Origin of the sequence: Cereibacter johrii, assembly GCF_001720585.1 — a bacterium.
Classification (GTDB): domain Bacteria; phylum Pseudomonadota; class Alphaproteobacteria; order Rhodobacterales; family Rhodobacteraceae; genus Cereibacter_A; species Cereibacter_A johrii.
The window spans coordinates 1-57,069 of record NZ_MABH01000133.1; the positions used below are offsets into that span (position 1 = coordinate 1).

Here is a 57,069-nt window from a genome sequence, read left to right on the forward strand (position 1 = left end):
CATCGGGCCGGAACGCGCCGCGGTCCGCGCCCGTCAGGAACCTGTCCCAGTTCTGCGCCACGCGCGGGCCCATCTGCGCCAGCTCGAAATCCTCGCGCAGCCGCTCGGCCGCCTCGATCAGCTCGGCCGACAGGAAGGGCCGGCCGTCCTTGTCCCGCCGCCGTGCGAGCACCGCCACCGGGCTCTCGGCCGCGTTGTAGCGCACGCGCCGCGGGCCGTCCTCGTCGCGGATCTCGCGCTCGGCCCAGTCGCGATGCTGCGCGGCGAAGGGCTGCACCGCCTCGGACAGGCCCCGGCTCCGGCCGCCCTCCTCGGCCTCGACGATCCGGCGCAGGGCCGCGCGCCCGGTGGCCGTGATCTCGTAGGTCGCGATCCGGCCCGGCTTGCGGCAGGCGATCCAGTCCTTCAGCGCGAAGGCCTGCGCGACCGCCCGGTCGACCACCGCCATCCGCGCCGTGCCCCCGTCGGGCAAGGTGCGCAGGACGGCGGCCTTCTCCATGTCCGGGGCCACCGCGAGCAGGGTCTGCGGCTCGGCCAGCCGCCTGAGGATGCGGCGCGCCTCGCGCGTGATGGTGGTCTCGTCGAGCGAGGCCGGCCGGAGGGAGGAAGAGGCGTCGGGGCGGATCGGGGCCGTCATGTCGGATCTGTCCTTTCTGGCTGGGATGGGTCCGCGCCCCTGAGACCGTCCGAAGGCTGCCAGCGCCTCGTCCACCAGAGGATCGTCGCGTCGGCTCTCGCAGCGGCGCACATGGCGCATCACCGTCGAGGCATGGCACCCCTCGCGGCGGGCGAGCGCCCGAAGCGAGAGACCTTCCTCCGTGTGATCGAGGTAGAGCCGAACGGCCTCGGGCAGCCAAGCAGGAAAGGTCGAGGACAAGCGCAGGTCGGTGTGCATCATTCCATCCCGTGGCCCCCGCGAGAGGGCGTTGTCCGGCGTTGGACGTTTGCAACCGTCAGGGGCATTGGTTACCTGTTCGTTAATAACTGCGGTGTTGTTGATAATTCTTTCTAATTCCTAAACATTCGAGAAACCTCCGCGCGGTGGAAGGCGCGCGCGCGCAACGCAGGGTTGCAGGGGTCACTCTGTTTCGCCACGACAGAGGAGACAGCCATGACCGACATGCACGGCCTCCTGACCGAGATCCGACGCCCCCGGCTGCTCATGCGGGCGGCCCGGCTGGGGCTGGCCGACTACCGGCGCGAGCGGGATCTGCGCCGTCTCGTGCCGGATCCGGAGCCGGGCCGGGCCGTCGCGGCGCTGCTCGCGGAGGAGCGCGACCTCGAACGGCGGCGGCGGGCGGGGGAGGCCACCTACTCGGTCGCGCATCATGTGGAAGTGCTGATCGCCCTCATCGCGGAGGCGCGTCTGGCCCCGCCGGCGGTCTGTCCGCTCGCGCGCGGCGCAGGTGGTATGGGCCGTCTGGCGGAGGCATCGCCCGCTCCGGAAAACGACTGCGCGGGAGGATCGGGAGCGTCCCCGTCCTGACCCGTGGCGGACCGCTCAGGCCAAGGAGGTAAGGCCGCGCCGCTCGCCTTTGGGGAGTGCCATGGCAAAGGGCGCGGCCCTGTCGGACCGCGCCCCCCGGGCAGGCGGAAGATGCCGTCAGATGAAGGCGTCGGGCATCGACTCCTTCTTGCGGGCGACATAGTCCGCCAGCGCCTCGGCCACGCCCTCATCGAGCGCGGGCTGCTGGTAATCGCCCAGAAGCTTCTTCACCCGTGCGGTGGCGAGCGTCTCGGTGTCGCGCGCGCCCTCTTCTTCCCAGGTCTCGAAGGGCTTGTAATCGAACAGGTCCGAGCGCCAGAAGGCGGACTTGAAGTTCGCCTGCGTGTGGGCGCAGCCGAGATAGTGGCCGCCGGGGCCTACCTCGCGGATCGCATCCATCCCCTGCCCGTTCTCGTCCACCGCCACGCCCTGCGCGAGATGGTGTAGCGTGCCGAGCTGGTCGGCATCCATCACGAACTTCTCGTAGGAGGAGACGAGGCCGCCTTCCAGCCAGCCGCAGGCGTGCAGCATGAAGTTCACGCCCGAGAGCAGCGCCATGTTCAGCGAGTTCGCGGTCTCGTAGGCGGCCTGCGCATCGGGCAGCTTCGAGCCGCAGAAGGCCCCGCCCGAGCGGTAGGGCAGCCCCAGACGACGGGCCAGCTGGCCTGCGCCGTAGGTGATGTGCGAGGCTTCGGGCGTGCCGAAGGTGGGCGCGCCGGAGTTCATGTCGATCGAGGTCACGAAGGCGCCGAAGATCACCGGCGCGCCGGGACGGATCAGCTGGCTGTAGGCCACGCCCGCCAGCACCTCGGCCAGCACCTGCGTCAGCGTCCCCGCCACCGTCACCGGCGCCATCGCACCGCCCACGATGAAGGGCGACACGATGGCCGCCTGATTGGCCGCGGCATAGACCTCGAGCGCGCCCATCATCGTCGCATCGAAGGTGAGCGGCGAGTTGATGTTCACGAGCGAGGTCATCACCGTGTTCCGGTCGACGAAATCGGCGCCGAACAGGAGTTTCGCCATCTCGACCGAATCCTCGGCCCGCGACGGTTCGGTGACCGAGCCCATGAAGGGCTTGTCGCTGAGCGTCATGTGGGCGTGGAGCATGTCGAGGTGGCGCTTGTTCACCGGCACGTCGGTCGGCTCGCAGACGGTGCCGCCCGAGTGGTGCAGCCATTTCGACATGTAGCCGAGCTTCACGAAGTTGCGGAAATCCTGCATCGTGGCATAGCGGCGTCCGCCCTCGCGGTCGCGCACGAAGGGCGGCCCGTAGACCGGCGCCAGCACGAGGTTCTTCCCGCCGATCTCGACATTGCGCTCGGCGTTGCGGGCATGTTGCGTGAAGCTGGAGGGCGCGGTGGCGCAGAGCTTGCGGGCGAGCCCGCGCGGGATATGCACCCGCTCGCCGCGCACGTCGGCCCCGGCGTCCCGCCAGCGTTGCAGGGCGGCCGGATTCTCGAGGAAGTTGACGCCGATTTCTTCGAGGACCGTCTCGGCGTTCCATTCGATGATCTGGAGCGCTTCCTCGTTCAGGATCTCGAAGTTCGGGATGTTGCGGGTGATGAACTTCGCCGTGTCCATCCGGACCGCGGTGCGTTCCGCCCGCCGCGCCGAGCCGCCGCCGCCCCGCGCCCTGCGTGCCGTGACCTCGTTCATCGCTCATCCTCCAAAGCCGGCTGCCGTCTGCCGCCCTTATGGCGTGTTTCGATGAAGGTCCCGTCACCGTTTCCGGCGCTTGCCGACGGAAAACGACATGCGCCGGAGTTGGCTCTCAGCGGGCCTGCGCCCGCGCCCAGGCCACCGCCTCGCCGAGCGCCTGCGTGACCGCGGTGTCGAAGGCCACCACCACATCGCCCGTGCTGTCCGAGGCGGCCGGAGCCTGCGCCTCGATGCGCCGCGTCGAGGCGACCGAGCGGTCGGATTCGCGGATCAGCGTCAGCACCATCGAGACGTGCACGGTGGGCGTCTGACCCGGCGGCACCTCGGCCTGGAAGTCGCGCAGTTCGGTCATGAGCGTGTAATCGGGCACGAGGCCCGCCGCCTCGCGCGCGACAAGCCGGAAGCCGCCGCCGTTCTGCAGGGAGCCCACGAGCAGCGTCTGCAGCAGCGCCGGCGCCGGATCGGACCAGCGCGCATCGGGCAGATAGAGCGCCTGCACCCGCGACGGCTTGATGAGGATGCGGTCGGTGGCGAGCGCCCCGCCGGCGGTGGCCGTCTCCACCACGATGTGGCGCGAGCCGCCGCCGCCCGTGCCGGGAAGCGGCGACAGGGTGTAGGTGTCGAGTTGCTCGGAGGCACGCGACAGGGACGAGACGGCGCCGCAGCCCGAGAGCGCGAGGGCCGCGAGAAGGAGCGTCAATCGGGTCAGGGCTCGCATCGTCATCTCCTGTAGGACGGTGTCTGGTTGCCGAGGAAGAACCGCGCCGGATCGCGCGAGATCTGCGCGATCAGCGCATTGAGGTTCGTGACCGTGCGCCGGGTCTCGGCCGCGAGCGTCGCATATTGCGGCAGGCCGTTGTCGGCGAAGTTGCGGATGCCCGCGACCGACCGCTCGATGCCCGACACCGCGCTGCGGATCTGGGCGATCATCGGCGGCACGTCCCGCTCGACGATGCGGTTCACAGTCTCGAACGTGTCGCGGGCCGAGGCCGCAGCACCCTTGCCCTCTTCGAGCGCGGTCTCGAGGCTGGCCAGCGCCACATCGGCCCGGTCCGCCATCGCATCGAGCCGCGCGGTGAAATCGTTCAGCCGCGAGGTGGCCTCGGCCGCGTCGCGGGTGATGGCCGCGATGTTCTGCACCGAGGCATCGGCGTTGGTCAGGATGCTCTCGACCGCGGCGCGGTTCTCGGGGCCCGTGAAGGTCTGGATATCCTTCAGGAGCGAGATCGCCTCGGCGAGCAGCGTCGGCGCGTCGGCCGTCAGCGCCTGAACGGCCGACCGCTCGGACGGGATCACCGGGGGCCACTGGTCACCCTCGGCCGTCAGCGGCTCGGGCGCGGCACCGCCCGAGAGCGAGACGTAGGAGACGCCCGTGACACCCTGAGAGGCCACCTGCGCCTTGGTGTCGGTCCGCACCGGCGTGGTGGCGGCCAGCTGGATGCGCACCCGGACGAGCGAGGGATCCTCGGGATCGACCGCGATGGTGAGCACCTCGCCCACGTCCACGCCGTTGTAGCGCACCGGGCTTGCCCGGCCGAGACCCTCGACGCTGGTGAACAGGATGTCATATTCCGCATAGGTCCGGTCGAGCTGGACCTTGGCGAGCCAGAGCAGGAACCCGAGCGTGGCGAGGATGCTCGCAAGCGTGAAGATCCCGATCAGCACATAGCGGGCGCGCGTTTCCATGGGTTCAGCCCTCCGCCGCCAGAAGCGCCGCATGGGCGCGCGGACCGTGGAAATATTCGCGGACCCACGGGTGATCCACCTCCATCAGCTCGCGGATGGTTCCCGTCACCAGAACTTTCCTTTCGGCCAGAACCGCAATGCGGTCGCAGGTTGCATGGAGCGTATCGAGATCGTGCGTCACGAGGAACACGGTCAGCCCCAGAGATGTCTGCAGGTTGCGGATCAGCGCATCGAACTCGGAGGCGCCGATCGGATCGAGACCCGCCGTCGGCTCGTCGAGGAACACGATGTCGGGGTCGAGCGCAAGCGCCCGCGCAAGCCCTGCCCGCTTGCGCATGCCCCCCGAGAGCTCGGACGGATAGAGGCTGCGCGCCTTGGGCGGCAGACCCACCATGGCGATCTTGAGATCGGCCAGTGCCGCGCGCGTCTCGGGATCGAGCCCCGTGCGCTCGCGCATCGGGGCCTCGACATTCTCGCGCACCGTGAGCGAGGAGAAAAGCGCACCGTCCTGGAACATCACGCCCCAGCGGTTCTCGACCTTGGCCATCTCGGCCTTCGACGCCGTTCGCACATCGGTGCCGAAGACCTTGACGCTGCCCGCCCGCGGCGCCTGAAGCCCCACGATCGAGCGCAGGAGCACCGATTTGCCGGTGCCGGATCCGCCCACGATGCCCAGCACCTCGCCGCGATGGATGTCGAGATCCAGATCCTCGTGGATCACGTTCGGCCCGAACTGGTTCTTCAGCCCCCGGACCTCGATCAGAACCTCTTTCGGCATCAGAGCCCCCAGACCGCGAAGAAGATCGAGAAGAACGCATCGACCACGATGACCAGGAAGATGGCCTGCACGACCGAGCGCGACGTGTGGCTGCCGAGCGATTCGGCATTGCCCGAGACCTGCATCCCCTGATGGCAGCCGATGACCGCGATGATGACGGCGAAGAAGGGCGCCTTGACCAGCCCGATGATCGCATGGGTGACATCGGTATTGGCCAGAAGCTGGGTGCGGAACATGCCCGGCGTGATGCCGAGATCGATCCAGGCCATCAGCCCCCCGCCCAAGAGGCCCGCGAGCGAGGCGATGAAGCCGAGCGCGGGCAGCAGAAGGACCAGCGCGATCAGCCGCGGCAGCACCAGCCGGTCGATCGGATCGAGACCCAGGACGCGCATCGCGTCGATCTCCTCGCGCATCTTCATCGAGCCGATGGCGGCGGTGAAGGCCGAGGCGGACCGTCCCGCCACGATGATCGCGGTCAGCAGGATGCCCAGTTCGCGCAGGATCGAGATGGCCACGAGATCGACCACATAGACTTCCGCGCCGAAGGGCTTGAGCTGCGTCGAGCCCTGAAAGGCCAGCACGATGCCGATCAGGAACCCCATGAGCGAGACGATGGGCACCGCATTCCATCCCGCCTCCTGCATGTGATGGACGAGCGGCGTCAGCTTGAGCCGCGTCGGATGCAGGACGAGCGCGCCGAGATGGGCCACCACCTCGCCGAAGAAGCCGACGGAGGTCAGGCTTCCGCGCAGGCCCTGCGCCACCTCCTGACCGAGGTTGGCGAGCCCGTCGTCCGGCCGCCCCGGGATCGTGCGCCGCCGCCGCTCGGGCTCGGGCATGGCCGCCGCGACCGTCTCGAGGAGATGGCGGTGCGACTCGCTCAGATTGACGATCTCGAGCGCATGCCCCGTGGCCTCGGCGCGCTTCTGCGCCTGCAGGAGAGCCCAGGCCCCCGCCGTGTCGAGAGCCTCCACCGCGGCCATGTCGATCTGTCCCCCGGCCTCGGCCGCGCCGAGGCTGCGCTGCGTCTCGGGGAGCGTCTCGATGGTCAGCCGTCCGCGCAGGGACACGGAAGACGGGGTCGGTCGATCTGAAACCAATGCCTGCAGCCCTGTTCCGCCGCGCCCTCGACTTGCACGGACCGGACGATCGCCCCGCCCGCGCGATGGAACGCCGCGCCCTTCGTTCCTGTTCCATGGCCGGATCCCGGTCCGGCCCCTGCTCTCGTCCCGCCGCATCCCGGCCGCCGCAGCCGGCGCGCTTCTTCTCATGGAGGGCGGGTGGCGCAATTCTCCAGACGTGGCCCCGACATGCAAGCCCTTCCCGGATCCGGGCCCCCGAAGCGGGCGCGGCCGCGCTCTTTCCGCCACGCGCGGAGAGGCCCCTGGCGAAGCGGACCCTCCATCGCGCGGCGGACGCAGCGCGGGCCGACCCCGCCTCTCGCTTCCGCGGCGGCGACAGGTTCCTTTCAGCTTCGCCCTGTAGCCCCTCGCTTACGGACGCCGGACAAGCCGCGGGATCGACCCCGGATCCGGCCGTTCCGTCCCTCGGCCCATCCGGACCTCGCCCAGAAAGGAGCCGACATGCGCAAGATCCTGCTCCTCGCTCCCGCCCTGATGATCGCCGCCCCGGCGCTCGCCTCCGACATCTACCATGCGCCGGCCGACCGTCACCCGCGCGGCGACGTCTCTACATACCAATCGTAACGCACTGCATGACTGTCTTGGGCCCGCTCCGGCTCAGAGGGAGCGAGGCGGAGGCCGGATCGCGGTTCGGTCGCCCCGCCACAGGCGGCCCGCTCGGCACCTTTCGGGACAAGCAGACCCGATCTCAGAGGATGAAAATGCAAGATCCGCGGCCGTTGGGCCGCGGATCTTGCGAGAAGGATGGTGGGCGATAACGGATTTGAACCGCTGACATCTTCGATGTGAACGAAGCGCTCTACCGCTGAGCTAATCGCCCGATGGCGCGGGTATTACCGTCACTTTCAGACCTCCGCAAGAGGCTCCGGCGATTCTTTTTGCACCCGGGAAGAGCTTTCTCATCCGGTGTTTGCTGGGCCCGCCTCAGCCTGAGGATCGGCCGGAAGGAACGCCACCCTCCTGCCCTCGAAGCATCTGCGGCTGATCCGACCGCGGGGCCTCGACCACCTTCCGCTGCAGGCTCGTTGGCGGCACGTCTCGCGCCTGAAGCCCGGTGCGCCGGGCACCTCGCAAGCCTCGAAGGAAAGAGGCACGGCCCTTCGCCGGGCCCCAACGGACAGGGATACGGCCTTCGCCAAACCCCGAAGGAAAGGGTGCGGCTTCGCTATGCCCCAAAGCAACGGGGTGCGGCCTTCGCCCGGCCTCAAGGGAAAGGATACCGCCTCTGCCAAACTCCGAAGGAAAAGGTGCGGCTTCTACTACGCCCCGACGGGCCGGGGGGCGGCCTTCGCCAAGCCTCAAAGCAAAGGGGCGCGGCTTTCGCCGCGCCCCTCATGATCTGCAAGCGCCTCAGTGCGCCGTCGCTGTCGGAGCGGCCTCGCGCTCGAGCCTCCGGGCGGCGGCGGCGGCCTCCTCGGCCTCCTCGTCCCACTCGACCGGCTCGGGCATCCGCACCAGAGCCTCGCGCAGCACCTCGCGGACATGGGCCACAGGCACGATCCGAAGCCCCTCCTTCACATTGTCCGGGATCTCGGCGAGATCCTTGGCATTCTCCTCGGGGATCAGCACCGTCTTGATGCCGCCCCGCAGCGCCGCGAGGAGCTTCTCCTTCAGGCCGCCGATGGGCAGCACGTTACCCCGCAGCGTCACCTCGCCCGTCATGGCCACGTCCTTGCGGACGGGAACGCCCGTCAGGACCGACACGATGGAGGTCACCATCGCCACGCCGGCCGAAGGCCCGTCCTTGGGCGTCGCCCCCTCGGGGACGTGGACGTGGATGTCGACCGTCTCGAACTTCGGCGGCTTCACCCCGAGCTCGGGCGAGATCGAGCGGACGAAGCTCGAGGCCGCGTCGATCGATTCCTTCATCACGTCGCCGAGCTTGCCCGTGGTCTTCATCCGGCCCTTGCCCGGCAGCCGCAGCGCCTCGATCGAGAGGAGCTCGCCGCCGACCGAGGTCCAGGCGAGGCCGGTGACGACCCCCACCTGATCCTCCTTCTCGGCCAGACCATAGCGGTGGCGCTTCACGCCGAGGAAGCCTTCCAGCTTCTCGGGCGTCACCTCGACCGACTTGGTGTGTCCCTTGACGATCTCGGTCACGGCCTTCCGCGCCAGCTTCGCGATCTCACGCTCCAGATTCCGCACCCCCGCCTCGCGGGTGTAGGTGCGGATCGTCTCGGTGAGCGCCTCGTCGGTGACCTTGAACTCGCCCTTCTTCAGACCGTGGTTCTCGATCTGCTTCGGGATCAGGTGCTGCTTGGCGATCTCGCGCTTCTCATCCTCGGTGTAGCCCGAGAGCGGGATGATCTCCATCCGGTCCAGAAGCGGCGACGGCATGTTGTAGCTGTTCGCCGTGGTCAGGAACATCACGTTCGACAGATCGTATTCCACCTCGAGATAGTGGTCGACGAAGGTCGAGTTCTGTTCCGGATCGAGCACCTCGAGCATGGCCGAGGCCGGATCGCCGCGGAAGTCCTGCCCCATCTTGTCGATCTCGTCGAGCAGGATGAGCGGGTTGGTGGTCTTGGCCTTCTTCAGCGCCTGGATGATCTTGCCGGGCATCGAGCCGATATAGGTCCGCCGGTGGCCGCGGATCTCGGATTCGTCGCGCACGCCGCCGAGCGAGATGCGGATGAACTCGCGGCCCGTGGCCTTCGCGACCGACCGGCCGAGCGAGGTCTTGCCCACGCCCGGAGGGCCCACGAGGCAGAGGATCGGGCCCTTGAGCTTGGCCGAACGCGCCTGCACGGCGAGATATTCGACGATCCGCTCCTTGACCTTCTCGAGCCCGTGGTGGTCGGCGTCGAGCACGCCCTGCGCCTTGGTCAGGTCCTTCTTGGTGCGCGACTTCACGCCCCACGGCACGCCGAGGAGCCAGTCGAGATAGTTGCGCACCACCGTGGCCTCGGCCGACATGGGCGACATCGACTTCAGCTTCTTGACCTCGGCCTCGGCCTTGTCGCGGGCCTCCTTGGACAGCTCGGTCTTGGCGATGCGCTCTTCCAGCTCGGCAATCTCGTTCTGGCCGTCCTCGCCGTCGCCGAGTTCCTTCTGAATGGCCTTCATCTGCTCATTCAGATAATATTCGCGCTGGGTCCGCTCCATCTGCGACTTGACGCGGGTCTTGATCTTCTTCTCGACCTGCAGGACCGACATCTCGCCCTGCATATGGCCATAGACCTTCTCCAGCCGCTCGGCCACGTCCAGCGTCTCGAGCAGCGCCTGCTTCTGCGCCACATCGATCCCGAGATGGCCCGCCACGAGATCGGCGAGGCGCGCGGCATCGCGGGTCTCCGACACGGCGGCCAGCGCCTCCTCGGGGATGTTCTTCTTGATCTTGGCGTAGCGCTCGAATTCCTCGGCCACGGCGCGCAGCAGCGCGTCGACCGTCGCCTGGTCGCCCGGCTCCTCGTCGAGCCGCTCCGCGCGGGCCTCGAAGAACGAGTCGTTGCTCAGGAAGTCGGTGATGCGCACGCGGCCCTTGCCCTCGACCAGCACCTTCACGGTGCCATCGGGCAGCTTGAGCAGCTGGAGCACATTGGCCAGCACGCCGGCGCGGTAGATCCCGTCCGTGGTCGGATCGTCGACGGACGGGTCGATCTGCGAGGAAAGAAGGATCTGCCGGTCGTCGGCCATCACCTCCTCGAGAGCACGGACCGACTTCTCGCGCCCGACGAACAGCGGCACGATCATGTGGGGAAACACCACGATGTCGCGCAGCGGCAGCACGGGATAGCTGTTGGGGAGCTGTTCAGTCATGTCTTTTCCTTCAATGCAGGAAGGCTCCGGCCCCGGCCATTCGGCAGCACTCGGCCTTCCCCGGACAGTCACTACGATATCTGGTGGCGCGGCAGCCCGGTGTCAACCTGACCGCCTTTGCGACTTGCCGCAAAGTCTGGACCGCGCCGGGGCGGGCAACAAGCCCTCTTTCGGTGCAAGTTTGTGCTTCGGCCGCAAGGGATAGGGCGGACGCACCCGCAGCGGCCGGCACGGGCCGGACGGCGCCGCAGCGCCGCCCGGGCCAAGGGGTCAGGCGGCCGGGGTCAGCGCCGGATAGTCCGTGTACCCCTCGGCGCCGCCGCCATAGAGCCCCTCGGTCGGCAGCGGCGCGAGCGGCGCCCCGGCCTCGAGCCGCTCGGCCAGATCGGGGTTCGAGATATAGAGCTTGCCGAAGGCCACCATGTCCGCCTTGCCGCTCTCGACCGCCGCCACCGCCATGTCGCGGTCATAGCCGTTGTTGGCGATGTAGGTGCCGCCGAACCGGTCGCGCAGCGTCTCGAGCGCGCCCTCGGGCCAGTCGCGCGGCCCGCCGGTCTGGCCCTCGACCATATGCAGGAAGGCGATCCCATGACGGTTCAGCACGTCGATGGCCTTGAAGAAGAGGCCCACCGTATCGCTGTCGATGCCCACATCGTTGGCGTTCGAGAAGGGCGAGAAGCGGATGCCGGTGCGCCCCGGGCCCATTTCGGCCACGACCGCGCCCACCACCTCGTCGAGGAAGCGCACACGGTTCTCCTGGCTGCCGCCATAGGCATCGGTGCGCTTGTTCGAGGTCTCCCGCAGGAACTGGTCGATCAGATAGCCGTTCGCGGCATGGATCTCGACGGCATCGAAGCCCGCAGCCTTCGCGTTTCGCGCCGCCTTGCGGTAATCCTCGACCACGCGGGCGATCTCTTCGGTCCCGAGCGCACGCGGCTCGGACGTGGCCACGAAGCCCGTGCCGTCGAAGGTGCGCGAGGCCGCGGCGAGCGCCGAGGGCGCCACCGGCTTCTGCCCGTCGAGCAGGCTCGTGTGGCTGATCCGCCCCACATGCCAGAGCTGGATCGCGATATGGCCGCCGCGGGCATGGACCGCATCCGTCACCTTGCGCCAGCCTTCGACCTGAGCCTCGGAATGGATGCCCGGTGTCCAGGCATAGCCCTTGCCTTCCGGCGAGATCTGCGAGCCCTCCGTCACGATCAGGCCGGCGCCCGCCCGCTGACGGTAATATTCCACGGTGAGATCGGTCGGCAGGTCTCCCTTGGGCTCGGCCCGGTTGCGGGTGAGCGGCGCCATCACGACCCGGTTCTTCAGCGTCAGATCACCGAATGCGATCGGGGTGAAGAGTTTTTCGGTCATCAATCAAGTCCCTTGAACTGTGTCGCTCCGAGATAGGGCCTCGCCGGACCGCGACAAAGGGTCCCGCCATGCGCCTGCCGCATGGCCGCCATGGGTCCGGCGCCAGGTCAGAGCGGCTCGATATCGCCCTCGGCCCGCGCGGCATGGAAGGCCGCCACGAACTCCCCCAGCCGCCCGGCCGCGATGGCCGCGCGCAGACCCTGCATCAGCTCCTGATAATAATGAAGATTGTGCCAGGTCAGCAGCATCGAGGCGATGATCTCCTGCGCGCGGAAGACGTGGTGCAGATAGGCGCGCGAGTAGCTGCGGCAGGCCGGACAGCTGCAGGCCTCGTCGAGCGGGCGCGGATCGTCCATGTGGCGCGCGTTCTTGATGTTGACCTGCCCGCGCCGCGTCCAGGCCTGCCCGGTGCGCCCCGAGCGCGAGGGCAGCACGCAATCCATCATGTCGACGCCCCGCTCCACCGCGCCCACGATGTCGTCGGGCTTGCCCACCCCCATCAGGTAGCGCGGCCGGTCCTCGGGCAGGAAGCCCGGCGCATAGTCGAGCACACCGAACATCGCCTCCTGCCCCTCGCCCACCGCGAGCCCGCCGATCGCATAGCCCTCGAAGCCGATCTCGCGGAGCGCGGCCGCGCTCTCCTCGCGCAGATCGCGCGTGACGCCGCCCTGCATGATCCCGAAGAGCGCATGGCCCGGCCGGTCGCCGAAGGCCTCGCGCGACCGGCGCGCCCACCGCATCGAAAGGCGCATGGATTTGGCCACCGCTTCCTCGGTCGCGGGCAGCGCCGGGCATTCGTCGAAGGCCATCACGATGTCCGAACCCAAGAGCCGCTGGATCTCCATGCTGCGCTCGGGGCTCAGATGGTGCTTCGATCCGTCGATGTGCGAGCGGAAGGTCACGCCCTCCTCGGTCAGCTTCCTCAGATCCGCAAGGCTCATCACCTGGAACCCGCCCGAGTCGGTGAGGATCGGCCGGTCCCAGTTCATGAATCGATGCAGCCCGCCCAGCCGCGCCACCCGTTCGGCGGTCGGACGCAACATGAGGTGATAGGTGTTGCCGAGCAGGATGTCGGCCCCCGTCGCGCGCACGTTCTCGGGCAGCATCGCTTTCACCGTGCCGGCCGTGCCCACCGGCATGAAGGCCGGGGTGCGGATCTCGCCGCGCGGGGTCGAGATCACCCCCGTCCGCGCGCGCCCGTCGGTCGCCGTGAGCTCGAAGCTGAATCGCTGGGTCATGGATGCCTCCGCCTGCCGCGCGCCCTTCTGCGCGATCGCGCCCCGAAAGCCAAGGGCGCCGCCCCTCTCCGGCACGGCGCCCCTTTCACTCTGGAGAAATATCCTCGGGGCGGGGGTCCGGGGGCGGGGCAGACAGCCCCTCCCCCGGCCTTTCCTCCGGGGACTTCAGGCCGAGGCCTCGCGCGCCTCCAGCATCGCCCGATGGGCCTGCCATTCCTTGTCCGGCTTCGAGATGAAGGTGTAGAACATCGGCACCACGAACAGCGTGAAGCAGGTCCCGATCAGCAGGCCCGTGAAGATCACGATCCCCATCGCCTGCCGCGCCTCGGCGCCCGCGCCTTCCGCGATGATGAGCGGCACCACCGCCAGCGCCATGGCGGCCGTCGTCATCAGGATCGGCCGCAGCCGCACCTTGGCCGCCGCGACGATGGCCTGCCGCCGGTTCAGCCCGTGCTCCTCGCGCTGCTGGTTGGCGAATTCCACCATCAGGATCCCGTGCTTGGTGATGAGGCCGATCAGCGTGATCAGGCCCACCTGCGTGTAGATGTTCAGCGTGCCGAGCCCGAGGTTCAGCGGCAGGATCGCCCCGAAGATCGAGAGCGGCACCGACATCATGATGATGAACGGATCGCGGAAGCTCTCGAACTGCGCGGCGAGCACGAGATAGATCACGACCACCGCCGCCGCGAAGGCCAGAAGGATCGTGTTGCCCTGCTCGACCTCGAGCCGCGACTGGCCGGAATAGTCGAGGAAGAAGCCGTCCGGCATCACCTCGTTGGCGATCTGCTGCAGCTCGGCCAGACCGTCGCCGGTCGAGACGCCGATCATCGGCAGCGCCGAGATCGTGGCCGAGTTGAGCTGGTTGAACTGTTCGATCGAGGCTGCCGAGGCGCCCGTCTCGAAATTCACCACCGAGGTCAGCGGCACCATCGCCCCGGAGGCTGCGCGCACGAAGAACTGGCTCAGCCGCTCCGGGTTGTTGCGCCAGTCGCGCGGCACCTGCGGGATGATGTCGTAGCTGTTCGACTCGCGGTCGAACTGCGCGACCGAGGCCCCGCCCACCAGAAGGCCCAGCGTGTTGCCGATGTCCGAGATCGGCACGTTGAGCGTCGCCGCCCGGTCCCGGTCGATGGTGGCCACCACCTCCGGCGCGTCGAAGGCGAGCGAGTTCTGCACCGCGATGAAGCGCCCCGAGGCCTCGGCCCGCCGGCGGATCTCCTCCGAGATCTCGAACACGCGGTCGGGCGACTGGATCGATTGCAGCACCATCGAGATCGGCAGCCCCCCGCCCGTGCCCGGCAGGCTCGGCGGCGAGAAGACGAAGCCCTGCACCCCCGGCACCGGATCGAGCCGCGCCTGCACCTCCTGCTGCACCTCGGCCTGGCTCCGCTCGCGGTCGGCCCAGTCCTTCAGCGCCCAGATGTAGATGCCCTGGTTGGCCTGCCCGCCGAAGCCTGCGATGGAGAATTCGGTGCGCACCTCGGGAATGTCCTTGGTCACGTCCGAGATCCGGTCGGTGTAGAGCGTGGTATATTCCTTGGTGGCGTACCGCGGCCCGTTCAGGATCGCGAACATCGCGCCCTGATCCTCTTCGGGCGCCAGCTCGCTCGTCGTGTTCATGAACATGAAGCCCGTGACCGAGACGAGCGCCGCCACCATCAGGAGCGTCACCGGCCGGTAGTCGAGCGACGAGGAGCCCCGCCGTTCGTACCAGTTGGAAACGCCCTCGAGCGTGCGATCGACGGTGCGCTGGAAGCGGGTGCCGGTGCCCGCCTTCAGCAGACGCGCCGACATCATCGGCGTGATCGTCAGCGCGACCACCCCGGAGATGATGACCGATCCCGCCAGCGCGAAGGCGAATTCGGCAAAGAGCGATCCGGTGAGCCCGCCCGAGAAGCCGAGCGGCGCCAGCACCGCGGCCAGGGTGATCGTCATCGCGATGACGGGGCCGGTGATCTCGCGCATCCCCTTCAGCGCCGCCTGATAGGGGCTCATCCCCTCGTCGATGTGCCGGTGGATGTTCTCGACCACCACGATCGCATCGTCCACCACGAGACCGATGGCCAGCACCATGGCCAGAAGCGACAGGAGGTTGATCGAATAGCCGAGCGCCAGCAGCACCGCGCAGACCCCGATCAGCGAGAGCGGGATCGTCACGATGGGCATCAGCACCGAGCGGAACGAGCCGAGGAACAGCAGGATCACCACCACCACGATGGCCACGGCCTCGGCCAGCGTCTTGAACACCTCGTAGATCGAGGCGGTGATCGTCTCGGTCGAATCGTAGACGAGGTTGATCTCCATCCCCCGCGGCAGCGTGTCATTGATCGCGGGCAGCTCCTCGATCACCGCAGCCGCGGTGGTCAACGGGTTCGCGGCGGGCGTCGGGAAGATCCCGATGAAGGTGCCGGGCTGGCCGTTGAAGGTCACGATGCTGTCGGGTTCGGCCGAGGCCAGCTCCACATCGGCCACGTCGCGCAGCCGCACGACCTCGTCGCCGTCCGAGCGGATCGGCAGCGCCCCGAAGGCCTCGGGGGTCTGCAGCGTCGATTGCAGCTTGATCGAGCGCGCGAAATATTCGCCCTCGGTGCGCCCCGGCGCCGACAGGAAGTTCGAGGCCCGGATCGCCGTCAGCACCTCCGAGGCGGTCACATTGCGCGCGGCGAGCTTCATCGGGTCGATCCAGACCCGCATCGCATATTCGGCCGCGCCGATGATCTGGATTTCGGCCACGCCCTCGATGGTGGACATCCGCGGCCGGATCACCCGCTCGAGATATTCCGTCATCTGCTCGGCGGACATGTTGGGGTTCAGCGCCGCGAGATACATGAGCGCGAAATTGTCGCCCGTGCCCTTCACGATCACCGGATCCTCGGCCTCCGAGGGCAGTTCGCCCCGCACCTGCTGGACCTTGGCCAGCACCTCGGTCAGCGCCACGTCCGAGTTCGCGCCGAGCTTCATCTGCACCGAGACGACCGAGGCCGAGGGCCGGCTCTGGCTCGTCACATAGTCGATGTTCTCGGTCGTGGCGACGGCGCGCGCGATGGGGGCCGTGATGAAGCCCTGGATCAGATCGGGCGAGGCCCCCGGATAGGTGGTGGTGATGGTGACGACCGTCTCCTCCACCTCGGGATATTGCCGGACCGGCAGGTTGAAGATGGAATAGAACCCGATCAGCAGGATGAAGCTCGCCAGCACCGTCGAGGCGACAGGGCGGCGGATGAAGATTTCCGAGATGTTCATCGAGCCCTCACTCCGTCTCGGTCTCGGCGCCGGCGCCGGCGGCGGCAGGCTGCTGCGCCTGCGCCTGCGGCTGCCCGTTCGCCGGCTCCGGCGCCTCCGCCGGCTCTGCGCCGGCCGGGCTCACCGTATTGTCGATGGTCACCGGCGCCCCGCCCGACAGACGGTTCTGGCCCGCGTTCACCACCACGTCGCCCGGCTCCAGCCCCGAGACTATCTCGATCAGCCCGCCGTCACGCCGGCCCGCCTTGACGAAGACCTGTTCGACCACCTTCTGATCCTCCTCCTCGCCGTCGCGGACGACATAGACCGAGTCGCCGTAGAGGCTGGTCATCAGCGTGGTCTGCGGCAGGGCGATCACCTGCTCCTCGTCGGGCAGTTCGACCCGCACGCGCAGGAACTGGCCCGGATAGATCTGCCCCGTCTCGTTGGCGACCTCGGCCCGGACGGTCACGAGCCGCGAGTTGGGATCGACCTTCGGTTCGATGCCGGTGATCTTCCCGCTCGCGCGGTAGTCGCCCACCTCGGAGGTGGCCGTCACCGGCATGTCCGGCCGGATCCGGCTGATCTGCTGTTCGGGCAGGGCGAAATCGACCCGCATCGCATCGAGGTCCTGCAGGGTCGCATAGACGGTGCCGGCGGTGACGTAGCCGCCCACATCCACCTGCGGAATGCCGATCACCCCCTCGAAGGGCGCCGTCAGCTCCTTCTGCTGCAGCATCGCCTGGATCTTGGCCACCTGCGCCCGCGCCGAGGCCGCCTGCGCCTGCGCCGTGTCGAGGTTGTTCACCGCCGACACGCCCCGCTCGCGCAGGGTCCGGGCACGATCCAGTTCGGTCTCCGCCAGCTCGAGCGCCGCCTCGGCCGCAGCCAGATCGGCAAGCTCCTCCCGCTCCGAGATCTGCAGGAGCTTCTGTCCCTCTTCGACATGCTCGTTCGACTTGAACAGGATCTGCCGCACCGTGCCCCCCGCCTCGACCGCGAGATCGACGCCCCGCGCGGCGACCGCGGTGCCGATCGCCTCAATCCCCGGCCGCCAGGTGATCGGCTCGGCCACGGAGGTGGAAACGGTGACCGGCGCCGGCTTCTGGTTGGCGAAGAAGTCGCTGATCATGCTGTCCCGGAACCGGTTGAAGCCCACGATGCCGCCCACGATCACGGCAAGCAGGATCACGGCAATGATGAGGCGCTTGACCATCCGGTCCTCCACAAGGCTGCCGCGAGACTGCATGTCGCGCCGGCGGGGTTTGACTTTTCAGCCGTTTACTGTACCGTCTGGACGGTAAAGTCAATCAGCGAAGGAAGCTGCAGTGGCTGACTTAGCACCGAAGCTTCGAAAGAAAATGCCCGTCGAGACCCGGAAGCGCCTGCTGGACGCCGCCGAACTGCTGAGCCGCACCGTGGGGCCTGCGGGCATGTCGCTCGACGCGGTGGCCGCCACGGCCGGCGTGTCGAAGGGCGGCCTCCTCTACCACTTCCCCAGCAAGCACGCGCTGCTGCGCGCGCTGGTGCAGAACCACGTCACCGCCTTCCGCGATGACATGGACCGCCGCTGCCCGGGCTGGACCCTGCCCCAGGACGAGGCCGCCGCCCTCGCGGCCGCGCGGGCCTATGTCGAAGCGGCGCGCGAGACCATGCGCCAGACCGATGCGCCCTCGTCGGGGATCTTCGCGGCCCTGACAGAAGATCCGCATTTCATGGAGCCCCTCCTCGAGTTGCGGGACGTGGTGCGGCGGATCTTCGAGCGCTGCCCGCCCGAGGCGATGCTCGTCTTCCACGGCTGCGAGGGGCTTTTCCACGAGCGCATGATCGCCCCCGCGCGCTGGGACGGCGAGCGGGCCGAGGCGCAGTTCCTCCGGTTGGGGCGCCTGCTCGATGCGCTGGCCGAGGGTCGGGCGCGGTTCCTGTCCTGATCGGCGCGTCCCGAGAGGGTTGGCCAAGGGCGGCGGGCCGAAGCAGACGCGATAGCAGAGACTGCCATCGCGTTTCGGGTGCCTGCGCATCGCGAGAAGACCGGGCCAGAACCTCGCAGCCATCACCCCGTGCCGAACCGCGAGCGTCCTCACCCTCGCGGGGGCCGGATCCGGTGATCGATCCCGGTCCGCAGGGAAATGCCCGTCCCGGCCCGGATGCCGGCGGAGGGGCACCCGGCCCGCGCGCAGCGCCTGTGCGACCGGCAAGGGGCAGATGCGCCCTGCCCGATCAGTTGCGGCAGACCGGAGGTGGTGGCGGTCACGAGGGCGCCTCGGGATCGCGGAGGGGTGCGGATCGGACCTGCGGCCGCGTCCCGGTCTTCGGAGCGGCGGACATCATCGCGCCTCCGCCGGGGCTCGGCCGGAGCCTGCCGAGCCTCGGCGCCCGCAGGCGGGCATCCGCAATGAACATTGGGGTTCCACGTCAACTGCGTTGACAAAAGACACCTCTTGTACCCTTATTATTGCGTCGTGAGCCTGACCGTGAAAGCCGCCGGCAAAGCGTGGCACCATGGTCGACTGCCGGTTGCGATGCGCAGCCGACCCACGGCTTGGGAGGAGGATGGATGGTCGACCTCATCTTGAGGCGCGACGGCCCACGTCGTGAAGACGAGGCCGCCCGTCGCCTTATCGACTCGAACCGCGACCGTATCGGACGGCTGGCCGATCAGCTGACCGGCGGCGGATGGTCCGCCCAGCAGGCGGCCCGCGCCGCAGCGCCCGCCGCGGCCCCGGCAGCGATGCCTGCGGCCGCTCGGCGTCCGGCGGGCGACGCCCAGCCCTATCTCCGCTTCAGCTCGAACGGGCGCGTGGTGATCGCCTGCGCCAACAGCGCGCGACAGCTGCATTTCCTGGGCGAGCTGCGCCGGCGGGACGGCAGGCTCCGCTTCGTGCTGGCGACGGCGGAAAACGGGTTCATCGCGCCGCTCGAGGACGCTTTGGCCGCACGGATCTCCGACCTCGACGGCCTGCTTCTCGCGACGGAGACGGACCGCGAGGCGCTGGAGGTCACGCTTCGCGAGCGGCTCGACCTCGCCTGACCGGCGAGCCCGGATCATGGGAAGACCAACTGGGGAGGATCGCGATGCTGAATTCCCGGCCGGCCGAACCCTTCGACCAGCGCGCCACGATGCGCGCCTGGGAGCGGCTCTTGAGCGGCGAGACGACCGACCTGCCCGCAGGCGTGCGGCCCGAGATCCTGCGTTCGTGGCAGCGGTGCCAGACGGGCGGCACGGACGCGCTGGCCGCGGGCGCGCCGAGCGTTCCGCGGCCTGACACGCCCACCCGCAGCTGCGAGCTCCTCGAGGCGGCCTCCGACACGCTCGACCAGCTGGGCCGCCTGCTCGACGGGACGGGCGCCATGCTGCTTCTGTGCGACGGCGAGGGCGTGGTCATCCGCGCCATGGGCGATCCCAGCACCCGCGAGAAGGGCCGCGAGATCAACCTCGAGGTCGGCGGCCGCTGGGACGAGGAAGCCATCGGCACCAACGGCATCGGCACGGCAATCCGCGAGGGCCGCCCGGTCTTCGTCCATGCCTGCGAACATTTCTGCGCCGGGATCAAGGGCTGGAGCTGCGCCGCGGCCCCCATCCGCGATCCGTTCGGCTTCGGCACCATCGGCGCCATCGACCTCTCGGGCGGGCCCGGCATCTTCCGGCCGCACAATCTGGCGCTGGTGGCCGCCGCCGCCCGCGAGATCGAGGCCCTTCTGGGCGAGCGCCACCGGCAGGAACGCGAGCGGCTGCTCGCAGCCTTCATCGATGCCGGGGCGAGCCGCGGACCGGACGATGCGGTGGTGATCCTCGACCGGGTGGGGCGCGTGGTCTACAGCCGCAATCCGCCGCAAGGGGGCGGGCTCAGGGACGGTCTTCTCAAGGTCGGCCAGCCGCTGCTGGATCTGGGGCCGCATCCGAGCGACACCCAGATCGTGGCGGCCCTGCCGCCCGCGCTGCAACCGAGCGGGATCAGCCCGCTGATCCTCGACGGCGAGCGGCGCGGCACGGTCCTGCACCTGCCCGCCCGGACGAAGCCCCGCCCCGTCAGCGCCCAGATCCGCCCGCGCGCCGGCACGGCCGAGCCGCCCCTGCCCATCGTGGGGGCCAGCGACATCTTTCTCGAGGCGGTCGACCTCGCCCGGCGCGCGGCCGAGGCCGGAAGCTCGATCCTCGTGCAGGGCGAGACCGGCACCGGCAAGGAGCTCTTCGCCCGGCTCGTCCATACGTCGGAGCGGCACAAGGCGGATGCGCCCTTCATCACCATGAACTGCGGCGCCATCGCGGTCGAGCTGGTGGCCTCGGAGCTGTTCGGCCATGTCGCGGGTGCCTTCACGGGCGCCATGCGCGACGGGCGCCCCGGCAAGTTCGAGCTGGCCCATGGCGGCGTGCTCTGCCTCGACGAGATCGGCGAGATGCCGCTCGACATCCAGCCTTACCTGCTGCGCGTGCTGGAGAGCCGGGCAATCTACCGCGTGGGCGACAGCCGCCGCCGCCCGGTCGAGGTGCAGGTCGTGGCGATGACCAACCGCGACCTGATGCAGGATGTCAGCTCGGGCGCCTTCCGGGCCGATCTCTATTACCGCATCAGCACCGTGACCATCGAGGTCCCGCCCCTGCGCGCCCGCCAGGGCGACGTGCCGCTTCTGGTCGATCATTTCAACCGGGCGGCGGCCCGGCGCCTGAACCGGGCGCCGCTGCGCTTCAGCGACGCGGCGATGGCGCTTCTCGACGGCTGGAGCTGGCCCGGCAATGTGCGCGAGCTGCGCAATGTCTGCGACCGGCTGCATGTCCTCGTGCGGGGGGACCGGGTAGAGGTGTCGGACCTGCCCGAACCGATGCGCCGCGGGCCGGCCCTGCCCTCGCGCCCGGGCGAGCAGAGCCTCGATGAGGTGGAGGAAGCGGCGATCCGTCAGGCCTTCGCGGCGGCGCGGGGGAATGTGACGCGGGTGGCGGCGATCCTCGGGGTGTCGCGGCCGACGCTTTACCGCAAGATGCGGCAGTATGGCATCCGCCGGCTGACGGAGTGATCTTCGAAAAGATCAGGGGCGGCCGAAGCCGCCCCTGCCCTCATTTCACCGCTTCGGCCGTTCGCTCTTCGGCCCGTCGGGTCGAGGGGGCGCCCGGAACGATCACGCCCCGCCCCGTGAAGCGGCGGTTCTTGAAGTCGTCGATGGCCGTGTTGATGTCTTCCAGCGCGAATTCGGTCTGGTGCATCTTCACCTTGCCGTCCGCATTCAGCTCCATCAGCTCCACGAGTTCCGTGTAATCGCCGACGAGGCTGCCGCCGATGCGGATCTCGCGCGCGACAAGCTCGAGGGTCGGGATCTCGATGGTGCCGCCATAGCCCACCATGATGAGATCCCCGCCGTTCTTCAGAAGCTTCCAGCACAGGTTCTCGACACCGAGTTCGCCCACGAAATCGATCACCACCCGGGCGCCGCCGCCGGTGATCTGGCGCACCTCCTCGATGAGGTCGGGCCCGCCCGACAGCACCTTGTCCGCGCCGAGCTCCTTCGCCAGCACCTGCGCGCCCGGCTCGCGGTCGACGGCGATGGTCCGGCAGCCCGCCATCTCGTTCAGCACCTGCAGCGCGATATGGCCGAGCCCTCCCACGCCGAGGATCAGCGCCCAGTCGCCCGGATCGAGCAGCTTCGCCGCCCGCTTGGCCGCGCGGTAGGCGGTGATGCCGGCATCGGCCATCGGCGCCACCGAAAGCGGCGTGATCCCCGTGTTCAGCTTGATGAGCGACCGCTCGGAGGTCTTGAAATATTCCGCGAAGCCGCCGTCCAGCCCGAGACCGGGAAAGAGGTTGTTCTGGCAGTGCATGTCATGGCCGTGGCGGCAGTTCAGGCAGATGCCGCAGGTGCGCAGCGGATGGCAGATCACCGCCTCGCCGGGCTTGACCGAGGTCACGCCCGAGCCCACGTCCTCGACCCACCCCGCGTTCTCGTGCCCCATGATGTAGGGCAGCAGGGCGCCATGGCTGTCCATGATGTCGCGCCAGACGCCTTCGATGATGTGCAGATCGGTCCGGCAGAGTCCGGCCGCCCCCACCTTCACGATCACTTCGTCCGGCCGGTCGATGGTGGGTGCCGGAACGTCCTCGATCTTCAGCCGGACGTTCATCGCCGGGTCGTATTCGTAGAGCCTCGCAGCCTTCATGATGTCCTCCCGTTGTGCGGCCCGCCGGGCGCACCCGGCGGGCCCGGTCTTCAGGGCCGGCCGAGCCGTTCGGCGCCGCCGCCGAGTGCGGGGCCTTCGGTCGGATCCTCCGCCTCGTCGAAATGGCCCACCAGCGTCTCGGTGGTCAGGATTAGCGCCGCGACCGAGGCCGCATTCGCAAGCGCCGCAGAGGTCACGCGCACCGGATCGATGATGCCGGCCGCGATCATGTCGCGGTGCTGGCCCGAGCTTGCGTCGAAGCCGGTTCCGGGCTCGGCCTCGGTCACGGCCTTGACCACGGCATTCGGGTCGCTGCCCCGGTTCAGCGCGATCCGCGCAAGCGGCCGCGTCAGGACCGAGCGCACCAGCCGCACGCCCTCGGCCACATCGCCCGAAAGTCCGGTCAGGGTGTCGAGCACCGGCGCCACCTGCGCCAGCGCCGTCCCGCCGCCGGGCACCACGCCCTCCTCGGCCGCGGCCCGCACCGCGTTCAGCGCATCCTCGACGAGCTGGATCGTGCGCTTCTGCTCGACGGGCGTCACGCCGCCCGCATGGATGATCGCCGTGCCGCCCGAGAGCTTCGCCACCCTCTCGCGCAGCTTGTCCTGCTCGATGTTGGGGGGCGCCGCCTCGAACTGGCGCTGCACCTGGGCCCGGCGGGCCGCCACGGTGGCCGGATCTCCCTCGCCCCGCAGGATCGTGGTGTGGCTGGCGCTGGTCACCACCTTGCCCGCGCCGCCGAGCTGCGCCCGGCCCACCGCCTCGAGCCGGTGGCCCAGATCGCGCGCCAGCACCTGTCCCCCGGTCAGGATCGCCAGATCGTCCATCATCGCGCGCCGCCAGTGGCCATATTCCGGCGGATGGACCACCAGATAGCGCTCGGGCGCCGGCGCCTCGAGCAGCGAGATCACCACCTCGGGCGAGACCTCCTCGGCCACGATGAGAAGCGGTCGCCCCTCCTCGCGTGCAAGCGCGCGGGCGGCGGTCAGCGCCTCGGGATCCCTGATCTTCTGATCCGTCATCAGGATCAGCGGGCGGGCGAGATGGGCCTCCATGCTCTCGGTGTCGGTGACCATGTGGTGCGAGAGATAGCCGCGGTCGAAGGACATGCCCTCGATCACCTCGAGCGTGGTCTCGACCGTCACGCCGTAATCGGCCGTGATGACCCCGCTGGTGCCCACCCGCGCATGGGCCTCGGCCACGAGGGCGCCCAGCGTCTCGTCGGTGGCCGCGATCCGCGCCACAGCGCCAAGGATGGTCTCGTCGGTGGCGGCCGGGCGCGCCGTCTCCTTCAGCGCGCCCACCACGCGGCCCACGGCCAGCTCGATGCCGCGGCAGAGATCGACAGGCTTCGCGCCCTTCTCGGCCAGGATCACCCCCTGCTGGATCATGGCATTGGCCAGCACGATGGCGGTGGTGGTGCCGTCTCCCGCCACCTCGTTGGTCTGCATCGAAACCTCGCGCACCACCTGCGCGCCCATGTTCTCGAACCGGTCGGGCAGCTCGATCTCGGACGCGATCGAGACCCCGTCGCGCGTCACCAGCGGCGTGCCCACCGGCCGGTCGATCATCGCATTCATGCCCTTCGGACCGAGGGTCGGCTCGACCGCCGCGGCGAGGCGGGCGACCCCTCGGGCCAGCGCCTTCCGCGCTTCGTGGCTGTGCAGCATCTTCTTCGGCATATGGTCCTCCTTGCGCCGCCGCCATCGCGGGGCGTCTGTGCGTCGCGACCCACCGGTCGCGGCTCCTGTCGAAGCCAGCCGCTCAGAGGCGGCTGGCGGCTGCCTCACGCGGGGGAACGCGGTTGAGGATGAAGTCGATCAGCTCCGGCTGGTCCGGCGCCGCCTCCGCCTCCGGTTGCGTGCGGTAGCGGGCCGCCTGAAGTCCGCGGCAGAGCGCGCCATTGAACTCCATGTTGATCCGCACCGCCCGCAGCCGCGCCATGTGGTCGGGAAGGGTCTCGGGCGTCAGAGCCTCGCCGCCCCAGGTCACGAAGGCAGGATCGCCCGGATCGACCGCCCGCAAGGTTTCGCGCAGGATGGCGCGGTAGCGCGGCAGCTCCGCAGCCCCCGGATCCTCCCCGAGCCGCACCCGGCCGAGACCGCCGAGCGTCATCCGGCAGATCTCGTCCGCCCCCATTCCCGCCCGGCGCAGCGCGAGGATTACCGCCTCCTGTCGCCTCTGGAAGGCCTTTTCGGCGAAGATCGCGCGGAGCTCCTCGAGATCGCCGCCCTCCTCCTCGGCAAAGATGGTTCCGAAGGCCAGGCCCTCGTTCACGCCGCGGTTCACCTTGTCGGCGAAGAGATGGTCGAGCAGGCGCACCCGCACCTGCCCGACCCACGGCAGGGCCGCCACCTCGCGCCGGATCCCCTCGGCCATAAGGAAGGCGAAGTTGGGCGAGCACCAGTAGGTGGGCAGCCGGAAGTCCACCTCGACCGCCCCCTTCTGCAGGCAGAGGCGCTCGATGAAACCGAGCTCGGTCACAGGCTCGTCCAGCTCGGGATCGGCCACGCGGGCGAGACGGGCCCAGACGGCGGCCGCCTTTCCTGTCGTCGGCACCTCCATTGGTTCACTCCGCCGCGATCAGGACAGGATGGTCCGCGAAGTCGCGCCGCTTGGCGTCGACGTCGATGCCGTAGAGCCGCGCCGCGTTCAGGCCGAGGATCTTCTCCTTGATCTCGTCGGTCAGCTGCACGCCCCGCTCGGCCGCGATGTCCTCGGGGATCTGGAAGTTCCAGAACCGCTCGACCAGCCATTTCGGCGTCCAGATCGCATAGTCCGAGCCGAAGAGGATCTTGTCCGGCCCGAGCCAGAACAGGAGTTCCGCGATCACCTCTGCGAAATAGCGCGGACGGGTGTGGATGAAGGGCAGCGCCACGGCGAGCCCGCCGAAGACATTCGTCTCCTGCACCGCGATCCAGCAGAAATCGTCGAGCCGCGGCAGGCCGCAATGTTCGACGATCCAGTTGAGGCCCTGGAAATCGGTGGCGGCATCGTCCACGTCGCCCACCGAGAAACTGTCCTTGGACAGCGGGATGATCGTCGGGCCCTTGTGGACATGCATGTTGCGGATGCCGAGCTTCTCGCACAGCTCGAAGCATCTGTAGGCGGCGGGGTCGGTCAGCTTCCAGCCGCGGCTGTCGCCGTGCCACTCGGCGGTGTAGAGCTTCACCCCGGTGATGTCGTGCGTCTCCTTCATGTAGTGGATGTATTCCAGCGCCTTCTCGCCGTCGCGCGGATCGAAGGCGCCGTTGACGATGAAGCGTCCGGGGTTGCGGGCGGCCATGCGGCTCGACCGCTCGATGCAGCCGAAGCCGGTCTTGTAGAAATCGCCCAGCACCGTGGTCTGGATGATCGCCATGTCGTCGGGACCGTCCACGAACAGGTCGCGGTAGATGTCATCTTCGGAATATTTCTCGAAACGCGACTTCTCCCACTTCTCCTCCGGCGGGCTCAGCGCCGAATGATAGGCGTAGAAGCAGTCGATGAACTGCTTGCCGTGGATGTTGCGCTGGTTCTCGGGGCTGCCGTCCCAGAAATGGGTGTGGGCATCCACCACAAAGATCTCGCGGCCGTCGGCGGTCTTGTACATCGCTCTCTCCCTGTTTCGCGTCGTGGGTGAGGCGGGCCGCGGCGGCCCGCCCCGGCGTCGTCAGATGTAGTCCATCACCTCTTCCATGTCGCCGAAGAGGATCACCGTATTGTCGTCCACCCGGACCATGCGTCCGTAGTGGGTCGAGGTGTTCACCTCGAACATCTCGGCGGTCATCTCCTTGCCGAGGAATTCGCTGATCTCATCCATCTTGAAGATCAGCTTGCCCTCGCCGTCGATGCGGATAAGCGCCGGGTTGTAGGTGACGGTGACCTTCGGATCCTGGTCCATGAATTCGGCGATGGCGCGGGCCTCGACCGAGTCGTTCATGGTGACCCCGCACTGGTGCGAGATCGTCTGCTCGAAGGTGATGTCCTTCATCGACTTGAAGATGTTGGATTTCGTGCTGTCGCGCGCTGCAACGGACATGTGCTGTCTCCTTAGCGGGAAAGGCCGAGCTCGCCGAGGATCCGGCCCACCCGCTCGTGTGAGACGGCGCGGACATCCTCGAAGCTCACGGGTTTGGAGTGGGGCTGCGACCAGATCGGCTGCAGGGCCGCGGCCGCCTTGTCGGCAAGCGTCGCATGCTTGCCGATCCAGGCGCTCATCAGCGCGCGGTTGGCCTCGGCATGCCGGTTGTCCGTCGCAAGCAGATACATCAGGTCGATGGTGTTCGCGAGGTTGCGCTCGTAGTCGGCCTCGGCCGCCGAGATCACCGGGGGCGTGATGAAATCGTTGTTCGCCGCCGCCGCCTGCATCAGGAAGCCCGACCGGAACAGCTCGCCCACCAGCGGCTCGAAGATCAGGTTGATGGCGAAATACTGTTCCAGATAGTCTTCCGCCCCCATGATCGTCTCGACCGCCTCGCGGCAGGGCTGCCAGACCGGATCCTCGAGCCAGGCGCGCTTGCCGGCCTCGTCGTCCCAGCCGTCGATATCCATGCCGATCTCGGCCAGATAGAGCGTGATGTCCTGCGCGAGCCGCATCTTGTAGGAAGCGTTGGTCAGCGTCGCATTGTTGATCATCTGCGTGTAGCCGTAGCGCTGCGCCTGCATGAGCGAGGTGCCGAGCCCGAACTCCGCATGTTTCCAGGCGCCGAGATGGGTCTGGAGGATCTTGATCCAGGCGCGGTCGAAGGCCCGCGGCGCGCCCGCCTTGCGGGCATTGGCGATCACCGACTGCACCATGGTCTCGATCTTGGACTGGCGCTGGTAATGGGTGCGCTCCCATTCCTGATCGGGCGCCCGGAAGGCGTGCCAGTTCGAGCTCTGCGCCCGGGTATTGTCCTTCGTGTAGGCGCCCTTGCCGTTGTTGAAGCTGATGATCCAGTCCTGGATCAGATAGCGTTCGGGATCGGGCTGGACGTCGCAGGTGACGTCCTCGTAATGCGTGGCCCGCTTGCCCCGCGGTTCGAAGTAATTGTAGCGGCGGCTGGCGGAGCCGGCGAAGATCGCCGCGCCCGCGGCGCCGGAGCCCACGGAACTGGAGACTGCTGGCATTGGTCTTCCTCCCTGATGAAACGGCCGGCGTCAGTGCCCCGAGGCGCCGGAAGTTGTGGTGAAGCGGTCAAAGAAGATCCGCTCGCTGTCGAAATCGAGCATGAAGAGGACGGGCTGGAGCGCATCGATCATCGGTGGCGGCCCGCAGGCATAGACATCGCCCTGCCCCTCGAGGCCCTCCTCGCGCAGGATGCGCGAGACCGCCTCATGGACGAAGCCGCGCTCGCCGGTCCAACCGCAGTCGATCGAGGCATGGGACAGGACCGGGATGAAGCGCACCGACGGATGCGCCTCGGTGAGCGCGCCGATCTCGTCCAGATGGAACAGATCTTCAGGCGTCCGCGCGCCGTAGAAGAACAGCACCTCGCGCCCTTCGCCGCTGGCCAGATGATCCTGAAGGATCGACCAGACCGGCGACATTCCCGATCCGGCCCCCACGAGGATCACGGGTCCGTCCCGTCCTTCCCGCCGGAAGCACATCCCGTAGGGTCCGGTGACGGTGACTTCGGCTCCGAGGCGGATTCCTCCGCTGTCGAGCTGGTTGGAGAATTTCCCGTCGGGATATTTCTTGATGATGAACCCGAGCCTTTGGGTTTCGCTCGGCGGATTTGCCATGGAAAACGAGCGCGTAATCGTCTCCCCTTCTTCGGTGGCGACGGTGATGTCGACATATTGTCCCGCCCAGAATTTCAGGGGAGCGTCGATCTCGATCCCCACCCCGCGGATGTCGTGGGTGAGCCGGTCGAACCTCGAGATGCGGCCCCGGAAGCTTCGGACGGGGATCGATTTCGACAGCACCTCCTCGTCGTAGTTCAGCAGGTCGATGCAAAGGTCGTCATAGGCCTTCGCCCGGCACATGAGGATATGGCCGCTGTCGCGCTCGCTCTCGTTCAGGGCGAAGGTGGAGTATTTCAGCATCTCCACCTCGCCCTCGGTCAGCACGCATTTGCAGGCCGAGCACTGGCCCTCCTTGCAGCCGTGCGGCAACGAGATGCCCTGCCGGAAGGCGGCATCGAGGATCGTCTCGTCCTCGCGGACCTCGAACTCCACACCCACCGGCTCCAGCCGGACCTTGTGGATCTCGACCTCGACGCCGGGCCGCTTCTCCGCTGTGTAAACCTCTCCCATTCGGTTCGGCCTCCTTGCCGTCCGTTCGTCCCTTGCGGTGAGGGGGCCGCAGCCGGCCCCCCGGTCGTGGTCAGTGGCAGGGATTGATGGTGAAACCCGCGCGGTAGTCGGCGAGGTGCTTCTCGCGCGCCTCGGGGCTCATCTCGCGCAGGAGAGTGAGCGGCGAGAGCAGCGTATGGCCGCGCACATCGTCGAGCGTCCACATGTCCTTGTCGTCGAAGCGCAGGTGCGGCTGCGGGGTCAGCGTCCTACCGTCATCGCGGACGAAGTTCAGGTCCTTGATGGCGTCGGCCAGATCCCAGCCGTGATAGAGCGTCTCCCACTCGCGCTTGCCCGAGAAGCGGCCCATCGCCGGGGTCGGCCGGCCCTGATACTCGTCCGAGAAGGCCTCGACGGCCGTCCAGCGGTCGAGCTCATGGGCGAAGGTGTGGAGCTGCCCGTCGATCTCGTCCACCACCATGTCCTCGCGGATGAGGCAGGGCACGAGGCAGGACCAGCAGCGGTGCGGATAGACGTAGCCCACTTCCTCGTTGAAGGTGATGACCTTCTGACCGGGCTTCGAGAGCTTCGCATACCAGCGCCAGAACTCGCCGAACTCGGCATACCAGCCGGGATATTTCTGCTCGAACCACTCGAAGTCGCGGTCGGTCTGGGCCTCGATCCGCCAGAAGTTCACCGGCCAGCCGACCGCGAAGAACTGCGCGACCTTGTGGACATAGTGCTTCTTCGTAATCCGGTTCCAGGCTTCCTGCACGTCGTCATGGTGGACCTTGATCCCGTATTTCTCGAGCGGGAGCATGTAGGTGCGGTAGTAATCCTCGAAGATCCAGCGGTGCCACATCTCCGCGTAGGATTCCTTGTCCTTGTCGCGGTTGGTGGTGCCATATTCGATGAAGGTGCCGATAGCCGCATCGACGATCGCGTGGTTCTGCCAGAAGGCGTAGCGCAGGTCGCGTTCCAGCAGCAGGTGGTTCTCCGGCTCCTTCAGCGCGGCCATCAGGAGCGAATGGCCGTTGCCGATGTGCCGGCTCTCGTCCGACTGCACCGAGAGGAAGACCGTCGGCAGCGCATAATCGCCGTTGCGCGCCGCTTCCGAGGGCATGGCCACGAAGAGCGTGTTGGTGAAGGCGGTCTCGGCCACCACCGTCAGATACATGCAGGCGGCCGTCATCGTGTCGCCGGTGATGAAGCCCTCGCCGAACTGCCGGCCGATGGTGGTCGCGTAGCATTTCCCGAAGGCTTCTTCGGTGATGTCGAACCCGGCCGGGTCGATGTAGTTCTCCATGTACCACTTCTTCAGGTTCATCTGAATCGTGGAATGGCGGAACTCATCGACCATCTGCATGGTGAAGCCGGTGCGCAGATCCTCGCCGGGGGCAAGGCGGGCCACCATGGCCATCGAGCGGGCGGCGGAAATCTCCGGGAACGGGATGATCGCCAGGAACAGCTTCATCCATTCGACCCAGCGCGGCTCGACATTGCGGAACATGTCGCCGCGGAGCGCTGCATCGAGCGCGCCATAGACGCGGTTGTCCTTTTCCTCCTGCATGGGGAAGTAGGACCGCAGCACCTGTTTCATCGGATCGCGCGGCGCCTTCGAGATCTTGTAGTCGGTCGGGAAGGTCGCCGCCTCCTGAACATAGGTGGGATTCCACCCGAGGTCGGAGATCTTCTTGGTCGCCTCGCCCACGGAGATTCCGCGCTGCGAGGTGATCTTGTTCAAGGTGAGGGACGTCATGCCATGAGCCTCCATCTATGGCGCGGGAGCCTGCTCCCACGGAATGCGGCCGGGGGCCGCCCTGGGTCTGCGGATCACGGCAAAGGTTCAGGTCATTGCCCCTCGGCGCACCGTGCCGCCGGGCCTCCTCCCTTCGTTCTTGCGCCTCCGGGCCCCGGGGGCCGTTCGGACTTGTTGTGCTTCTCCTGCCGCACAGCCGGTGCCACCGGCGGCAAAAGGCCGCGATGAAATGGCTTTTCAAGCGCCAACATTCTGAGGTTAAAGGAAAGATTTTTTCTGCGGCACGCGCGGCAGGGGTGCCTCGCGCACCCCTGCGCGTCGCGGCCAGCGGTCACGGCCCGTTACAGCTGTAACGGCCACTGTCACGGCCCTTTACAGCGGCGGGTGCGGCGGCATGATTCGCAGCCGTTTCAACCCTTTCCGCGCCGCAGCGCACCCTTTTGCAGATGCGAAGGTAGCGGGACGATACAGCTGTAACGCGGCGCCGTAACATCTTGCGACACTGTCCCGCTCCCGGGCCGAAAAAAGTCATCCCACATGTCTGTAAAAGGTCACCGGAGCCGATCCGCCCGGCGCGGACCCTGCTAGGCTGAGGGCAGCGGACAGTGCGGAGACAGCGCATGCCAGCCAGCCAGGTTCCCTCGTTCCCGCCCGAAGCCGCCTCGCGGCGCATCGCCAATGAACTCGTGGCGCGCGCGCCGCAGGATCTAATCTTCACCATGCGCTTTCTGGGCGAGAGCCAGGATCTGCTTCAGGCGCATTTCCGCGCCTTCCTGACCCGGAGCCTCGCCCAAGCCGGCGCCACGCCCGAGGAGCATCCGCTGCTGCCCTTCTTCGTCGACAGCCACGCGGCCGAGATGCGCGACTTCGTCTTCACGGGCGCCGCCCTTGCCCGCCCGTTTCACCTGCAGGAGATCGAGGCCCTGACGGCGGATGCCGAGACGATGCTGCGCGTCGACATCTGGGATGCGATCGCCAGCCTGATCGAGATGGCCGAGGCCCGCTTTGCCGAGGGCATCGGCGCCGTGGTCGAGCGGCTTCGCGAGCAGGAGGCGGCGGTGCGTCCGCCGCGGCGCGAGCCATGAGGGAGCGGGCGGGTCTGGTGGCGGAGGTCGCGCGCCGCATCGCCGAGCAGCAGCGGGCGGCACGGCGACTGGCCGGGCTGCAGATCGCGGACGGGCCGGACGAGGCCATAGCCGAGGCGCTGGCAGAGGTCCGGCAGGCCACCCTGCGCGTCGAGGAGGCCGAAGAACAGCTCGCCGCCCACGATGTTGCGGCAAACGGCACAGGAGGACGGATGTGAACCAGAGCTTCAGCCCCCGACTTCTCGACCTCCTGGCCCGAAGCTGGCAGCGCCCGGCCGCCATCGCCGAGGTGATGTTCGATGCGGCCGGCGCCGCCGTCCTCTTCCGGGACGCGGAGGGCGGTCTGGCCCTCGGCGCCGTGGCCGATGGCGAGCCCGCCTCGGCGCGGATGCGGATGGAGGGCGACGTCGGGCGCATGACCATCCGGCCCCGGCGCCGGGCGCTGCCGACCCTGGTCGAGCCCGAACCGCTGCCCGCGGTGGCGGCGATGGCGGTGCTGCCCCGCGGCGGCTTCGTCGTGGGCGGGGCGGATGGATCGGTCCATCAGGTCACGCCGCGCGGACAGGTGGTCCGGCTGCGCGCCGCGGCAGGGGATCCGGTGCAGGCGCTGGCGGTCCATCCCGTCGACGGGCAGCTGGCGCTGGCCCTGCCGGGACGGGGGGTGCTGCGAGACGGTGGGACCGAAGCCACGATCCTCAAGGCCCATGCGCACGCGCTGGCCTTTGCCGAGGATGGCGCTCTTGCGGTCTCGGCCGCGGACGGGGTCTGGCTTTGCACCGCGAAGGCTCCCCGTCTCCATCCCCTGCCGTCGGCGCAGGGACCGCTCGCGCTGTCTGGGCGCTGGATCGCCGGGGCCTGCGAGGGTGCGGGCATCTGGCTCCTGGAGCGGGACAGCGGCCGGCTCGCCCATCTTCCCGGATTTCCGACCGCCTCCCGCTCGGTGCTGCTTGCCTCCGGGCCGACGCTTGTCGCCTCGGGCGCCTTCCGGCTGGTGGCCTGGTCGCTCGACCGGCCACCCTTCGCGGGCGATCACGGCGGCGCCCTCACCACGGGAACCGCCTCGGCGGTGGCGGTGACCCGCGCCGCGGCCCATCCCACGCGGGATCTGGTGGCTTTCTCACGGGCCGGAGGCGAGCTGGTTCTGGCCCGGCTCGGCCGACCCGAGGAGCTGGTTCTGCTTCCCGGCAGCGGCTGCGAGATCACCGAGCTCGCCTTCGCGCCCGGCGGTCGCCATCTGGGCCTCGGCACGGCGAGCGGAACCGCCGCCCTCGTCGAACTTCCCGACATGATCTTCAAGTGAGACCCGATCGCCAAACGAAAGGACCCGTGATGACCCCCGATGCCAGCCCGGATGCCAGCAAGGACGACTTCTTCGCCCGTCTCGCCGGGATCTCCGACGAGATGATCGCCGCCCACGGACCGGACTTTGCCATGGGCGCGCTGGTGCTTGCCGCGCGCTTCATCGCTTCCCGCAAGGGCGGCGAGCCGGGCGCGCCGCCTTCGCCCACGGCGGCCCACTGAGCGCCACCGAGGGCACACCATGGTGTCGATGCAGCTCCGGCTGGGCCAGCGGCTGGCCCAGCGGGCCGTTCTCGCGCAGCGCGCCGAGATCCTCGAGGCAACCGGAGCGGACTGGGCGGAGCGGATCGCGTCCGAGGCGCAGCGCAATCCGTTCCTGCGGGTGAGGCTGCCAGCCGCCGCCGCGCCTGTTCCCGAAAGCGCCGCCCTGCCGCCCGACCTGCATGCGTGGCTCGGCTCGCAGATCCGCATGGCCATGGCCGCGCCCGAGGACCGGGCGCTTGCCTTCCGCCTGCTCGAGGCGCTCGAGCCCTCGGGCTGGCTGGGTCAGCCGCTGTCGCGCCTCGCGCCCGGTGCCGAGGAGCAGGCGGCGCGGATGCTCCACCGTCTGCAGCAGATGGAGCCCGCCGGCATCTTCGCGCGCGACCTGCGCGAGTGCCTCATGCTGCAGGCCCGCGACCGGGGACAGCTCGATCCGGCGATGGCGGCCGTGCTGGATCGCCTCGATCTTCTGGCCTCCCACGGGCCGGCCGCCGTGGCGCATGCGGCCGGGCTGGCCGAGCAGACGGTGCGCCGCTGCCTTGACCTGATCCGGCGCATGGATCCGAAACCGGGCGCTGCCTTCTCGGCCGAGGAAGCTCCCCTGCGCGAGCCCGACCTTCTCGCGCGCCGCACCGCCTCGGGCTGGAGCGTCGACCTGAACCGCTCGCTGCTGCCCGAGGTCCGGGTCGCGCCCCTGCCGGACGGCGGCCCGGCCGATGTCCGCCGGATGCATCAGGAGGCGCTGTCTCTGGCCAAGGCGACCGGCCTGCGGGGACGGACCCTGCTTGCCGTAGGCGCGCTGGTGGTGGAGCGCCAGCGCGCCTTTCTGGAGCAGGGGCCGGCCGCCCTCACCGCACTGGGGATCGGCGAGGCGGCCCAGGCGCTCGCGCTGCACCCGAGCACGATCAGCCGCACGGTCAATGGGTTGCTGATGGCGACCCCGCGCGGCCTCGTGGCGGTGCGCGATCTGTTCTGCGCGCGGCTGGCCGAGGGAACCGGAGCGCTCAGCGCGCCGGCCCTTCAGGCCCTGATCCGCGAGACGATCGCCGCCGAGAGCGCACAGGCGCCGCTGGAGGATGGCGAGATCGTCGAGGCGCTGGCCCGGCGCGGCATCCATGTCGCACGGAGAACCGTGGCCAAGCACCGGACGCTCGCGGGCCTGCCGCCTGCCGCCGCGCGCCGCCGGGCGGCCCCCTCGGGCCTGAGGGCGGTGGCCCTCAGCAGGCACCCTGTCCCGCTCGGAGGCAGGAGCTGACCTCCGGCCCGAAGTCTGGGCGAAGAGGGTTCGGCGATGGCGCGTCGCCGCCGCATCTGTGCAGCCTCCGGCATCGGGTTCGCTGCCGCTGTCGTCCGAGGCTCGTCGGTCGGACTCCGTCCCGGGCAAGGGCTGCCCGGGACGGACGGGCCCATCAGCCGAGCCGGTAGTTCGGGCTCTCGCGCGTGATCTGCACGTCGTGGACGTGGCTCTCCTTCAGCCCGGCGCCCGTGATGCGGACGAAGCGGCAGCCCTGCCGCATCTCGGCCACGGTGCGGTTGCCGGTGTAGCCCATGGCGGCGCGGAGGCCCCCGACCATCTGGTGGATCACCGCCGCGGCCGGACCCTTGTAGGGCACCTGCCCCTCGATCCCCTCCGGCACCAGCTTGTCCGAAGCCGCGTCCTTCTGGAAGTAGCGGTCGGCCGAGCCGCGGGCCATGGCGCCGAGCGAGCCCATGCCGCGGTAGCTCTTGAAGCTGCGGCCCTGATAGAGGATCACCTCGCCTGGGCTCTCGTCGGTGCCCGCGATGGCCGAGCCCACCATGGCGCAGGAGGCGCCGGCGGCGATGGCCTTGGCGAAATCGCCCGAGAACTTGATGCCGCCATCGGCGATCACCGGCACGTCGCCGGCCGCCCCCGCGGCATCCATGATCGCGGTCAGCTGCGGCACGCCCACGCCCGCCACGATGCGCGTCGTGCAGATCGACCCGGGGCCGATCCCCACCTTGACCGCATCCGCGCCCGCGCCGATCAGGGCCCGCGTGGCCTCGGCGGTGGCGACGTTGCCCGCCACCACCTGCACCGAGTTCGAGAAGGCCTTGATCCGCTCGACCGCGAGCGACACGCCTTCCGAATGGCCGTGCGCCGTGTCGATCACCACCATGTCGACGCCCGCCTCGATCAGGGCCTGGCTGCGCTCGAAGCCCGCCTCGCCCACGGTCGAGGCCGCAGCGACCCGGAGCCGGCCCAGCTCGTCCTTGCAGGCATTCGGGTTCAGCACGGATTTCTCGGTATCCTTGAGCGTGAGAAGCCCCGTGAGCTTGCCCTGCCCGTCCGTCACCAGAAGCTTCTCGATCCGGCGCGCCTTCATCAGGCTGATGGCCGTGTCGCGGTCCGCGGGCTCCTGCAGGATCGCCAGATTGTCCGAGGTCATCATGACCTTGACCGGCGTCCGGTCGTCGTTGGCGAAGCGCATGTCGCGGTTGGTCACGATCCCCACCACGCGGCCGCTCTCGTCCACCACGGGGAAGCCCGTCACGTTGTAACGCTCCTGCAGGGCCTTTGCATCGGCGAGCGTCTGGTCGGGGCGCAGCGTGATCGGGGCATAGACGATGCCGCTCTCGAACCGCTTCACGCGGCTCACCTCGCGCGCCTGTTCCTCGATGCCGAGGTTGCGGTGGATCACGCCGATCCCGCCCGCCTGCGCCATGGCGATGGCCATGCGTCCCTCGGTCACCGTGTCCATGGCCGAGGACAGAAGCGGAATGTTCATGCGGATCGCCTTCGTGACGAAGGTCGACGTATCCGCATCCGACGGCAGCACACTGCTGGCGGCGGGAACGAGAAGGACGTCATCGAAGGTGAGAGCCTCGCGAATCTCCATGGGGTATTCCTTGGATGGGATCGTTTGGCGGTTCCCTGTTTCATGAGGGCGCAGGGAAGGCAAGCGGAAACCGGCTGATCCTGCGAAGGAACCGGGTGCCCGGGCGCGAGCCCCGACGTCCCGGAGGATCGGCGGTCCAGCGCGGCCCGGACCGCCTTGGGCGGCGGCGGCAGGGTCCGGCCGGGCCCCGAGCGTCAGGCCTGCGCCGCGTTGGTGCGGACGGCGAGGCGTCCCTTCGCCCACTCCTGCAGGATCTTCACCGCGATGGGCGGAATGACGATCGCCGCCGCCGCCAGCATCACCGCCCCGGCCAAAGGCCAGACGACGAGGAGAAGCCCGGCATAGGCCGCAAGCGGAAAGGTCAGCGCGCCCCAGAGCGGGCTGAAGCCGCCCGCAAGAAGCCACCGGGCGGAGGCGAGGAAGGCCAGAAGCAGCACGCCTCCGGCCGCCGCGCCAAGCTGCGCCATCAGCGGCAGCCCCTGCTGCCCCGCCACGAGACCCAGCAGCGCCGCGGGCGCGAGATGGATCGCGAGCAGCGGGCGGAGCGGCGGCGGCGGCACGCGCCGCGCGAACTGGACGAGGGAGGCGATCCAGATCGCCGCAGCCACCGGCGCGCAGAAGGCCAGAAGCGCCGTCCCCAGCCCCGGCCAGCCCACCGGCGCGGCGGTGAGCCCGCCGATGATGAATCCCACGAAATGCAGATGCCAGGCAGGCGTCACCACGCGCCCTTCCTTCGGCCCGGAGAGAAGGAGCGCGGCCACCGTAACGGCAAGGAGCGTCTGCATCCCGAGGCCCGCGACCAGCACCGCCCGCGCGGCCGCGGGGCCGTAGGGCACGAGCACCGCGGCAAGGACGAGCAGCCCCAGCACCAGCGCGGCGAGCCCCGCGCGGCCGGGCAGCACACGCAGATCCTCGATCACCACGCCCGGCCGCTGCGCGACCTTCGCCGCATAGGCCGCCACCGCGAAGGCGCCGAGGCCCGTGGTGGCGCCCAGCACCGCCTCGGCCAGTCCTGCGGGCAGGCCCCAGATCTCTGCCGCGCGGCGCAACCCGAGCCCGAGCGCGAGAAGGCCGAGGATCGGCGGGAAGATCGCGGGCGGCGTGCGCTGGAACGGGCGCGGCCGGGGCGGCGGAAACTGGGGCGGAGGAAAGACCGGCGGACGGGACATGGAACGACCTTCGAGAAGCGGTTACTGCGCAAGCGCATCCGGCGGCAGAGGGTAGTCGCCCCCGCCGCCGGAAACAATCGCCCGCCGTTCCGGTTGCGCAGGGAAGCAACCCGGAGGATCCGATGAGCGACGACAGACCCACCCGAGGCCCCGCACCCGGCGATGCGGCGCAGCAGCCCGGCCCCACCCGCCAACCCGAGGCCGGTCCGCCGGACGAGCGGCGCGACCCCGGCGGCCCTGTCCCCGAGCGCGGGGCGGACCCCCGCCCGCCCGCAAATCCTGCCGGAGCCGGGACGCGCCCCGAAGCCGCCACGGCCATGGCGGCACCGGCCGAAGGGATCGGACGGACGCAGCCTCGCCAGCCGCCTCCCTCGAGGCCGGTCCCCGACAAGAAGAAGGAATCGCGGCGCGTCACCTGGATCGGCGTCGCGGCCCTCGTGCTTGCCCTCGTGTCGCTCTATGCCTGCTCGCAGGGCTGAACCGCGACAGGAGACGCGGGCCTTGATGGCCGGCAAGGGAGCGCGCGTTTCTCCCTCAGGCCCGGGCGAGCTCCGTCCGGTCGCGGTAGAGCAGCGACTGGCCCTCGTGGAAGAGATGCAGCCGTGCGGGGTCGGCTCCGAGGCGCACGGTCCGGTGGCGCAGGTCGGCCTGAATGCCGGGCAGCTTCGCCACCACCTGCCCCTCCTCGTCGCGCGGCACGAAATAGAGAAGCGTCACCTCGCCCAGAGCCTCGGTGATCTCGACTTCGCCCTCGTAGAGGGCGGGGCCATCGGTCTCGACCAGATCCTCGGGGCGCACACCGAGATCGACCAGCAGCCCCAGATCCTCGGGGCCCGTCGGGATCGCCGTGCGCGCCACGCCGCCTGAATCGAGCCGCACGACCGTCTCGGGCCCGGTCTCGACGATCTCGCCCGGCAGAAGGTTCATCGCGGGCGAGCCGATGAAGCGGGCCACGAAGGCGTTCTGCGGGCGGGTGTAGAGTTCGAGCGGCGTGCCCACCTGGCTGATCCCGCCGCCCTCCAGCACGACGATGCGGCTCGCAAGCGTCATCGCCTCGACCTGATCGTGCGTGACATAGATCATCGTCCGGTCGGGCATCTTCTCCTTGAGCTGGGCGATCTCGATCCGCGTGGCGACCCGGAGCGCCGCATCGAGGTTCGAGAGCGGCTCGTCGAAGAGATAGACCTTGGGATCGCGCACGATGGCCCGGCCGATGGCGACCCGCTGGCGCTGCCCGCCGGAGAGCGCGCGGGGCAGCCGGTCGAGATAGGGCGTGAGCTGCAGGATCCGGGCCGCGTTCTCGACCGCGCGGGCGATCTCGGCCTTCGACTTGCCCGCGATGTTCAGCGCGAATTCCATGTTCTGCCGCACGGTCATGTGCGGATAAAGCGCATAGCTCTGGAACACCATGGCGATGCCGCGCTGCGCGGGCGGCACGTCGTTGACCACCTGCCCGTCGATCTCGAGCGTGCCGCCGGTGATCCGCTCGAGCCCCGCGATCATCCGCAGGAGCGTGGACTTGCCGCAGCCCGAAGGCCCGACAAAGACGATGAGCTCGCCCTTCTCGATGGTCAGGTCGATGTCGCGCAGCACGCGCACCTCGCCATAGGCCTTCTCGACCCCGGTCAGTTTCAGATCAGCCATTGTCCCCTCCCTTCCGGAGCTCGCTCATTTCACCGACCCCGCCAGCAGCCCGCGCACGAGGTAGCGCTGCATCGCGAAGAACACGACGATCGGCACCGCGATCGAGACGAAGGCCGAGGCGGCGAGGATCTCCCAGTCGCCGCCGCGCGACCCCAGCAGCTCGCGCAAGACGCCCGTCATCACCAGCTGCTCGGGCGTGTTCGACAGGAACACGGTGGCCACGAGAAGGTCGTTCCAGGTCCAGAGGAACTGGAAGATCGCAAAACTCGCCAGAGCCGGAAACGACAGCGGCAGGATGATCTTGACGAAGATCTGGAAGTCCGTGGCGCCATCGACGCGGGCGCTCTCGATGATCTCGCGCGGCAGGCCCACCATGTAGTTGCGCAACAGGTAGATCGCGAGCGGCAGGCCGAAGGCCGAATGGGCGAGCCAGATCCCGAGGTAATCCTTGCCGATCCCCACCGCATTGTGGAGCTGCAGAAGCGGGATCAGCGCCAGCTGCAGCGGCACCACCAGAAGCCCCACCACGGCCGCGATCAGAAGCGCCCGGCCGGGGAATTCCATCCAGGCCAGCGCATAGGCCGCGAAGGCCGCCACGAGGATCGGGATGATCGTGGCAGGGATCGTCACCGTCATGGTGTTGAGGAAGGCGCGGCCGATCCCTTCGGCAAACAGCACGCGCTCGTAATTGGCGGTCGTGAAGCGCGGCGCGGTATCGACCGCCACGAAGAGCCGCGGGCCGCGTTCCCCGAAGGGCTGCGCCGCCTCGGCGCGGTAGCTGCCGTCGGCCTCGACCTTCACGCGGCCGCCGTTCGCAAGCTCCCCCGTCTCTCCCGCGGCATGGGCGAAGGGCGCGCGCGCCGAGGTGCCGAAGCGGTTGAGCGTGCCCTCCTCGATCAGATCGCCCTCGACAACCCACAGATCGCCCTCTTGGCGCTGCTCGCCCGCCCCGGCGAGCCGCACCACCATGCGCTCCTCCGCCGGAAAGAGCGCGGCCCACCAGCCCGTCGCCGCAATCTGGTCGCGGTCGCGGAAGGACGAGACGAGGAGCCCCACCGTGGGCAGCGTCCAGAGCAGGACCAGCGCCAGCACGGCCAGATGGACCGCCCAGACGAGGCTCGATCGGGTGCCGGCGATGTTGTCCATCAGCGGGTCTCCTTCCGGGCGTTGGCGATGTTCCAGATCATGATCGGCGTCACGAGCACCATGATGACCAGCGCCACGGCCGAGGCCCGGCCCGCGTCGTTGCCGCGAAACATCCAGTCGAACATGAGGTTGGCCAGCACCTGCGTGCCCCACTGTCCATTGGTCATGGCCAGCACGATGTCGAAGACCTTGAGCACGAGGATGGTGATCGTGGTCCAGACCACCGCGATCGTGCCCCAGATCTGCGGCACCTTGATCCTGAGGAAGATCTGCAGGGGCGAGGCCCCGTCCAGAACCGCGGCCTCGACCGTCTCCTCGGGGATGCCGCGCAATGCGGCCGAGAGGATCACCATGGCAAAGCCCGTCTGGATCCAGATCAGCACCGCCATCAGGAAGAAGTTGTTCCAGAACGGGATGGCGAGCCAGGTCTGCTCGGTGCCCCCCAGCGCCTCGATCACCGCGTTCAGCAGGCCGATCTCCTCGCGCCCCTCGCCCCGGTAGTCGTAGATGAATTTCCAGATCACCGAAGCGCCGACGAAGGAAATCGCCATCGGCATGAAGATCAGCGCCTTGGCGAGGTTGCCCCAGCGGATCCGGTCGGTCAGCGCGGCCGCGACCAGCCCGAAGAAGGTCGAGGCCGCGGGCACGACGAGAAGCCACAGGAAGTTGTTGCGGATCGACTCGCGGAACTTGCTGTCGTTCACCAGCCATTCGTAATTGGCGAGGCCCACGAACTCCTCGCCGCTCGCATCGCGCAGCGAGAGCCAGATCGAGACGAAGACCGGATAGACGAGATAGATGCCGAGCAGCAGGATCGCGGGCAGGAGGAAGAGCCAGGGCCGGATCGCGCTCGCCCGGGAGATGTTGGCGCCGGCCCGGGGGCCTTTGGCGGGATAGACCGCATCGAGGATCAGGTTGGCGGCGAAGAAATAGGCCACGCAGCCGAACACCCCCACCACGATGGTGCCCCCCGCCATCATCAGCTGGTCCATGCCGCCTCCTTCCTCCCCGCGGAGCGCGCCGCCTGCCGCCCCGGATCGCCGGGGCGCTGCGCGGCCGCCCGCCGCCTCACTTGAACGTATCCCAGGTCCGCTGGATGTCGGCGCCCACACGCTCGGCACCCTTGCCGCCCATGTAGTCGATCATGCCGGTCCAGAAGGCTCCCGCCCCCACGGCGCCCGGCATCAGGTCCGAGCCGTCGAAACGGAAGGTCGTGGCATTGAGCAGGATCTCCCCCATCTTGCGCAGCGTGGGATCCCCGTAGACATCGGTATTCACGCCGGTGAACGGGGTGAGGAACCCGGTCTGCGCCATCCAGACCTCGTGCGCGATGGGCGTCTTCAGGAACTCGAGGAAGGCGCGCGCCACCGGCGTGTCGCGGGTGAGGCCGAAGACCGTGCCCGCCCCCAGCACCGGCTGGCCCAGATCGCGGTCGGCATAGGCCGGCAGATAGAAGAAATCCGCATCCTCGCCGATCACCGTGCCCTCGGGGAAGAACGAGGGGATGAAGCTCGCCTGCTTGTGCATGAAGCACTGCGGCGGCGCGGAGAACAGGCCCTTCGGACTGTCGCGGAAGTCGGTCGCGGCCACGGCATTTGGGCCTCCCGCCACGAAGTCGGGCGTGCGGGCGAACCAGCCGAATTCCTCGATGGCAGCCACCACCTGCGGATCGTCGAACGGGATCTCGTTCGAGGTCCATCGATCGTAGACCTCGGGAGGGTTGATGCGCAGCATCATGTCCTCGACCCAGTCGGTCGCGGGCCATCCGGTGGCCCCGCCCGAGGCGAGGCCCACGCACCAGGGCGTCACCCCGTCCGCAACCATGCGCTCGGTCAGGGCGCGCAGCTCCTCCATCGTGGCGGGGATCTCGTAGCCGAAGTCCGCGAAATTCTCGGGCACATACCAGACGAGCGATTTCACATCGATCTTGTAGAAGAAGCCGTAGAGCGCTTCGGTGCCGTCTCGCCCGGGAAAGGTCCCGAGGCTCACCCAGCTCTCGCCCGCGGCATAATTCTCGCGCAGCCAGTCGGCCGTGGCCGGATCGAGCGGCGCGAGCTGCCCCTTCGAGGCCAGATCCCGCGCCAGACCCGGCTGGGGAAAGACCGCTATGTCGGGAGGCGAGCCCGCGCCCGCGTCGATCACGATCTGCTGCTCGAAATTGTCCGAGCCGTTGTAGGTCACCTCGGCACCGGTCGCTGCCTCGAAATAGGCGATGACCGAGTCGAACAGCGCCTTGTCGGGCCCGAGCCAGGGCCCGAGGATCGTCAGCCGCTGCCCGGAGAGGTCCTGGCCCTTCAGCGCCTCGAAACTGTCCCAGTGAAAGCGCGCATCCGCGCCCGGGGGGAACTTCAGCTCCTGCCCCGCAAGCGGGCCGGAGACCAGTGCCAGCGCGGCCGCAATCGCGGGACCCCTCGCCTTCATCGCGTCCTCCCCACCAGATACACAAGAGATCGGGCTCTCCGCGGGCTCCCGCCTGCCCCTCCCGTGGCAGGAAAGCCCAACCGCCGGCGGCAGATGCCCGGTTGCCTCGAAGTCGCAACGTCGCCCGGCGGCCCCCGGTTCCCCTCTCGGCGGAACCGCCGCCGCCGGACGGCCGTTCGAGAAGGGCCGGGGATCATCCGTTCGGGCAGCGGTCCGGCATGTCCCGCCTTCGGGGACCCCTCCCGCCCGCCCGCCGCCGGCCCGCCCCGATCCGCGCCGGCCTCGCCGCACGACAGCCTTGACGGAGCCTTCCATGACCTTTTCCCGCGCCGATTTTCCCGCCGATTTCCTGTTCGGAGTGGCCACCTCGGCCTATCAGATCGAGGGCCACGGCGCGGGAGGCGCGGGCCGCACCCATTGGGACGATTTCGCCGCCGCCCCCGGCAATGTGGCCCATGCCGAGACTGGCCGCCGCGCCTGCGACCATTACCACCGGTGGGAGGAGGATCTCGATCTCGTGCGCGATGCGGGCTTCGACAGCTACCGCTTCTCGGCATCCTGGGCCCGGGTGATGCCCGAGGGCCGTGGGGCGGTGAATGCCGAGGGGCTCGACTTCTACGACCGTCTGGTCGACGGACAGCTCGCCCGCGGACTGAAGCCCGCCCTCACGCTCTACCACTGGGAACTGCCCTCGGCGCTGCAGGATCTGGGGGGCTGGCGCAACCGCGACATCGCGGGCTGGTTCGCGGATTATACCGAGGTGCTGCTCGGGCGCATCGGCGACCGGGTCTGGTCCACCGCGCCCGTGAACGAGCCCTGGTGCGTGGCCTGGCTGTCGCACTTCCTCGGCCGTCACGCGCCGGGGCTGCGCGACATCCGCGCCGCGGCCCGGGCGATGCACCATGTGCTCCTCGCCCACGGCGCCGCGATCGAGACCGCCCGGGGGCTCGGCGTGGGCAATCTCGGAGCGGTCTGCAACTTCGAGCCTGCGATCCCCGCCGACGGCAGCGAGGCCGCGGCCGCAGCGACCCGCCGGCACGACGCCCTGATAAACCGCTGGTTCGTCTCGGCCCTCTTCAACCGTCAATATCCCGAGGAAGCCCTCGACGGGCTCGCGCCGCACCTGCCCCGCGGATGGGAGAAGGACCTCGACCGCATCGCCCAGCCGCTCGACTGGTTCGGGATCAATTACTACACCCGCAAGCTGGTGGCGGCCGCACCCGGCCCCTGGCCCGGCCTGTCCGAGGTGGAAGGCCCCCTGCCGCGGACGCGGATGGGCTGGGAGATCCATCCCGAGGGCCTCAGCGACATCCTGCTTCGCATTCACGAGGGCTACACCCGCGGTCTCCCGCTCATCGTGACCGAGAACGGCATGGTCGCCGCCGACCGGCTTCAGGCGGGCAAGGTGGAGGATACCGACCGCATCGCCTATCTCGAGGGCCATCTCGCCGCGGTGCGGAGGGCGATGGCTCAGGGCGTGCCGGTCCGGGGCTACCATGTCTGGTCCCTTCTCGACAATTTCGAATGGGCCTTCGGTTACGACCAGCGCTTCGGCCTGGTTCATGTCGACTTCCAGAACTTGCAGCGCACCCCGAAAGCATCCTATCACGCCTTGGCCCGCGCGCTGGCGCGGTAAGCCTGTCCGGAGGACGCCATGGCCGACGCCCCCCTTTGCCTCGTCGCCGATATCGGTGGCACGAACACCCGTGTGGCCCTGGCGGAGGGAGCCCGGCTGCGGCCCGAGACGACGCGCCGCTTCCGGAACGCCGGTTATCCGGCCCTGGCGCCGGTCCTGCGCGACTTCCTCTCCGTCGTGGGCAGCCCCGAGATCGACGGCACCTGCGTGGCGGCCGCGGGCCCGGTCCGCGACGGGGTGGCCCTGCTCACGAACCTCGCCTGGACCGTCGACGGTGCCGAGCTGCAGCGCGCGACCGGCGCGCCGCGCGTGGCGGTGCTGAACGATCTTCAGGCCCAGGGCCATGCGCTGGGCCATCTGGATCCGGCCAACCTGCGCGTCCTGATCCCGGGGCCCCATCCCCGCCGCGCAGGTCCGATGCTCGTCGTGGGCGTCGGCACCGGCTTCAACGCGGCCCCCGTCCACGATGTCGCGGGTCTGCGCCTGGTGGCGGCCTCCGAATGCGGCCATGCCGGAATGCCCGTCCGCACCCCACAGGATCTCCGGCTCGCGGAGTTCGTCCAGACGGTCCACGGTTTCGCCGGCGTCGAGGATGTGCTGTCGGGCCGCGGTCTCGAGCGGCTCTATGCCTTCACCGCGGCCGAGGCCGGCCTCGAGGACCGCAAGTCGGCGGCCGAGATCATGGCGGCCATTGCAGAACCGGGCCCGGCGCGCGCGGCGGCCGAACTCTTCGCCCGGCTTCTCGGCGCAGAGGCGGGAAATCTCGCACTGATCCACCTGCCCTTCGGTGGCCTCTATCTCTGCGGCGGCGTGGCCCGGGCCTTCGCCGCCCATCTGGGTCCGATGGGGTTTGCCGAGAACTTCCGCGACAAGGGCCGCTTCTCGGCCTTCATGGACGATTTTCCGGTCTGCATCGTCGAGGACGATTACGCGGCCCTCACCGGCTGCGCGGCCTACCTCGCCACCCTCTGACCGCCCGCCGCCGACCCCTCCGCGCCCGGCCCGTCCTGCCGCTCCAGCCCGCCCGCCGGAGCGGCTCCTCCCCCGCTTTCACTCTGCCCAAATATCCTCGGGGGTCCGGGGGCAGACAGCCCCCGGCGGCTGGCCTGAGGCGCGCCCCCGGCCCGGATCGCTGCGGTTCAGGCCGCGGCGACCGCCCGTTTCGTCAGGACCTTCACGAGATGCGCCCGATAGGCCGGCGTCCCGTGCAGATCGCCGAGCAGCCCCTCCGCGGAGAGGCTCAGGCCCTCCACCGCCTCGGGCCGGAAGTCGGCCGACAGGGCCCCCTCGGCCTCGGTCCAGCGGAAGACCCCATCCTCGCCCGCCCCCGTGACCGCGACCCGCACCCCATCGGCAAACTGCGCCACGAACACACCCACGAGCGCGAAGCGCGAGGCGGGCTGCGCGAATTTCATGTAGGCCGCCCGCTCGGGCAGGGGAAAGCGGACCGAGGTCACGATCTCGCCCTCTTCCAGCGCCGTGGTGAAGAGGCCCTGGAAGAAGTCGCCGGCCGCGATCTCGCGCCGATCGGTGACGATGGTGGCCCCCGACGCCAGCGCCGCCGCCGGATAGCAGGCGGCAGGGTCGTTGTTGGCAAGGCTGCCCCCGATCGTGCCGCGCGCCCGCACCGACGGATCGCCGATCTCGCCCGCGAGCCAGGCCAGCGCCGGATAATGCGCCTTCGCCTCGCGCGCCACCACCCCGTGGGGTGTGGCCGCTCCCACGACGAGACCCTCCTCGCCGCGGCAGACCCCCTTCATCTCGGCGATGTCGGTCAGGCTCACCAGCCGCTCCGGCGCCGCCAGCCGCTGCTTCATCGAGGGCAGCAGGGTCTGCCCGCCGGACAGCGCCTGTGCGCCCTCCGACCCGAGCGCCGCGACCGCCTCCGCCACCGACGAGGGTTTCACCAGGTCGAAATTGTGCATGATCCCCTCCTCAGCCCTGCATCGCCGTCCAGACGCGCGAAGGCGTCAGCGGCATGTCGATATGGGTGATGTGATCGTGGCCCGCGCGCCGCAGCGCATCGACCACCGCATTGACCACCGCGGGCGGCGTGCCGATGGCCCCTGCCTCGCCGCAGCCCTTGGCGCCCAGCGGATTGTGGGTGCAGGGCGTGACGCAGGAATGATCCACCGTGAAGGAGGGCACATCGTCCGCACGCGGCATGGCGTAATCCATGTAGGAGCCGGTCAGCAGCTGGCCGTCCTCGTTATAGACCACCCCTTCCAGAAGCGCCTGCCCGATGCCCTGCGCCACCCCGCCATGCACCTGGCCCTGGACGATCATCGGATTGATGACATTGCCGAAATCGTCGGCGCAGGTGAAGCGCACGATATCGACGCCGCCCGTCTCCGGGTCCACCTCGACCTCGCAGCCATAGGCGCCCGCGGGATAGGTGAAGTTCGCCGGATCGTAGAAGGCCGTCTCCTCGAGCCCCGGCTCCAGCGTCTCGAGCGGGTAGTTGTGCGGCACATAGGCCGAGAAGGCGATCTCGGCGAAGCTCTTCTGCCGGTCGGTGCCCGCGACCGAGAAGCTGCCGTCGGTGAATTCGATGTCGCCCTCGGCCGCTTCGAGCATGTGGGCCGCGATCTTCTTGCCCTTGTCGATGATCTTGTCCGCGGCCTTCATCATGGCCGAGCCGCAGACGGCGAGGCTGCGCGAGCCGTAGGTGCCCATCCCGAACGGGATCTTCGACGTGTCGCCGTGAACGATCTCGACCGAATTCGCATCCACCCCCAGCTTCTCGGCGATCAGCTGGGCAAAGACCGTCTCGTGCCCCTGCCCATGGCTGTGCGCGCCGACCAGCACCGAGATGTTGCCCGTGGCATTCACCCGGATGGTCGCAGCGTCGTAGAGGCCCACGCGGCAGCCGAGCACCCCCACGAGGTTCGAGGGCGCGATCCCGCAGGCCTCGATCCAGGTCGAGAGGCCGAAGCCGCGCAGCTTGCCGCGCTGGCGGCTCTCCTCGGCCCGCGCCTCGAAGCCCGCCACGTCCGACAGCTCGCGCAGCTTGTCCATCGTGGCGTGATAGTTGCCGGTGTCGTAGACGAGGCCCACCGGCGTCGTATAGGGGAAGGCACCGGGATCGATGAAATTCCTGCGCCGGATCTCCCACGGGTCGATCCCGAGCTCGTCGGCCGCCTTGTCGATCACCCGTTCCAGCGAATAGGTGGCCTCGGGCCGCCCTGCGCCGCGATAGGCATCGACCGGCACCGTGTTCGTCAGCACCGCCTTCACATTCACATAGACGAGCGGCGTCCTGTAGGGGCCGGCCATCAGCGTGCCATGCAGGAAGGTGGGCGTGCAGGTGGCGAAGTTCGACAGATAGGCCCCCATGTTGGCCAGCGTCTCGGTCCTGAGCGCGAGGAAGTTCCCCTCGCGGTCGGTCGCGAGCTGGATCTTCGTCACATGGTCGCGGCCATGGGCGTCCGACAGGAAGGCTTCCGAGCGGTCGCAGACCCATTTCACCGGCCGGTTCAGCCGCTTCGAGGCCGCGAGCACCGCCGCCTCCTCGCCGTAGTGATAGATCTTCGAGCCGAAGCCGCCGCCCACGTCGGGCGCGATCACCGTCAGCTTGTTCTCGGGGATCCCCATGACGAAGGCCGAGATCAGAAGCCGCGTCAGGTGCGGGTTCTGCGAGGTGGTATAGAGCTTGTAGTCGCCCGTCCCGCTGTCGAAATCCCCGATCGAGGCGCGCGGCTCCATCGCATTGGGCGAGAGGCGGTTGTTCACCAGTTCCAGCGTCGTGACATGCGGCGCGGTCTCGAAGGCGGCATCGACGGCGGCGCGGTTCTCCTCGATCCAGCCCCAGTCGAAGACCACATTGTCCTCGATCTCGTCATGGACCCGGTTCGAGCTGTCGGCCACCGCCTGCGCCATGTCGACGATGGCGGGCAGCTCCTCGATATCGGCCTCGATGGCCTCGCAGGCGTCCTTGGCCTGCTCGTAGGTCTCGGCCACCACCATCGCATAGGCATCGCCCACATGGCGGACCTTGCCATGGGCCAGAACCGGGCGCTTTGGCTCTTTCATCGTGGCGCCGTTCCGGCTCTGGACCAGCCAGCCGGTCGGGTTGCCGCCCACTTCGGTGAAATCCTCGCCCGTCAGCACCGCAAGCACGCCCGGCATCTCCTCGGCGGCGCTGGTGTCGATCGAGCGGATGCGGCCATGCGCCACTTCCGAGCGCAGGAAGCAGGCGTGGGCCTGTCCGCGCAGGCTGATGTCGGCGGTGTAGCGGCCCTTTCCGGTCAGGAACCGGATATCCTCGCGGCGCAGCGTGCTCGCGCCGATGCCTCCGTCCTTCGGCATGAAACTCCTCCCTTTCTTGCTGGCCCGCTTATTCGGCGGCGAGCTTCCGGCTGTCGGCACCCGCGGCGGCCATGACCGCCTTGACGATATTGTGGTATCCCGTGCAGCGGCAGATGTTGCCCTTGAGGTAGTGGCGCACCTCCTCCTCGGTCGGGTTCGGCTTCTCGTTCAGCAGCGCCGCCGAGATCATCACCATCCCCGGCGTGCAGAAGCCGCACTGGAGGCCGTGATGATCCTGAAAGGCCTGCTGGATCACCGAGAGCGAGCCGTCCTTGTTCGCCATCCCCTCGATCGTCGTCACGCTCTTGCCGGCCACGTCCTGCGCCAGCACGGTGCAGCTCTTCACCGGCTCCCCATCGACATGGACGGTGCAGGCGCCGCATTGCGTCGTGTCGCAGCCGACATGGGTGCCGGTCAGCCCCAGCCCCTCGCGCAGGAAGCTGGAGAGGAGCGTGCGCCCCTCGGTCTCGGCGGACATGGGTCTGCCGTTCACGGTCATCGTGACTTTCATCAATACCCTCCCTGATACCGTCTCGGGTTCAGCGCGAGATCATGCGCTTGAACCAGCCCTTCTTCGCGGGCGCCTCGCCCTCGGCGCCAACGGCCACAGCCTCGGGCTCGTCCTCGGCGGGGCCTTCCACCGCGGTCTGGAACCGCTCGAAGAACTGGTCGGCCATCTTGCGCGAGAAGCCGTCGATGATCCGGCTGCCGAGCTGAGCGAGCTTGCCGCCGACATGGACATCGACCTCGTAGGACAGGAGCGTGCCGCCCTCCGACGGGCTCATCGCGACCTTGGCCGAGCCGCGCGCATGGCCTGCGGCCCCGCCCTTGCCTTCGCCCGAGATGGTGAGCGACCGACCGTCCACGATGTCCGACAGCGTGACATGGCCGGTGAACCGCGCCTTCACGGGCCCGACCTTCTGGGTCACGATCGCCTCGTAGCCTTCGGAGGGGCTCCCCGTCAGGCTCTCGCACCCGGGAATGCAGACCCTCAGCACCTCGGGGTCGAGGATGGCCGCCCAGACCGTGGCAGGGTCCGCGGCAATGGTTCTCTGATCGGCTAGCAGCATGGCAGATCCCCCTTATTGCGCCGAGAGTAGGACCAAACCTGACGCTGCGGCTATGTGACCTTGGTCGTAGTGACGCGGACCTGACCGGGCGGGGGCCGCCTTTCCCGCCCGGCGGCCGTGTGGCGGCGCTGCGGGCGGCCCTAGAGGGCGCGCAGGAACTCTTCCAGCACGCGGGCGTCGATGGGCTTCTGGATCAGCCGGATGCCCGTCTCGGCGCAGAGGGCGGCCACCTCGGGGCGGCGGGCGGCGGTGACGATGCAGGCGGGCACCGGCCCGTGCCGGTCGCGCATCGTGCGGATGAACTCCACCCCCGTCATCCCCGCGCCGAGCTGCTGGTCCACGAGGAAGAAGTCCGGCAGGATCCCGATCTCCTCGATCAGCGCCAGCGCCTCCTCGCCCGAGGGCGCGTCGAGCACGCTCACGCCCCATTTCTCGAGCAGAAGTCCCATCGCCTGACGCAGATCGTCGTCATTCTCGACGAGGAAGGCGATCTTGTCCTGCACCGCCACCTTGGCCTGCGCCCGCACGGCCGAGGCATCGGGCACGGCGGGGGCAGGCGCGCTTTCGGCGCGGGGCACCTGCAGCATGAAGCAGGTGCCCCGCCCGATCTCCGACCGCAGCCCCAGCGGATGGCCCAGAAGCCCGCAGGCGCGCTCGACGATGGCAAGGCCCAGCCCCATGCCCTCGGCGGGCGAGGCGGGCGCGTCAAGCCGATGGAACTCCTTGAAGATGGCCTCCTGATCGGCCTCGGCGATCCCCGGCCCGGTGTCCCAGACCTCGAGCCGCACCATGCCCGCGGTCATCCGCGCCCCCACGAGCACCCTGCCCGTCGCCGTGTAGCGGATCGCATTGCCGATCAGGTTCTGCAGGATGCGCCGGAGATAGGTCGGGTCGGAGGCCACGACCGCGCTCGAGGGCAGCACCGTGAGCCGGAGGCCGCGGGCCGCGGCGATGGGCGCGAATTCGTCGGAGAGCTGCGCCATCAGCCGGTCGAGGCGCACCGGCTGGATCGAGACGGCCGCCCGGCCCGACTCGAGCTTCGAGATGTCGAGAAGCGCGCCGAGGATCCCCTCCACCGAGTCGAGCGCCTTCTGGGCCTTGGTCAGCGCCTCGCGGCTCTCGGGCGCCACCGCCTCGTCGCCGATGGTGGCAATGAAGAGCTTGGCCGCCGACAGCGGCTGCAGCAGATCGTGGCTCGCCGCCGCCACGAAGCGCGAGCGCGAGGCATTGGCGCGCTCGGCATGGGCCAGCGCATCCTCGAGCTCCAGCGTCCGCGCCATCACCCGCGCCTCGAGCGTCTCGTTCGCCCGGCTCAGCGCCTCGATGGCGGCCCGCTCGGCGGTGACGTCGGTGAAGCTCATCACGAAGCCGCGGTCGGGCATCTCCTGCGCGAAGACATCGAGGATCAGCTCATCGTGGCGACGCAGCTCGAACGAGAGCGGCGCGCGTTCGTGGCGGGCCTGGACCCAGGCCTCGAGATGGGCCGCATCCATCCCTTCGCCGAACCGGATCTCGTGGGCGAACCGTTCGAGCAGGTAGCCGAAGCTCACGCCCAGCCGGAAGCGGTTCATCGGGATCGCGAGCAGCGAGCCGAGGCGTTGGTTCCAGCCGACGAGCCGCCCCTCGGCATCGAAGATGCAGACCCCCTGATTGATGTGATCGAGCGTCGCGCGGATCACGCGGGCCTGATCGTCGAGCATCTTGCCGCGCTCGAGCCGCTCGATGCGGATGAGGTCGGTCACGTCGGTCTGCAGGATCACCGTGCCGCCATCGGCCGTCCGGTGCTCCGAGACCTGCAGCCAGCGGTCCCAGATCAGCCGGACGTTGAAGATCGAATGCCGGTCGTAGTGCCGACGCTTGCGCCGGACCGCCCAATCCTCCGGCGTCTCCGCCTCGGGCAGCGCCAGATAGCGCGAGCGGCTCACGCGGTCGATATAGCCGCCGAAGGAGAGGCCGGGCTTCAGATGCTCCTGAATGTCGAGCATGTGCATCCCGAAGCGCGAATTGCACAGGACGAGCACATCGTCGGCATCGAAGAGCGCGAAGCCCTCCTGCACCGTCTCGATGGCATTGGCGAGGTTCTGCCGCGCCTCCTCGGCCGCGCGCGTGGCCTCCGCCAGCCGCTCGTTCGAGAGATTGAGAAGCTCCAGCGTGCGCTGGAGATCCGCCGTGCGCTCGCGCACCTGATCCTCGAGCATGGCCGCGCGCTGGAACTGGGCATAGGCCGCGCCGCCGTCGTCGGTCGTGCGCTCCACGCGCGCCATCAGCGCGCGCACGATCTCGAGAAGCTTGTCCCGCTGGCGCTCGGGCGGATCGCTGGGATCGATCAGGGCCAGGTTCATGTCCGCTCCCGGTCCGGCCGGAACAGGGCTCCGCCCCCGCGGGCAGGCGGGGCGCCCCGACGCAGGCCCGCGCTCATCGCTCCTCCGGCGGATAGATCGCGACTCCGGTCATCGTCTGGTTCACATGCATCCCGTTCAGCTGCTCGCCGTAGGTCGAGAAGCCCACCACCCGATGCCGCCGCAGAAGGGCCGACACCGCCCCGATGGACTGGCTGTCGAGCGCCTCCATCCGGCGCAGCACGCAGTCGCAGGCGACGATGGCCGAGGGCTGGCACTCGCGCCCCAGCGCCGCCAGCTCGTCCGTCAGATGCCCCACGAGATCCTGCGGCTCGGCCAGCGCAAGCACCAACCCCTCGTCGATGGCGGAAAAGAAGATGAGATCGCCGTTCGGCGCGACCTCGCGGATGGCCCGGACGTGATGCTTGCCGCCGATTCGCACCACGACCGGATGGGCCGCGAAGGTGAAGCTGTCGAGCTGCCCCGGATCCTTGCCGAGCAGCCGGGCATATTCCTGCGCCGCGGGCTCGGCATTGATCCGGCGCACGATCCGGCGCGCGGGATCGGCCTCGGTGACGACCATGCGCTGATCGGTGGGGCGGAAATGGTCGAGGTTGAACACCCGCACCCGGCAGTCGCTGCGCACCAGCGCCAGCACCGCCGCATCCCTGAGGACATGGGCGCCATGGATCACGAAGGTCTCGCGGAAACGCACGCCGTCGGCGGCCGATCCGCCGAAGAGCGGCACCGGCCCCAGTCCCGCGGCGAGCGTCGAGGCCAGTTCGTCCTCGCGCGTGGACAGCCCGTCCACCATGAGGAAGGCAAACTCGCTGCCCCAGTCGGGCCGCTCGCGCGCCAGCGCATCCCGTTCGCGGATGAGGCGGCCGATCAGCTCCTCGCGGTCGAGTTCGGCCAGCGCCCCGATCAGGATGGGCCGGACATGGAAATGGGCGGCAGGCAGCGCCACCGCCACCACCTCGCCTTCTGTATAGCCCTCCGCGCTGATCTCGCCGGCCGTGGTGCAGCCGATCACCGGCACCCCGCCGAAGGCTTCCTGCGCCCCGAGGGCGAGGGCCGGCACGTCGGTCTCGGGCGTCACGAACAGGATCACGAGCGCGAACGGCCCCTCGCCCAGAGCCTCCGCAAGCCGCTCTGCGGCTGCGGGCACATCCCCGGGCAGATGGGCGCTCCGCACCAGCGGCGCGCCGTTCCGCTCCGCCGCGACCGCCCGCTCGCGCAGTCCTTCCATCGCCGTCCTCCCAGCCAGGAAGCCTAATCTGCCGCCCGCGCCACTGACAAGCCGTTCGACAGGGCCCGATGCGCGCGCCGCCGCCGCCCGACCGGCGCGACGCCCGGTCAGGAATTTTCCGGCATCAGGCTCGCGAAGCTCGCCTCCTGCACCATCAGCACGGCCTGGGTCCGGCTCTGGACGCCGAGCTTGCGCATGATGGCCGTGACATGGGCCTTCACGGTCGTCTCGGCGATGGTGAGGTCATAGGCGATCTGCTTGTTCAGCCGCCCCTCGCAGATCAGCTGCAGGATCTTCGCCTGCTGCCGCGTGAGCAGCGCGAGCCGCGCGATGGCTTCCTCGCGCTGGCTGGCGGGCGCGCCGGGCGAATGGGGCGTGAATCCCTCGGGCAGGTAGCTGCGCCCCTCGCGGATCGCATCGAAGGCCGCGCGGAACACCTCGCGGCGGGAGTGCTTGGGCACGAAGCCTGCCGCACCCGCCTTCAGCGCCGCCCCGATCACCCGGTTGTCGGCGAGGGAAGAGACCACCACCACCGGCACCGCGCCGAGGCTCGCCTTCAGACGGATGAGGCCGTCGAGCCCGTTCACGTCCGGCAGGTTCAGATCCAGCACCACCACATCGAACGCCGGTTGCAGGTCGAGCCGGGCCAGCGCCGTCTCCAGCCGGTCGGCGGATTCGATGTGGGTCAGCCCCGCCACCGCCTTGAGCGTCATCGACAGCGCATCGCAGAAGAGCGGGTGATCGTCGACGATCAGCGCGGACTGGAGCGGGCGGGAAGGTTCGATCATGGCGGTCCCATACGTCTTTTCACGAGGCTAGCACATCCGCCTGACCCGATAACCCGGCCAAAGGTCGAAGCACCCGCGCCCTTGCCGCTTCGGCGCGCCGGCCTGTGCCGGCCGGGGGCGCCCGGGAGTCTCCGCCCCCTGGCGCGCGGCGCCGCGCTTCCCATCGGGGCGGAGCGGTCCGTGCATCCTTCGGGCGGGAGGCCGGCCGGAGCACCGCTCCGCCGGCGGGGCTCGCCTTCTGCGGAGCGGTCGAGGGGAAGGCCCGGCGCGCCTTCCCTGTCCGTGGGGAAGGCGGTCCGCCGGGCGAGGCCGGGGCCCCGGGGCTCAGGTGATGACGTCGGGCTCCCGGCGGCCGGTGTGGCGCTCGATCCCCGCGATCTCATGCGCCGCGGCGATGATCGGGGCGAGCGCCTCCTGCGGGTCGAGATCCAGCCCCTCCGGCCCCGGCGCATAGCGCTCGAGATAGAGCCGGAGCGTCGCCCCCTCGGTTCCGGTGCCCGACAGGCGCATCACGATCCGGCTGCCGTCCTGGAACAGGATCCGCACGCCCTGCTTGCGGCTGACAGATCCATCCACCGGGTCGGTGTAGGCGAAATCGTCCGCCTCGGCGACCTTCAGATGGCCGTTGAAGGCGGCGCCCGTCAGCCCCGCGAGCTTGCCGCGCAGCTCCTCCATCATGGCGTCCGCCCGCGCCGTCTCGATCGCCTCGAAGTCGTGGCGCGAATAGTAGTTGCGGCCGAACTGCTGCCAGTGCGCCTCGAGGATCTCGCGCACGCTCTCCTTGCGCACGGCGAGGATGTTCAGCCACAGGAGCACCGCCCAGAGCCCGTCCTTCTCGCGCACATGGTCTGACCCGGTGCCGAAGCTCTCCTCGCCGCAGATGGTGGCGCGGCCCGCATCGAGCAGGTTGCCGAAGAACTTCCAGCCGGTCGGCGTCTCGAACTCCTCGATGCCGAGGGCCTCGGCCACCCGGTCGGCCGCGGCCGAGGTGGGCATCGAGCGGGCGACGCCCTTGAGCCCCGCCTTGTAGCCCGGCGCGAGATGGGCATTGGCCGCCAGCACCGCGAGACTGTCCGAGGGCGAGACATAGATCCCGCGCCCCACCACCATGTTGCGGTCGCCGTCTCCGTCCGAGGCCGCGCCGAAATCGGGTGCCTCCGCCGAGAACATCTCGTCCATCAGCGCCTTGGCCCAGGTCGGGTTCGGGTCGGGATGCATCCCGCCGAAATCGGGCAGCGGCGTGCCGTTGACGACCGTCCCTTTCGCCGCGCCGAGCCGGTTCTCGAGGATCTCGCTCGCATAGGGGCCCGTCACCGCGCACATGGCATCGAAGCGCATGGTGAAGCCGTCCGAGAACATCGCGCGGATCGCGGGGAAATCGAACAGGCTTTCCATCAGCGCCGCGTAATCGGCCACCGGATCCACGACCTCGATCTGCATGTCCCCGAGCGCGGTCCGGCCCACGACCGACAGATCCACATCCTGCGCCTCGAAGATACGGTATTCCGAGAGGGTCTTCGTGGCCTCGAAGATCGCCTCGGTCACGCTCTCGGGCGCGGGCCCGCCGTTCGGCGTGTTGAACTTCACGCCGAAATCCTCCTCGGGGCCGCCGGGATTGTGGCTGGCCGACATGATGATGCCGCCGTCGGTCTTGCGCAGGCGGATCAGGTGCGAGGCGGCGGGCGTGGAGAGGATGGCGCCCTGCCCCACGATCACCCGCGACGCGCCGTTGGCGGCCGCCATGCGCAGGATCACCTGGGCCGCGCGGTCGTTGAAATAGCGCCCGTCTCCGCCCAGAACGAAGGTCTTGCCGCGGGCTCCGCCGATGGCGTCGAAGATCGACTGGACGAAATTCTCGAGATAATGCGGCCGCATGAAGACAGGCGTCTTCTTGCGCAGGCCGGAGGTTCCGGGCTTCTGGTCGGAAAAGGGCGTGGTGGAAACGGTCTTGACGGTCATCCAGTCTCTCCAGGTGGTGCCGGCACGAAGACCAGCACGGAACGGGCCGGGGCTTCAAGCCCCGGCCGCGCGGGTTCGGGGCCGGCCTCGGGCCGCGTCGTGTCGAGCACGAGGCTCCAGCTGTCGGGGACGGGCGGCAGCGCCAGAGGCACGGCCTCGCCCGCGTTGAAGACGGCGAACACCGGGCTTTCGCCCGCATCCGGCCGGTCGGCATCCATGCGGATCTCGACGCAGAGGCATCTCATTGCGGCCGAATGCCAGTCCTGCGGGCCCGGCTCGCGCCCGTCGGGCAGGCGCCAGACCACATCGCGCAGACCGTCCGCCTCCCGGACCCGCCCGTGCAGGAAGCCCTTCTGCCGCAGCACGGGCAGGCTGCGGCGCAGTTCCGACAGGCGGGCGACGAAGGCCAGCATGGTCTCGTCGGGCCGGTCCCAGTCGATCCAGCCGATCGGATTGTCCTGCGCATAGGCGTTGTTGTTGCCTCCCTGGCCGTTGCCGATCTCGTCGCCCCCGAGCAGCATCGGCGTGCCCTGGGAAAGGAACAGGGTGGCGAGGAGGTTCCGCCGCCGCAGCGCCCGGGCGGCGAGAATTGCCGCATCCGTCGTCGGACCCTCGAGGCCCATATTGTCGGAATGATTGTCGTCGTGGCCGTCGCGGTTGTCCTCGCCGTTGGCCTCGTTGTGCTTGCGCGCATGGCTCACGAGATCGAGCAGCGTGAAGCCGTCATGCGCCGTCACGAAATTGACCGAGCTCGTGGCCGCGCGGCTGTGGTGGTCGAACCGTTCGGCCGAGCCCAGAAGCCTGCGGGCGAGATCGCCCGTCATGCCGCCCTCGCCGCGCCAGAAGCGGCGCACGTCGTCGCGGAACTTGTCGTTCCATTCGAGAAACGGATGCGGAAAGCCTCCCAGCCGGTATCCGCCCGGCCCCAGATCCCAGGGCTCGGCGATGAGCTTCACCCGCGTCAGCACCGGATCCTGCCGGATTGCGTCGAAAAAGGCGCCCTGCTCGTCGAACCCATCCTCCTCGCGCCCGAGCGTCGAGGCGAGATCGAAGCGGAAGCCGTCGACATGCATGACCTCGACCCAGTAGCGCAAGGAATCCATCACCAGGCGCAGCACCATCGGATGCGACAGATCGAGCGTGTTCCCGGTGCCGGTCATGTTGGCATAGCGCCGCCCGCCCTCGGTCAGCCGGTAGTAGCTCCGGTTGTCGATGCCGCGGAACGAGAGCGTGGGCCCCAGCTCGTCGCTTTCGCCGGTGTGGTTGTAGACCACATCGAGGATGACCTCGATCCCCGCCGCATGAAAGCGGCGCACCATGGCGGCGAATTCCCAGAGCGCGCCCTTGGCCAGATAGCGCGGGTCGGGCGCGAAGAAGCCCACCGTCTGGTAGCCCCAGTA

The 57,069-nt window shown here is 69.0% G+C and carries 47 protein-coding genes and 1 tRNA gene (1 of these 48 only partly in view); 13 read left to right on the top strand and 35 right to left on the bottom strand.

Annotated elements, in window-relative coordinates; translation table 11 throughout:
• Window positions 1-895, bottom strand: an 895-nt coding sequence (locus tag A9O63_RS10550) for a DUF6456 domain-containing protein (protein ID WP_069331894.1), incomplete at its 3' end; no start/stop codon positions are given.
• 216 nt (window positions 896-1,111) lie between these two features.
• Between A9O63_RS10550 and A9O63_RS10555 the strand changes: the two genes are divergently transcribed.
• Complete coding sequence (locus tag A9O63_RS10555; protein WP_069331895.1) at window positions 1,112-1,486, top strand: DUF6477 family protein; 375 nt, start codon at window positions 1,112-1,114, stop codon at window positions 1,484-1,486.
• Between the two features lie 117 nt (window positions 1,487-1,603).
• Here A9O63_RS10555 and A9O63_RS10560 read toward each other — a convergent pair whose 3' ends face one another.
• The 5 genes from A9O63_RS10560 to A9O63_RS10580 form a co-directional block, all read right to left on the bottom strand.
• The gene (locus A9O63_RS10560) at window positions 1,604-3,145 is read right to left on the bottom strand and encodes a trimethylamine methyltransferase family protein (protein ID WP_069331896.1); all 1,542 of its coding nucleotides are present in this window, start codon (window positions 3,143-3,145) and stop codon (window positions 1,604-1,606) included.
• A 115-nt stretch (window positions 3,146-3,260) separates the two neighbouring features.
• Window positions 3,261-3,866, bottom strand: coding sequence for an ABC-type transport auxiliary lipoprotein family protein (locus A9O63_RS10565; protein ID WP_069331897.1), 606 nt, complete (start codon window positions 3,864-3,866; stop codon window positions 3,261-3,263).
• A 2-nt stretch (window positions 3,867-3,868) separates the two neighbouring features.
• Window positions 3,869-4,834 carry an MlaD family protein gene (locus A9O63_RS10570; protein WP_069331898.1) on the bottom strand — a complete coding sequence of 322 codons (966 nt, stop codon included), beginning with the start codon at window positions 4,832-4,834 and terminating at the stop codon, window positions 3,869-3,871.
• Window positions 4,835-4,838: 4 nt separating this feature from the next.
• Window positions 4,839-5,612: an ABC transporter ATP-binding protein gene (locus A9O63_RS10575; protein WP_069331899.1), complete on the bottom strand. Its 774-nt coding sequence runs from the start codon at window positions 5,610-5,612 to the stop codon at window positions 4,839-4,841.
• A complete protein-coding gene (locus tag A9O63_RS10580) occupies window positions 5,612-6,712 on the bottom strand; it encodes an MlaE family lipid ABC transporter permease subunit (protein WP_190238182.1) in 1,101 nt (366 codons plus the stop codon). Before A9O63_RS10580 ends, A9O63_RS10575 begins: the two co-directional genes overlap by 1 nt.
• Before the next feature lie 483 nt (window positions 6,713-7,195).
• On the opposite strand from A9O63_RS10580, the gene A9O63_RS23535 reads away from it, so the two are divergent.
• Window positions 7,196-7,318, top strand: coding sequence for a hypothetical protein (locus tag A9O63_RS23535; RefSeq protein ID WP_268874925.1), 123 nt, complete (start codon window positions 7,196-7,198; stop codon window positions 7,316-7,318).
• Between the two features lie 181 nt (window positions 7,319-7,499).
• Here A9O63_RS23535 and A9O63_RS10585 read toward each other — a convergent pair.
• The 6 genes from A9O63_RS10585 to A9O63_RS10610 form a co-directional block, all read right to left on the bottom strand.
• Window positions 7,500-7,574 (bottom strand) — tRNA-Val (locus A9O63_RS10585).
• A gap of 530 nt (window positions 7,575-8,104) precedes the next feature.
• Complete coding sequence (lon, locus tag A9O63_RS10590) at window positions 8,105-10,513, bottom strand: endopeptidase La (RefSeq protein WP_069331901.1); 2,409 nt, start codon at window positions 10,511-10,513, stop codon at window positions 8,105-8,107.
• Between the two features lie 270 nt (window positions 10,514-10,783).
• A complete protein-coding gene (locus tag A9O63_RS10595) occupies window positions 10,784-11,872 on the bottom strand; it encodes an alkene reductase (protein WP_069331902.1) in 1,089 nt (362 codons plus the stop codon).
• A 107-nt stretch (window positions 11,873-11,979) separates the two neighbouring features.
• Window positions 11,980-13,110, bottom strand: a complete 1,131-nt coding sequence (gene tgt / locus A9O63_RS10600) for a tRNA guanosine(34) transglycosylase Tgt (protein ID WP_069331903.1) — start codon at window positions 13,108-13,110, stop codon at window positions 11,980-11,982.
• A 165-nt stretch (window positions 13,111-13,275) separates the two neighbouring features.
• Window positions 13,276-16,353, bottom strand: a complete 3,078-nt coding sequence (locus A9O63_RS10605; protein ID WP_069331904.1) for an efflux RND transporter permease subunit — start codon at window positions 16,351-16,353, stop codon at window positions 13,276-13,278.
• A 7-nt stretch (window positions 16,354-16,360) separates the two neighbouring features.
• Entirely contained in the window at window positions 16,361-17,548 is a 1,188-nt protein-coding gene (locus tag A9O63_RS10610; RefSeq protein WP_069331905.1) for an efflux RND transporter periplasmic adaptor subunit, read from the bottom strand.
• 145 nt (window positions 17,549-17,693) lie between these two features.
• On the opposite strand from A9O63_RS10610, the gene A9O63_RS10615 reads away from it, so the two are divergent.
• From A9O63_RS10615 to A9O63_RS10625, 3 genes are all read left to right on the top strand, one after another.
• A complete protein-coding gene (locus tag A9O63_RS10615; protein ID WP_069331906.1) occupies window positions 17,694-18,263 on the top strand; it encodes a TetR/AcrR family transcriptional regulator in 570 nt (189 codons plus the stop codon).
• 626 nt (window positions 18,264-18,889) lie between these two features.
• Window positions 18,890-19,363: a hypothetical protein gene (locus A9O63_RS10620; RefSeq protein ID WP_069331907.1), complete on the top strand. Its 474-nt coding sequence runs from the start codon at window positions 18,890-18,892 to the stop codon at window positions 19,361-19,363.
• 44 nt (window positions 19,364-19,407) lie between these two features.
• Window positions 19,408-21,345 carry a sigma-54-dependent Fis family transcriptional regulator gene (locus A9O63_RS10625; protein ID WP_069331908.1) on the top strand — a complete coding sequence of 646 codons (1,938 nt, stop codon included), beginning with the start codon at window positions 19,408-19,410 and terminating at the stop codon, window positions 21,343-21,345.
• 40 nt (window positions 21,346-21,385) lie between these two features.
• Here the strand turns inward: A9O63_RS10625 and A9O63_RS10630 are convergent, their stop codons facing one another.
• The 8 genes from A9O63_RS10630 to A9O63_RS10665 all read right to left on the bottom strand — a co-directional run bounded on the left by A9O63_RS10630 (window position 21,386) and on the right by A9O63_RS10665 (window position 30,437).
• Window positions 21,386-22,480, bottom strand: coding sequence for an NAD(P)-dependent alcohol dehydrogenase (locus A9O63_RS10630; protein ID WP_069331909.1), 1,095 nt, complete (start codon window positions 22,478-22,480; stop codon window positions 21,386-21,388).
• Between the two features lie 50 nt (window positions 22,481-22,530).
• On the bottom strand, window positions 22,531-24,162 hold the full coding sequence (gene groEL / locus A9O63_RS10635; protein ID WP_069331910.1) for a molecular chaperone GroEL: 1,632 nt from the start codon (window positions 24,160-24,162) through the stop codon (window positions 22,531-22,533).
• An 82-nt stretch (window positions 24,163-24,244) separates the two neighbouring features.
• Entirely contained in the window at window positions 24,245-25,045 is an 801-nt protein-coding gene (locus tag A9O63_RS10640) for an iron-sulfur cluster assembly protein (protein WP_069331911.1), read from the bottom strand.
• A 4-nt stretch (window positions 25,046-25,049) separates the two neighbouring features.
• Complete coding sequence (locus A9O63_RS10645) at window positions 25,050-26,072, bottom strand: amidohydrolase family protein (RefSeq protein ID WP_069331912.1); 1,023 nt, start codon at window positions 26,070-26,072, stop codon at window positions 25,050-25,052.
• A gap of 60 nt (window positions 26,073-26,132) precedes the next feature.
• The gene (locus A9O63_RS10650; protein ID WP_069331913.1) at window positions 26,133-26,501 is read right to left on the bottom strand and encodes an MmoB/DmpM family protein; all 369 of its coding nucleotides are present in this window, start codon (window positions 26,499-26,501) and stop codon (window positions 26,133-26,135) included.
• Between the two features lie 11 nt (window positions 26,502-26,512).
• Window positions 26,513-27,571, bottom strand: coding sequence for an aromatic/alkene monooxygenase hydroxylase subunit beta (locus tag A9O63_RS10655; protein ID WP_069331914.1), 1,059 nt, complete (start codon window positions 27,569-27,571; stop codon window positions 26,513-26,515).
• A gap of 30 nt (window positions 27,572-27,601) precedes the next feature.
• Window positions 27,602-28,699, bottom strand: coding sequence for an NADH:ubiquinone reductase (Na(+)-transporting) subunit F (locus tag A9O63_RS10660; protein ID WP_069331915.1), 1,098 nt, complete (start codon window positions 28,697-28,699; stop codon window positions 27,602-27,604).
• A gap of 70 nt (window positions 28,700-28,769) precedes the next feature.
• The gene (locus A9O63_RS10665; protein WP_009562115.1) at window positions 28,770-30,437 is read right to left on the bottom strand and encodes an aromatic/alkene/methane monooxygenase hydroxylase/oxygenase subunit alpha; all 1,668 of its coding nucleotides are present in this window, start codon (window positions 30,435-30,437) and stop codon (window positions 28,770-28,772) included.
• Between the two features lie 620 nt (window positions 30,438-31,057).
• Here A9O63_RS10665 and A9O63_RS10670 point away from each other — a divergent pair.
• The 5 genes from A9O63_RS10670 to A9O63_RS10690 are packed head-to-tail and all read left to right on the top strand — an operon-like array spanning window position 31,058 to window position 34,337.
• Entirely contained in the window at window positions 31,058-31,522 is a 465-nt protein-coding gene (locus A9O63_RS10670; RefSeq protein ID WP_069331916.1) for a hypothetical protein, read from the top strand.
• Window positions 31,519-31,740: a hypothetical protein gene (locus A9O63_RS10675; RefSeq protein WP_069331917.1), complete on the top strand. Its 222-nt coding sequence runs from the start codon at window positions 31,519-31,521 to the stop codon at window positions 31,738-31,740. Before A9O63_RS10670 ends, A9O63_RS10675 begins: the two co-directional genes overlap by 4 nt.
• Window positions 31,737-32,822, top strand: a complete 1,086-nt coding sequence (locus tag A9O63_RS10680) for a WD40 repeat domain-containing protein (protein WP_069331918.1) — start codon at window positions 31,737-31,739, stop codon at window positions 32,820-32,822. The genes A9O63_RS10675 and A9O63_RS10680 overlap by 4 nt, the downstream gene beginning before the upstream one ends.
• Window positions 32,823-32,851: 29 nt before the next feature.
• On the top strand, window positions 32,852-33,043 hold the full coding sequence (locus tag A9O63_RS10685) for a hypothetical protein (RefSeq protein ID WP_002720023.1): 192 nt from the start codon (window positions 32,852-32,854) through the stop codon (window positions 33,041-33,043).
• A gap of 19 nt (window positions 33,044-33,062) precedes the next feature.
• Window positions 33,063-34,337, top strand: coding sequence for an RNA polymerase factor sigma-54 (locus tag A9O63_RS10690; protein WP_069331919.1), 1,275 nt, complete (start codon window positions 33,063-33,065; stop codon window positions 34,335-34,337).
• A gap of 154 nt (window positions 34,338-34,491) precedes the next feature.
• Here A9O63_RS10690 and guaB read toward each other — a convergent pair whose 3' ends face one another.
• A complete protein-coding gene (gene guaB / locus A9O63_RS10695; RefSeq protein ID WP_002720025.1) occupies window positions 34,492-35,940 on the bottom strand; it encodes an IMP dehydrogenase in 1,449 nt (482 codons plus the stop codon).
• 194 nt (window positions 35,941-36,134) lie between these two features.
• Window positions 36,135-37,109: an SLAC1 family transporter gene (locus tag A9O63_RS10700; protein WP_069331920.1), complete on the bottom strand. Its 975-nt coding sequence runs from the start codon at window positions 37,107-37,109 to the stop codon at window positions 36,135-36,137.
• A gap of 122 nt (window positions 37,110-37,231) precedes the next feature.
• On the opposite strand from A9O63_RS10700, the gene A9O63_RS22015 reads away from it, so the two are divergent.
• Window positions 37,232-37,588 carry a hypothetical protein gene (locus A9O63_RS22015; protein ID WP_084295783.1) on the top strand — a complete coding sequence of 119 codons (357 nt, stop codon included), beginning with the start codon at window positions 37,232-37,234 and terminating at the stop codon, window positions 37,586-37,588.
• Window positions 37,589-37,643: 55 nt separating this feature from the next.
• Here the strand turns inward: A9O63_RS22015 and A9O63_RS10705 are convergent, their stop codons facing one another.
• The 4 genes from A9O63_RS10705 to A9O63_RS10720 all read right to left on the bottom strand — a co-directional run bounded on the left by A9O63_RS10705 (window position 37,644) and on the right by A9O63_RS10720 (window position 42,320).
• The gene (locus tag A9O63_RS10705) at window positions 37,644-38,753 is read right to left on the bottom strand and encodes an ABC transporter ATP-binding protein (RefSeq protein ID WP_069331921.1); all 1,110 of its coding nucleotides are present in this window, start codon (window positions 38,751-38,753) and stop codon (window positions 37,644-37,646) included.
• A 24-nt stretch (window positions 38,754-38,777) separates the two neighbouring features.
• Window positions 38,778-39,899, bottom strand: a complete 1,122-nt coding sequence (locus A9O63_RS10710) for a carbohydrate ABC transporter permease (RefSeq protein WP_069331922.1) — start codon at window positions 39,897-39,899, stop codon at window positions 38,778-38,780.
• Entirely contained in the window at window positions 39,899-40,891 is a 993-nt protein-coding gene (locus A9O63_RS10715; protein ID WP_069331923.1) for a carbohydrate ABC transporter permease, read from the bottom strand. Before A9O63_RS10715 ends, A9O63_RS10710 begins: the two co-directional genes overlap by 1 nt.
• 76 nt (window positions 40,892-40,967) lie before the next feature.
• On the bottom strand, window positions 40,968-42,320 hold the full coding sequence (locus A9O63_RS10720) for an ABC transporter substrate-binding protein (protein WP_069331924.1): 1,353 nt from the start codon (window positions 42,318-42,320) through the stop codon (window positions 40,968-40,970).
• Between the two features lie 313 nt (window positions 42,321-42,633).
• Here A9O63_RS10720 and A9O63_RS10725 point away from each other — a divergent pair, with 313 nt between their 5' ends.
• Both A9O63_RS10725 and A9O63_RS10730 read left to right on the top strand, forming a co-directional pair.
• A complete protein-coding gene (locus tag A9O63_RS10725; RefSeq protein WP_069331925.1) occupies window positions 42,634-43,956 on the top strand; it encodes a GH1 family beta-glucosidase in 1,323 nt (440 codons plus the stop codon).
• An 18-nt stretch (window positions 43,957-43,974) separates the two neighbouring features.
• On the top strand, window positions 43,975-44,928 hold the full coding sequence (locus A9O63_RS10730; RefSeq protein WP_069331926.1) for a glucokinase: 954 nt from the start codon (window positions 43,975-43,977) through the stop codon (window positions 44,926-44,928).
• Between the two features lie 167 nt (window positions 44,929-45,095).
• Here the strand turns inward: A9O63_RS10730 and A9O63_RS10735 are convergent, their stop codons facing one another.
• The 9 genes from A9O63_RS10735 to glgX form a co-directional block, all read right to left on the bottom strand.
• A complete protein-coding gene (locus A9O63_RS10735; RefSeq protein WP_069331927.1) occupies window positions 45,096-45,881 on the bottom strand; it encodes an FAD binding domain-containing protein in 786 nt (261 codons plus the stop codon).
• A gap of 10 nt (window positions 45,882-45,891) precedes the next feature.
• Window positions 45,892-48,264, bottom strand: a complete 2,373-nt coding sequence (locus A9O63_RS10740; RefSeq protein ID WP_069331928.1) for a xanthine dehydrogenase family protein molybdopterin-binding subunit — start codon at window positions 48,262-48,264, stop codon at window positions 45,892-45,894.
• A 28-nt stretch (window positions 48,265-48,292) separates the two neighbouring features.
• On the bottom strand, window positions 48,293-48,775 hold the full coding sequence (locus A9O63_RS10745) for a (2Fe-2S)-binding protein (protein WP_084295787.1): 483 nt from the start codon (window positions 48,773-48,775) through the stop codon (window positions 48,293-48,295).
• 28 nt (window positions 48,776-48,803) lie between these two features.
• A complete protein-coding gene (locus A9O63_RS10750) occupies window positions 48,804-49,334 on the bottom strand; it encodes a CoxG family protein (protein ID WP_069331930.1) in 531 nt (176 codons plus the stop codon).
• A gap of 140 nt (window positions 49,335-49,474) precedes the next feature.
• The gene (locus A9O63_RS10755; RefSeq protein WP_069331931.1) at window positions 49,475-51,676 is read right to left on the bottom strand and encodes a hybrid sensor histidine kinase/response regulator; all 2,202 of its coding nucleotides are present in this window, start codon (window positions 51,674-51,676) and stop codon (window positions 49,475-49,477) included.
• Window positions 51,677-51,749: 73 nt separating this feature from the next.
• Complete coding sequence (locus A9O63_RS10760; RefSeq protein WP_069331932.1) at window positions 51,750-52,922, bottom strand: FIST N-terminal domain-containing protein; 1,173 nt, start codon at window positions 52,920-52,922, stop codon at window positions 51,750-51,752.
• Between the two features lie 107 nt (window positions 52,923-53,029).
• Window positions 53,030-53,710, bottom strand: a complete 681-nt coding sequence (locus tag A9O63_RS10765) for a response regulator transcription factor (protein WP_009562094.1) — start codon at window positions 53,708-53,710, stop codon at window positions 53,030-53,032.
• 324 nt (window positions 53,711-54,034) lie between these two features.
• A complete protein-coding gene (locus A9O63_RS10770; protein ID WP_069331933.1) occupies window positions 54,035-55,669 on the bottom strand; it encodes an alpha-D-glucose phosphate-specific phosphoglucomutase in 1,635 nt (544 codons plus the stop codon).
• A protein-coding gene (gene glgX, locus A9O63_RS10775; protein WP_069331934.1) for a glycogen debranching protein GlgX crosses the window boundary here: on the bottom strand, window positions 55,666-57,069 show its 3' portion. It continues 711 nt past the right edge of the window; 1,404 of the gene's 2,115 nt are visible here — the last part of the coding sequence; its start codon lies beyond the right edge, outside the window — the gene reads right to left on this strand; it ends in the stop codon at window positions 55,666-55,668. The genes A9O63_RS10770 and glgX overlap by 4 nt, the downstream gene beginning before the upstream one ends.

Bases quoted from the DNA above. Each gene is read 5' to 3' on its own strand.
- A9O63_RS10555 (WP_069331895.1), top strand. From the start codon at position 1,112: ATGACCGACATGCACGGCCTCCTGACCGAGATCCGACGCCCCCGGCTG.
- A9O63_RS10560 (WP_069331896.1), bottom strand. From the start codon at position 3,145: ATGAACGAGGTCACGGCACGCAGGGCGCGGGGCGGCGGCGGCTCGGCG.
- A9O63_RS10565 (WP_069331897.1), bottom strand. From the start codon at position 3,866: ATGCGAGCCCTGACCCGATTGACGCTCCTTCTCGCGGCCCTCGCGCTC.
- A9O63_RS10570 (WP_069331898.1), bottom strand. From the start codon at position 4,834: ATGGAAACGCGCGCCCGCTATGTGCTGATCGGGATCTTCACGCTTGCG.
- A9O63_RS10575 (WP_069331899.1), bottom strand. From the start codon at position 5,612: ATGCCGAAAGAGGTTCTGATCGAGGTCCGGGGGCTGAAGAACCAGTTC.
- A9O63_RS23535 (WP_268874925.1), top strand. From the start codon at position 7,196: ATGCGCAAGATCCTGCTCCTCGCTCCCGCCCTGATGATCGCCGCCCCG.
- lon (WP_069331901.1), bottom strand. From the start codon at position 10,513: ATGACTGAACAGCTCCCCAACAGCTATCCCGTGCTGCCGCTGCGCGAC.
- A9O63_RS10595 (WP_069331902.1), bottom strand. From the start codon at position 11,872: ATGACCGAAAAACTCTTCACCCCGATCGCATTCGGTGATCTGACGCTG.
- tgt (WP_069331903.1), bottom strand. From the start codon at position 13,110: ATGACCCAGCGATTCAGCTTCGAGCTCACGGCGACCGACGGGCGCGCG.
- A9O63_RS10605 (WP_069331904.1), bottom strand. From the start codon at position 16,353: ATGAACATCTCGGAAATCTTCATCCGCCGCCCTGTCGCCTCGACGGTG.
- A9O63_RS10610 (WP_069331905.1), bottom strand. From the start codon at position 17,548: ATGGTCAAGCGCCTCATCATTGCCGTGATCCTGCTTGCCGTGATCGTG.
- A9O63_RS10615 (WP_069331906.1), top strand. From the start codon at position 17,694: ATGCCCGTCGAGACCCGGAAGCGCCTGCTGGACGCCGCCGAACTGCTG.
- A9O63_RS10620 (WP_069331907.1), top strand. From the start codon at position 18,890: ATGGTCGACCTCATCTTGAGGCGCGACGGCCCACGTCGTGAAGACGAG.
- A9O63_RS10625 (WP_069331908.1), top strand. From the start codon at position 19,408: ATGCTGAATTCCCGGCCGGCCGAACCCTTCGACCAGCGCGCCACGATG.
- A9O63_RS10630 (WP_069331909.1), bottom strand. From the start codon at position 22,480: ATGAAGGCTGCGAGGCTCTACGAATACGACCCGGCGATGAACGTCCGG.
- groEL (WP_069331910.1), bottom strand. From the start codon at position 24,162: ATGCCGAAGAAGATGCTGCACAGCCACGAAGCGCGGAAGGCGCTGGCC.
- A9O63_RS10640 (WP_069331911.1), bottom strand. From the start codon at position 25,045: ATGGAGGTGCCGACGACAGGAAAGGCGGCCGCCGTCTGGGCCCGTCTC.
- A9O63_RS10645 (WP_069331912.1), bottom strand. From the start codon at position 26,072: ATGTACAAGACCGCCGACGGCCGCGAGATCTTTGTGGTGGATGCCCAC.
- A9O63_RS10650 (WP_069331913.1), bottom strand. From the start codon at position 26,501: ATGTCCGTTGCAGCGCGCGACAGCACGAAATCCAACATCTTCAAGTCG.
- A9O63_RS10655 (WP_069331914.1), bottom strand. From the start codon at position 27,571: ATGCCAGCAGTCTCCAGTTCCGTGGGCTCCGGCGCCGCGGGCGCGGCG.
- A9O63_RS10660 (WP_069331915.1), bottom strand. From the start codon at position 28,699: ATGGGAGAGGTTTACACAGCGGAGAAGCGGCCCGGCGTCGAGGTCGAG.
- A9O63_RS10665 (WP_009562115.1), bottom strand. From the start codon at position 30,437: ATGACGTCCCTCACCTTGAACAAGATCACCTCGCAGCGCGGAATCTCC.
- A9O63_RS10670 (WP_069331916.1), top strand. From the start codon at position 31,058: ATGCCAGCCAGCCAGGTTCCCTCGTTCCCGCCCGAAGCCGCCTCGCGG.
- A9O63_RS10675 (WP_069331917.1), top strand. From the start codon at position 31,519: ATGAGGGAGCGGGCGGGTCTGGTGGCGGAGGTCGCGCGCCGCATCGCC.
- A9O63_RS10685 (WP_002720023.1), top strand. From the start codon at position 32,852: ATGACCCCCGATGCCAGCCCGGATGCCAGCAAGGACGACTTCTTCGCC.
- A9O63_RS10690 (WP_069331919.1), top strand. From the start codon at position 33,063: ATGGTGTCGATGCAGCTCCGGCTGGGCCAGCGGCTGGCCCAGCGGGCC.
- guaB (WP_002720025.1), bottom strand. From the start codon at position 35,940: ATGGAGATTCGCGAGGCTCTCACCTTCGATGACGTCCTTCTCGTTCCC.
- A9O63_RS10700 (WP_069331920.1), bottom strand. From the start codon at position 37,109: ATGTCCCGTCCGCCGGTCTTTCCTCCGCCCCAGTTTCCGCCGCCCCGG.
- A9O63_RS22015 (WP_084295783.1), top strand. From the start codon at position 37,232: ATGAGCGACGACAGACCCACCCGAGGCCCCGCACCCGGCGATGCGGCG.
- A9O63_RS10705 (WP_069331921.1), bottom strand. From the start codon at position 38,753: ATGGCTGATCTGAAACTGACCGGGGTCGAGAAGGCCTATGGCGAGGTG.
- A9O63_RS10710 (WP_069331922.1), bottom strand. From the start codon at position 39,899: ATGGACAACATCGCCGGCACCCGATCGAGCCTCGTCTGGGCGGTCCAT.
- A9O63_RS10715 (WP_069331923.1), bottom strand. From the start codon at position 40,891: ATGGACCAGCTGATGATGGCGGGGGGCACCATCGTGGTGGGGGTGTTC.
- A9O63_RS10720 (WP_069331924.1), bottom strand. From the start codon at position 42,320: ATGAAGGCGAGGGGTCCCGCGATTGCGGCCGCGCTGGCACTGGTCTCC.
- A9O63_RS10725 (WP_069331925.1), top strand. From the start codon at position 42,634: ATGACCTTTTCCCGCGCCGATTTTCCCGCCGATTTCCTGTTCGGAGTG.
- A9O63_RS10730 (WP_069331926.1), top strand. From the start codon at position 43,975: ATGGCCGACGCCCCCCTTTGCCTCGTCGCCGATATCGGTGGCACGAAC.
- A9O63_RS10735 (WP_069331927.1), bottom strand. From the start codon at position 45,881: ATGCACAATTTCGACCTGGTGAAACCCTCGTCGGTGGCGGAGGCGGTC.
- A9O63_RS10740 (WP_069331928.1), bottom strand. From the start codon at position 48,264: ATGCCGAAGGACGGAGGCATCGGCGCGAGCACGCTGCGCCGCGAGGAT.
- A9O63_RS10745 (WP_084295787.1), bottom strand. From the start codon at position 48,775: ATGAAAGTCACGATGACCGTGAACGGCAGACCCATGTCCGCCGAGACC.
- A9O63_RS10750 (WP_069331930.1), bottom strand. From the start codon at position 49,334: ATGCTGCTAGCCGATCAGAGAACCATTGCCGCGGACCCTGCCACGGTC.
- A9O63_RS10755 (WP_069331931.1), bottom strand. From the start codon at position 51,676: ATGAACCTGGCCCTGATCGATCCCAGCGATCCGCCCGAGCGCCAGCGG.
- A9O63_RS10760 (WP_069331932.1), bottom strand. From the start codon at position 52,922: ATGGAAGGACTGCGCGAGCGGGCGGTCGCGGCGGAGCGGAACGGCGCG.
- A9O63_RS10765 (WP_009562094.1), bottom strand. From the start codon at position 53,710: ATGATCGAACCTTCCCGCCCGCTCCAGTCCGCGCTGATCGTCGACGAT.
- A9O63_RS10770 (WP_069331933.1), bottom strand. From the start codon at position 55,669: ATGACCGTCAAGACCGTTTCCACCACGCCCTTTTCCGACCAGAAGCCC.